Origin of the sequence: Pantoea sp. USHLN256 (assembly GCF_037149875.1) — a bacterium.
Classification (GTDB): Bacteria; Pseudomonadota; Gammaproteobacteria; order Enterobacterales; family Enterobacteriaceae; genus Pantoea; species Pantoea nemavictus.
In genome coordinates this window covers 1-57,671 of record NZ_JBBCQO010000015.1, presented here as the reverse complement: position 1 = coordinate 57,671, position 57,671 = coordinate 1, and the positions used below count along the sequence as shown (strand labels likewise).

Genomic DNA, 57,671 nt, shown 5'->3' with positions numbered 1-57,671 from the left:
CTTTCTGTTACTAATGGTTTTTCAGGCATGAGATGATCCCTCCACAAATAAACGTGGATTAGCATTCGTTTGAAGAATGAGGTGCTAGATGTTAACTGATTGAGCCGCTAACTCTTCTGTATAGATGTCCAAATAGCGATCAATAAGACCCTGTACAATTTTTGATGCGCTCACCACCCGGCCTGAAGACTGAGTGAGCCTGACGGCACAGCTTTCAGTTTTCATACGTCTGACTGGACCTATGTAAACGATTGGTGCAGGGTTCTGGGCATCAGTTACTGAGGGCATAGTCTCTCCGGCTTAAGTCAAAGTGTGGATTTCTTCTTAACTCAAATTATTACTTTCAGGCCCCACTGTTCTGGCGCCCTCATTTATCCCGAATGCTCAGCAGCAACACTCATCATGCAAGTAGCGGAAACTTGACCTGACTTGTGAAAACCATGCCAGCGCTGATGAAAGAGTATGAAATTCTTTAACGTTTTATTTATAAAGTCTTTAAATATTACCATTACTTAAGACTTTCGTGCAAATATTTCCCATTTATTGGTATTTATTCCCACAACAAACACTAAGTTTTCCTTTAGAATCATGTGTATTGATTTCGCTTAAGGCGTACGCATGCTTGACACAATTGAGAAGAGGCTGAAATGTTGCCGCGCGGCAACCGGAACGTCGCCTCAGGAAGTGGTGAACTACGTTCAGCAGAAGAATACTGACCTCTCCTACACGACTTATACCCGCTGGGAGTCTGGCGGTACCGTACCGCCGCGACGCATTGATGTGATCAATCTGATTGCAGGCTTTTTCAGCGAGAGCGGTCTGAAGGTTGAAGGTGACTGGATCATGACGGGTGCGGGATTTCCGCCTCAGTTCACTGAATACACCCAACTCGATGAAGATACCCTTTTCATACTGGCCAGCCGCCAGATACCCGACGTTGAACTCATACAGGTCGGCGGTACCTACGGCGAGCCTTATATAAGTTTCGGAGAGTTCTGTATTGTATCCAATGAGCGAACTCTGGACCCTAATAACAACAAGCTATGCCATGTAAGGCACAAAAACGGCTTGGTAATTGGGGTGGTCAAAATAGTTGACGAGGATAATGTCACTATTGAAGGTGTAAAAAGCACGGCCATTAAGAAAGAAGATATTCTCGAGTGCCGGAGAGTGAAGTGGATTCAAAAGAGGTAAAGCTAAATTTTCATCGCTGCAGCACAGAGGTTATAAACTTCCTGAACAAGCTGGAAAAAACGACCTATATATCCACGTTGCTAATTGAAAAAAACACTATCTCAGCCCATCAGAGCAATGGTTATGCGGACTGGGATAACAAGTTTTATTACGATGGGAAATACAAAGACAGCCTTCTCATTAAAATTGGTATTGAGCTGACAAAAATCAAAAAAGGGGACGTCAGTACAGTGGTCTGGGATGACGCTCTCCGCAATGACAAAAATAATGTTATTGATGAACAACGTCGGCAACACAACATTTATCACGGCATCAGCTTTATCTATGGAATTGAAAATGAGTTGAGTATGGCACTCAACATCTGTACCGGGGCTGACACCTCGCAAAAGGAATTTGAAAATCTGATACTGCCAATGCGGTTTGCACTGCTGAACTATTTTAAGGACTTATGATGTTTACCAAAACCTATTCCGTAGACGAAAAGCACGTTGATTTTCAGGGTGTTGTGGATGGACTGTACTATCCCTTCTACATGGAGTGGACGCGCCACGCGTTTATGAAAGAAGAACTGGGGCTGGATCTCGAACAGGAGTTCGCTGAAGGACGCCTTCACATGATCCTGGAATACACGATGCGCTTTAAAAAGAGCCTGCAGAAAGGGGATGAAATGCAGGTAACATGCGCCCTCCAGGCAAACGAGAAGCGCAGTCGCGTCAATTTTGTTCAGCAAATACTGGTTAACGATGTAGTGTACTCAGAAGCGGTATTTACCGCTACGTGCATCACTAACGGCAGGCCTAGTGTTCCTGATGCAGTGAAGAATGCTATTCCAGCCTGAATTGCCTGAGGGAACCCTGTCGGGTTCCCTCATTAGTTTTCAATCAGAATGTATCGGCTGTCTTTAACCTTATCCTTTCCTGCCTCATAAAATAAAGCGAGACGGACTAAATATCCACTCCGCTTCTGATATTTACCTTCCAGACCTTCAGCTTCATATATGCGCACCCTGAAAAAACGTTTATCGTTGCGCATATGCAATACGCCGTTCTTTTCAAATGACGCCTGCACAGCCCTGCGATCATTATCAATGCCTGTTGCTTCAATGAATTTGAAGGGCAAACCCGGTAGAGAAATAAACATAAACCCGCTCACTGCATGAAGAAGGCTGTTTTTCTCATTTACGCTAAGCGTATTATTATTAACTGAATCCTTAAGCCATAATAAGAATTGCTCTCCGAGATTATTTACATCACTGCTTTCAGGTGCAGAGAGAATAACGGGGTTTTCCAACGAAACTTTTACGTTATTAGCTTGCTCCAGCATTGAATCAATGACAGGCAATGTCTCCTGCGGCTTTGCATCGGGCATAAGTTCCAGGCTTTCATCCGGGACTGCGATTATCTGTTCATTAATTTCCTCAACAGGCAAACAGTCATCTGAAGTAGCCGTATCTGATTTTTCCAGCTGTTCGTCCACACCGGTGTCCGCCGGTTCAGCTGCAGCAAACATGCTGAGAAGGACGGCCGTATCATCATCAGCCGCTTTTGTAGCCTCTGGCTGCCCAGTTACTTCGCCGCTGTTTTCTGAAAGTGCCAAGAGCAAAGACCCTGTTTCGTCATCCGCAGTTAACGGGTGTTCTGCGTTCACTGGAGCGAGACCGGAGGCCAGCTCCGCCGAACTTTCAGATTTGATACCGGCGAGTGCAGAGGCAGAACTGATGATATCGCCAGGGCAAGCCGTCGCCGGCAGCTGCGGCTCAGGTATCGGCATCGCAGCGGCCAATGCAGGCGAAGAACTGGCGGGCGAACCGCTGATGCTTCGCGCTTTGTCGAGAATCTCTTTGATAAGCGGCATGGCCGCCCCATCCCCGCCAGCCAGCGAAGCCATTACCCGCAAGGCCAGGCGATCGCCGCAGAGCCAGGTGAGCCCGTCATTAGGTAACAGCCTGGCGGCCATCATTGCTGCCGTACTGGAGTCGGCTACATTACTTATGCGAAATCGATAGGGCGCGCGCGGCGCTAACATACCGGGGATCCAGAATTGTCCGTCCAGCACCTCCCCCTCAATCCGGGTTAGCTGCGTCAGATGTGCGGTAAGTGCTGACCAGAAAACAACCGCATTCCAGAGCGTGTTTTTAGCGGCCTGCTCTTCGGGTACCGCGCCCGGAGGAAACATATGCCCTTTTGCCAGCCTGACGCTGCAGGCAGTAAATTTCAGGGTGAGATCTATGTATCCGCCCTCTTTACTCCATTCGCCTTCAGCGCTGGCCGGCACGTTTTGTACGTACTCAGCGAGTCTTTGCAGTGGTGCGAGGTAAAGCCGGTTATAAACTTCTTCCGGCAAAGACGTGTTATCCCAGATTTGCCTGAGAAGAAGCTTACGGTGCGGGAAGGAGAACAGATCTGCGGCTGACTGTGGCGCGAAATATCCCGACGGAATCTTACCGCCAGCTTGTGCTGGTTTATCTGCGGTTTTCCCCCCGGATATTATGGTCATGAGCTTACTGAACATTCTGACTTCCTGATAATTCGGTTTCATCACTGATATGAATCGCAGCGTCTGCGCTCACAGATTCCGTTTCACCCGGTGCTTCAGATTCATCGCTTAGCACATCGAGGCTGCCGGTAACGATACATACCAGCTCATTTGGCACCAGAATTTTGCGCGCACGCGTCACCGATACGTATAGAAGATTCAGCTCATCTTCTTTTTCGCGCGGGTTAAGAAGGGGATCGGTAATATCAACAAAATCGTCGTTAATTTTGACCGTGATCCACTCAAGCCCTTTACTGCGGTGCGCCGTCACGACCGTCACATCAGCATCGCTTTCGCGCGTCACCGCCTGCTTTTTTAACACGGCCAGCAGCATTGGCAGTGGAAAGTACATGTCCAGCAATCGTACACCCTGCCCCATTTCCGGATCTTTTGTGGCTTTGGCAATGGTTCGGTATTCTTCAAAGTCACGATAATCACGCGTCAGCTGCGGCGACTGAATGCGATCGGGCATATCGACCGAAAGCCAGTACAAATCTTCCAGTTCACCAATGCGGTAGCCCTCCATGCCGCCGACCCAGTACACCTTTTTACCCGTCAGGCTCTCCACCAGGGCAGAGCCAATTACGCCCGCTACCGTCCGGCTGATAACGCAGCAGTGTGCGGTTCCGGCGGGCAGTTCGGGTACTACCTGGTCCTCACCGCCAAGGCCGCAAATCCGGCGGGTTTCCCCCGCCTCGGCAAGCAGGGTATTAGCAACGTCTGCGACCGCCGGACCAAACCGGAAGCTGTTCGTCAGCCACAGCCTGTCTGCAGTCTCAAGCTGCGGGGAAACGAGAGCGTTTTCCGCCCCCCTGAAGCGATATATCTGCTGATAACGATCGCCGACAAGGATGATGCGACAGGGCTGACTGAGAACAAACTGACTGGTCACCGGATTCGCATCCTGCGCTTCATCGAAAAGGATCACGTTCCATTTCTTATTCAGCTCCGGCACTGACAGCTGATAAAGTTTAAGATAGGTGTCATGCGTCACCGGAAAATGTGAATCTATCCGGGTCATTTCTTGCCATATGACCTGTGCAGCTCCGAGTATTTTGCCCGCGTCCAGTCCGCCCCGATCGTTCTCATCGGGCAGATGCAGAAATGAGATTTCTCCGTCGGCGCTGTACAGAAAGGTGTTAAGCGTGTTCAGCGCAGTCCGTGCCAGCAGCCAGTGACGGGTGTTGAGCAGCCGCGCAATATCCGTTACGCGAAGAGACGTGGTTAGCCGCGCCTGGAAGTGCCGCCCGAACGTCGGCCATGCCAGTTGATGAAACGTTCTGCACTCGACGTTAAAAGGAAAACGACGCTCAGACTCCTCCCTGATCGCGCGATTGTAGGCGAGATAAAGCATCCGCTCCGTGGGGTTTGCCAGTGCGTAGGCTTCAAGCGTGGACGTTTTGCCCGTACCGGCAAATGCCGTAACGACAAGTTTCCTGCCTTTCCAGGCGATGATCTGTGCCTGCTCCTGCGTGGGTTGCATGTAATCAGTACCTCCGTCAGCGTCAAGCCATGAACCATGCCCTGTCGGGGAGGCGGTATCCACCGCAAACTCTATACTGACCCGCAAAAAAAACGCCTCCGGATAGGCGTTATGGTCAGGCTGCGCGTTGCTCTGCGCTGCCGAGTTTTGCTGCCCACCTGGCGGTGTAGTGCAGCGGGGTGTAAAGCGTGCGACGCCGCTCAAGCGTCAGCGCGTTTCCGGTCACAACCTCTGCCGCAATGCCGCAGAGCGAGAGCTGTATATAGGACATACTGGCGGCCAGCGGATCTACGTCCGTCACCGACACCCACAGCTGTTCTGAGACCGTGTAACCGCGCTGAGCAAACTCTTCAGCGAAGGCGATGACCATGCAACCTGCACCGCTCGCCGGCTCCTGCAGGGTAATGAAGTCTTTTCCCTGCATCAGCGCATCGATGCCGGAAAGCTGCACTGATGCCATCATTCGCGATACGTCCCACGGCGTGAAAAACTGGCCGCGATACTTATCTCCCAGCTCAAGCTCCATAAAAACGCTGCCGAGAAAATCACAACGTTCCTGATCGAGCGCCATCACGACGTGACCCAGTAACTCAGCCATCCGGGTGACGTCTTCCTTCTCGTAGCCGGCAATTATGCTCAGATACTGCTTTTCCAGCTCTGCATCGTGCGCAACGCCGTTGTGCAGCGCAATGGCCGCGCAGCTGACGAAGTCCTCAAACACCTTGTGCCGGTGATGATAACGGGCCGTGGTGTTGAAAATCTTCAGGAATGCGCTGCGATGGTTGATAAAAGTCATGCGTGTTCTCCATAAAAAAAGGGGAACACGCCCCTGGGGAGGTGTTCCCCTCAGGGTGTGAGGCAAGCCTTACGGCCCGCCTTTTTTGGTTACCAGCTGTACGTGGTGAATCCTTTCGCCTCCGGAGCCCCTGATTCAAAAATCAGGATTTCCACGGCATCCGAACGCATCAGTGAAGCGATCACGCGGCGGGCTTCTTTCGATAGCCCGGCTTCCTTCAGCCGCAGAACCGACGCGGTACACGCGGTTAACCGCAGAAGATAGCCCCCGCCGATATAGTGGACCCACTCACCGTTACCGACTTCACGAGTCGTGATTTCATCCAGCAGCGCATTGTCTTCTGCGCTGAGGTGAGCCGTCGAAATAACGCGGCAGCGAAGGTACTCACTGTTGCCGCTCATACCTGTGCCGCCTGATGAACGGATATTGCACTTTCTGGTTCATGAGGTTCAACGACCGGCACCAGATGAAGTCCGGGCCTGCCGTCGTCCAGCTCGTCAATAATCGCCTCAGCACTGCAGACGTGCTCGCCCCGATCGTAACAGTCATAACCATCAAGATCGTGAACCGGCTCGCTGTACCAGTGACGAATTTCACAGTCAAAGGTAGATGACAGTGCCGCGATGACCTCTGCTGCTGGCGGGAACCAGGCGGAATCAAACGCAAGTTTTATGCTGCTGACGCCATCACGTTCCCAGCTGACATTGTGACCTGCCGGCCACTCCATACCGTACTGTCGGCAATAGAGGCTGCAGGACGTAGACGCCCCGGACAGGAGTCCGCCACTTCCGTTCAGTTCGGCAGCCAGCCGGGTCGGGATTATCTGCAGCATATCGCAGGGTTGAGCCCTTTCAGGCAGCTGACTCAGTCGCTCCCAGCACTGACCCGGATCGATTTCCCGGGAAAGTGTGGCAATACCAAACCAGTCTGCATAGCGTTCCTCAATGAGTCGCGCGATATGTCTGCGTGAAACGTCCGGAATACTGTCCCAGCGGATCGCGTCGATACCCGACTGATGGTAAAGCCGCTCAATTTTGCGCAGATGCTCTCCGTCAAGCGGTACGTCATTGCGCAGTAAACCGAGCCACTGATCAAACGCCAGGTTGGCTGGCGTGCCCTGTCCCGTTCCGCTCTGCATTAATCCGGGAAACGGCGGAAAAGACTCCGTTTTAACCGGGCGTAGCAGGCCGCCACACCCCGCCAGAAACAGCTTTATGCTGCGCATGACGGCGTGACGGTAAAGCGGTACGGCTTCACCGCTGATCCACTCCTCCATGATGCTGATGAGCGCGGATTTGCCGGTGATTTCTAAACGGTTATGGCACCAGTCTGACATGGTTAATTCCTCTTCTTTCAAAAAAAAGAGGGCACTGTCCCGTGAGGAACAATGCCCTCACGGGACGGCAACGTGTTTACTTAACGATGCCGGGTTGGTGTGTTATGCAGCTTCAGCCGCACGTTGATCTAACTGCAGTAAAAACTCTGACGCTTCTCTCGCGTGCCGGCAGGCACGAAAGAGTGCTTTTTTGTCCGACTTCAGTACCTCAAGCCACGATTTTATGTAGCTGTCGTGCTGAACATCGCCAAACACGCCGAGCTGGGCGCAGAGAAACGCGCTGCCCATCTCCGCTATCAGCTCCTCAAACGCATAAACCGAATCGCCGAACTTTTTCGACGGTTTGGTTATGCCCTCGCGGTTCAGTCGTGACTCATGGCCGGTGGCGTGCACAACTTCATGCAGCAACGTGCTGAAGTAGTCGGCATGGGTAAAAAACTGTTCCGCCTTCGGCATCAGTATGGAATCAGTGTATCTGGCGTAACAGGCCCGGTTCTGTAATCTGAACTCAACCTTAACGCCCGCCATATGCACAATCTCACATATCCGTTTTTCCGTCGGCCAGTCGATCGTACCGGGGTATTCAGCTACGGGAGACTCATGCGGTACAGCCGCAACACTGTCCGGTAAACCGTCACACTGCTCGACGTTAAACAGGAAGTTAGGCTTTATCATGGCCCGCGATTCCATCAGCGGCTTACCGTCGGAATCAATCAGCTTGTTTCCGCTGGCATCCTCAGCCTGTTTTTCAAACGGTCTGAAGATAATGGCCTCTGATGACGTTTCACCTTTGCGAACCTGACCGCCCAGCTCCTGCGCCTGACGATACGTTACCCACCTATCGGTGCTGTATCCTTTTTCCTCTGCGGCCAGCCATAACAGCAGCACGTTCACACCGCGGTAAGGCTTACCGGTTAAGGCATTAACCGGTAACGGACCCGCTGCGGCGTAGCGTCCAGCAGTGCGCCATGGTTTTTTCCATGGCGCCACGCCGTTCTCCAGTGCCTCAACGATACGGTCAGTGACCTTCTGGTATAGATCGACGCTCTCAGTTTTCTTCGTGCGACGGGTTTTGGTTGGTCTAGTCATGGGATGCTCCTTAAATGAAAAAAGGGCGCATCCCTCCCCTGACGGGCGAGAAATACGCCCGTCAGGGAAAGTGGTTAACGCACCGGAGAAATAATCTTTCCGTCGGCGGTTAAGCTGTTCAGGCGCAACCGAAGTTGCCGCCTGGAATGATAGAAAGCGTGGCGGTCATGCCGCTTACTGTCAGTAAACATTGCTTCTTCAAGCATTGAAGCTGCCGAACCGAACCACCGGGCCCGCTCTTCGTCGCAGCTGCAGTCGCGAAAATCCGAAGTCCTAATGAGGTCGATCCGTTCACGGAACAGCGCGAGTTTACGCTGACTGAGCCAGCTAATGGTTTTGCGCTTCAGCTGGTAGGGTGAACGGACAGACAGAACAACCACCCTGTCTGCCGGCGTTATGGGACTGAAAAAGGCCGGGTCATCTACAGTGAGATCGAACGTCTCAGAGATCTGACCAAAATTCAGTTCTACCTGCACGCCCGGGTCGGTACTCCCACCGCTGTATTCAAGCGCATAAATGCGCTCTTTGCGGTAGAAAAGCTGACCGGGTAATCCGTTCCTGAACTCCAGGAACAAACCTTCCTGCGAACAGATAACAAGCCTGACTGACATAGCCTGATGGTAAGTTTCATGAAACAGCTGCGCGAGCGCGTCACTGTTAAAAGTAAACATAGGATCACCTGCTGTAATAGCGGGATCTGTCTCCTTCCGGAGAGCAAATCCCGGAAGGATGGGTATACAGGTCAGCTGTTGTGCTGCTGAGCAAGCCAGAACTCAATGCCTGATATTGCTTCCCACTCTTCAGTGGTGACCTGCTTGCCGCGACCGGAGGTTTTTACCAGCAGCAGATGTTCAATTGCGCCGGGTATAACAAACGATGCCGGTATTTTTTCAGGTGCTTTGGTAAACATATCCATATTCCATGCCAGCCATCGCTGCGCGAAATGCCAGCTTTGCGGACAGGAACTGGTTATGTGATAGCTGTCGGGGCATAGGTTATGCAGAAGAACCAGAACGATACGCACGAAGAAATCCTGTTTGCATCGCTGGCTCTCCACTTTACGGTATGGCCGAAAATTATCCGAAAGCGTCTGCCTGAGATAGAACGGATTCAGGCAGTAGCCTTCGCCGTCCTTATGGTTGAACGTGACCGAAACCTCTTCGTCAAAAAGTTCTGACGCGCGGTTCATGTCAAAGCCCAACTGCTTATAAGGCCGGAGCTGAGCGGGAAGAAGCCAGAAGGCTTCTTTAACTGCGTCAGTAAATCTGAGCCACTGTTCATCATTTATGGACGCTGCCTGCACAAACTGGTAAACGCCCGGAAGGACCAGAGGCTCGGTTGGTGTATGTGTCATGGTAAATCTCCATTCAAAAGGGGATCTACCGCCCACAGGGAGGTAGATCCCCGTTGGGTTAAGTTGGTCTGTCCGGAGAGTAAATCCCGGAAGGAGGGTTAAGGTTTTTACCCTAAATGGTCATTAAAAAATCTGTGTCATCGCATGCAGCCACAGCTTTGTTATAACGATATTCCCAGCGGCCCTCTTCAATTGAGCGGTTCCAGTGGTATTCGTAGACATCCGCCGCTATCAGGTGAAGATTTTCCTGCACCTCCAGCGCGAGCGCTGAGCAGGTTGCTGTTTCTCCCTGGATACTGGCCTCTTCAAATTCACCGAGTTGCTTACCTGCGTACTCAAGAGCGTTGTGTATAAGGCTCATACACTCTGGATCTGCATAGTAATCACACTCGATATTCTCAAGCGCACGGATCCCGACGAGTTCGCTTTCAAGCTGAAGCATGAAGCTGAGTACGTCATTTGGTGTAGAAAATCGCATCGGTATATCTCCTCAAAAAAGAGATACCGCCTGGAGGCGGGTATCTCCTCCAGGTGCATAAAGTTAAATATCAGCGGTTGCCGGTTTTCAGTTCTTCGAGTGCGAACTCAAGTTCTGAAACCAGTCCCCAGTCAGCCGTCGTAAACGGACGTTCAGCCCCGGAAACGCTTCTGATAAGCAGTTCATCAGCTGCACCGGTAATGAAACCGTGCGTGCTGAAAGGCTGGGGAGCATTACTGTCAGCAATCAGTTGGTGCCGTATTGCCCAGCGAACAGGAAGCGCCCAGCTGACACCGCCAGCTGATGACGTTATCTCAAAGCATCCTGAGCAATGGTGATACAGCATCAGCAGCGCAATCCGCGTGAAGAAGTCGATAGGCTGACCTTCAGTTTCAATACGCAAATCAGGGCTCATATCCAGGGTAAACATCACGCTTTTGGATATGTAATTCCCTTCGTCTTTTCCACCGAATTCAAAAGCCCCGGGGTGAGTAAACATCATGGACGCGCGTTCCAGACGTGTACCGTCAGTTGGCGAGCACGGACGGAGATGTACCGGTAACAGCCAGAATGCTTCAGTGACTGCCAGGGTAAAACTTTGCCACTGGCTCGAGGATATCCATCCGCTCTGCTTCACGGTATAGGTAACGTGTTGGGGCGGTACGGAGATTGGTGTCATGATAAATCCTCAAAAAAAGGGATTTATCCCCTGATGGGGAATAAATCCCCACAGGGTTAAGTCAGATTAGAAAGATTCTAATCGGCCAATTGCCAGAAGGTTTGTTGAAATAGTCATATTCCATTTTCCCTTACTGATATGCATAACGCAGGTTTGCAATCTGATTCGCCAGCTTTAGTGCAAAACGGCGAGCCTGACGGTAAGAGCGGAATACCTCATCCGGCTTTTTCAGAGAACCAAACCGGTGATTACCGTAAAACGTGCCGGAACGGGTAAGTATGCCGGCCGTCCATTTTCCTGACGATAACTGATGAACCTGAACCTTAAAGCTGAGTGAGCCAGCCCGGTTCGTTATCCACTCTTCTTTTCTTTTACCGGCAGCGGCGCGATCCCACAGGGATAACGCTGCAGCAGAGGCAGCTGAAAAGATGCCTTTTATGGAAAAGGAGGTTGGTAATAAAAGGGTATGCATGGTGTTTCTCCTGTTTAGCGGGAAACACCTGCCCTGTCGGGAAGATGTTTCCCGAGGGGGCATTCGCATAGCGAATGTATGCTTCAGACGACTGCGCTGTTATTTCTGAGCGGTGAACACTCTGAAAGTCGCAGCATCAGACGCGGCATGCTGTGCGGCTTTAGCTGCAGCTTTGTGGGTAAAATGCTCCCCGTGCCGGCTGAAAAATGAATTCATCGCCTGGCTGGCCTGCAATCAACGTTCTTGCCATAACAATGGCGTGATAACGTTGATCGTCAAACCAGACGCGGGAACGAAATTCATAATGACCGGTAGGTGAAGCAAGCCACGATGTTCCCCTGAGTGCAGCCTTAAGGTCAGGACATTCAGATGCAACGCGGGTTGCAACGGAAAGGACCAGATCGAATGGTGTACGCAACTCATTCAGAAACGAGCGGGTTATGGACATAGTTTCTTCAGAAAACAGAGAAACATTTGCCCTGTCGGGAATGTTTCCCCGAAGGACGAAGGCCGGAGCCAGATGGTTGAATGTACCTTCATCGCCAGGCAGTAGGAGCCGTGATTGACGATATCTGCTTCCAAAGGCGGGCAGATGTACCACACTGATGTGTTCTCCCTTTCAGGCTTCAGGAGTGTTGTTTGCAGCTACCCGAAGGCGGTCATCTCAAGCTAAAGACCATTGGTGGTTGTCCGAAGACAACGTAAGAAGCGTTTTAATAATAGCGTTTGTTTAAAGCAAATGACAAGAACCTTTTATTCATCTGACTCATCTATCCGGTTATAAACCCGGGCAACGTAAGCACCACGTCCATCACCGTGTCCAAGATCCATTGAAACTAAAGCCTCAGCCTCTTTGCGACTCATACCATTTTCTAAATGATGATTTACAGCATCCTTTGAATAAGCATACCTGAGACTGTGAGGCGCATGGATTCCGGTCATTCCACTTTCACGTAACACGTTATGATAACGATCAAGCGCCTGATGAAGCGTTGGTTTATCGATTAATTTACCGTTATTTTGTTCTATATAGCGAATAGCTTCATTTAACAGGTTAACAACCTTCTCTTTATCAAAAACGGTGGCATCACGTGGACGCCCTCCTTTAGAGCCAAACACAACGCGAACATTATTATTTCCGGCTTCTAAATTTTTTCGCCAGGTCTTAAGTGACTTTGCCGACTGAACCGTTTCCTCTGCACGCAGCCCAATATATCTGGCGAGCTGAACACCTAACGCAACCCCACTGTCTTTTTCTGAAACCGTTAAAACAATTTCTCTGAGACGTTCGTCAGAAATGGCAACTTTAGTGCCTTCCCGACTGGCTCCTGAAATATTCAGTGCCTTATTACTCAATTTCTCATGTGCAGGATTAGCCAGAACGTTACGTCCGCCTTGTGAAAGGATTGAACGTAAAGCGGCCATTTCATTTTGCAGGGTGCGTGACGAGATATTTTCATCCTGACGACTACGAATGTAATTTTCGAGATGCCTGGTTTTAATATGGCTAACGTCCCGAATCTGAATATTAAGGGTTGCCAGTCGCTCCGAAAAGCGACTGGCAATCTTTGAACGATCAGAAACCGTTTTAAAACTTCCTCCACCCTGACGTGCGAGCGTGACGAGCTGCTTACTTAATTTACCAGACAATTTTTATCTCCTTCAGAACCTACAGCTGTAAGCCCATCAACCCACAGCTATATGACTCAGAATCTGTACATCTCTTCCCCGATGACACGGTTGCTTTTGCGCTTCCTGCGTCTCGACTGGTATCTGTGCATCGGGGCGGCGAAATGTTGAGTTCTTGCGAGGCTCCCCAGGTCTCAGACCTGTTTGCGGCTTGCGCCGTGCTGACGTTAGTCAGTCTGCCTCCGTACACCAGTTTCCTGATGTCGCCATCGATACCGAGTCGATCATTCTCCTTCTAATAAAACGCCCTTAACGGGTTGTTCGTTAACGTCGCGTCATGGTTGATAAATAGCCAGTTGAGCATCTGAAAACACGTAATACGTGCACGTCAGAATGTACCGGCATGCCGAAAACCGCACTGTACGTGGGTTTGATCGTTATGCGCTGCGCGCGTCACTTTGTTCTCGTTTCACTCGAACCAAAGTGACGCCGCGCAGCTTCATGCTTCTAATGCGTCTTCCGCAAGCGCCCAAATGTTCCAAATGGGCTTATGCGTCATAGCAAAAGTCGTATGCAGCTCAGGGCGTATCCCTGACAAATCTCATAACGTAAGTGAAGAAAAGCATCATTGAGGATGCATTGTCTGAGGGCGTAGGCGTATGTAAAAGCCTGGCTTTGGTGTGATTAATGTACTCCCATCGTCGCGTCGTAGGTGCGCATGTTTTGACGATATCTGCTTCCAGGAGCGAGCAGATGTACCACACTGATGTGTTCTCCCTTTCAGGCTACAGGAGTGTTTTCGTAGCTACCCGAAGGCGATCCTCTCAAGCTACAGGACCATTGGTGGTTGCCCTTAGGCAACGTATAGCATCGAAAATATATCAACTTATAAATTTTATTGTCAAACTAAAATAACATATACTTTTAGCCTACATCTATTTTAAGTGAATTAAAGGAGTACCCCATTGGATAACATTAGCAATGCCACGGTTTTAACGCTGACAGTAACAATTTTCCTTGCTGCTCTTAATTTTTTCTTTGGCATTCATGGAAGATTAAAAAAATTCACCAACGAAAGAATATCGGTTTATAAAGAAATATCGTCACTTGACAATAGTAAAAATGAACTCTCAGATGCCAAAATTGTGGCAAGCCAAAAATTAAAATCACAGGTTTTGTTTGAGCTCACAAAAATAAAAGATAACGAGCTTGCTTCGCTAATGTTAGAGCTTATGAAGAAAAATCCTGAACTTGATACCAAAAAGGAAGCATCTATACGAACAGTAATTGACTGTTTAGATAAAGAGTTAATTTCATTGAGCCCATTTGTAAGCAACACCGCAACAACTCTTAATAAAGAAAAATTCCTTAAGAAAAGATTCAAAGGGATCTATCGCATCGTAATATACATCGCGCTTGCCATTATCTTTTCTCAAGCGACATTTTCTTTAGTTGAAATGAAAAATCAAATCCCTTTAGCCTTAGTAACAGGCTCTATGTCTATTTTCATGTTAATACAATACACATTGTGTTTAATTACATATCCAGCACTAGGTAGCTTCATTCATTATAAAAAACTAATTGATAAACTAAAGAAATAGGAGCGCAGGCCAAAGCACATGGCCTAACGTTACTCTGAACAAGATAAATAGGCTCGCCACCACTTTTGAATGAATAATGAATGTTATACATTATCGTCCATGTCAAAAAAGCCGTCAGAGCCAACATAAACCCATTGCTGATAATTGACATATTACCACTTTTATATTTTTTTGGTTTTCATGATAAGCATAAGACAGAGGCATAACTCTAGATTTATCTTCCCAGTACTAATCCAGAACCTTTAAATTTGGGATAACGATGACACATTCGCAGATTTTAACGCGAAAAAGGCCGCCATTATGGCGACCTCTTCCGGCACTTCCCTTTGCGACCATCCGTTATTTGTAAAATTCTGCGGTCATGTGCACGATATTGTTGGTGTTTGCCTCAGTAATTTTGTACTGAGCACCCTGTTCCTGAGCCTTCGCTGCAATTTTTGCTTCTGCACCATCCAGCGTACCGGAGGTGACTGAAACACTCTGCGCAAAGCTTGCTGCAGACATCAGAGAAAGAGCGGCTACGGCGGCGATAGACATTGCTTTGATAGTTTTCATGGTCATATTCCTTAGTGTGTATGGTTGAAAGCTCGTTCGCTTTCGATGGAATAATAATACCTATAGTTATCATTTCATAATTAACAATAAATGCTGGTATTGTGATCGTGCTAACTATTGCGTCTATAGGCACTCCCTATGAAAATCACCTTATCGCAAAGCAGAGTTGAGCAAGTACGCTACTGCTTTGCAGGAGATAACATGGTTCAAAGCCTTAAAATTGTCCCGCGGCTGCTTTCCGAAGTTCGGACAGGCATAAAAACGCATACCATCCGTTGGCGTGAACAGGAGATAGTTCCGGGTGCGATGATCTATGTGAATGCATCAGATGCATCTGACACAGCACGAGTGATGGTGACCAAAGTCAAAAAGATGCCGTTGTCTGCTGTTGCCGGTTATCTGGATAAGCGAGATGCGTGGCCTGATAAGGTACTGCTGGCAGGGATGCGTGAACACTATCCTGATATTGAGCTAGATTCTGAGGTAGATGTAATACATCACCTTGAGTCGGCTAACGAATGACACCGAAACGCGGGCAATATCTAATGCTCATAAGGTCGAGGATATAACCCGTGCTGCTTGAAAAGCTAAAAATTCTGGAGTGCAGCCTTCATGGCGAAAAGCGGAGCGATCGCAACTGGCTTGAGCAAATATTGCATCCACAATTTCACGAAATCACCCGTTCAGGCTTGATGGTTAACCGCATCGAGACCATAGCATCACTCGAGCACGAGAGAGATGCCCCGGATATTCTGAGCGCTGATTTTCAGCTGATCTGCCTGGGTGATGCCTGCGTAATATTGCATTACAGAACTTCCCAATCCGATGGTAGTCGAGCGTCTCTACGCACATCTTATTGGATACTCTGCGAGGAGAACGGCTGGCAGCTCGCTTTTCACCAGGGCACACCAGAAGCAGGTTCAATTTAATAATGCTTATTGAGGCATTAGCAATAAGCTATGGTTTAGGGCCTTTATTTCAGGAACAACGAATTTACCGCGGCCTTCAATCCAACCGTTAGTGCTACAAACGCTCCACCCGTTGCGAATGCAGACTCCGTAGTCTTTTCTTCCTGGCAAATATCCCTAAAACGTAGCAGTGCAGTTTCAGCATCGGATGCGGTTACTTCTTCAAACTGTTTGTCATACCCCTGACTGATCAGCAACGTTGCTCTGCTTTCATCTGCTCTGTTCACCACCAGGATATGCTTATCCTTCTTATAAAAGCAGTAGTGAGGCATAAGTCCCTCCATTAGCTAAATGCTGTAAACATAAAGTACTGCAACTGATCAAAATCCGCACTAACCACACCGATTAAAGATGAAAGCGATAACTGTCAAATAAGTATCATCCCCCTCCCCTCTTCTGTTCCCACGCATTTATACGGACACATGATGACTGGTTAGGACATTGCCGGCATAACGATGAATCATCAATGCCGGGGGATCATCAGCTGAGGGAATGCTCTCTGCTCCAAACCAGACTGGATTCGCCGGACAAATAGAACCACAAACATATGCCGGGTTACCTGCCAGCATACTCGAAATGGGTCGGTGAACGTGCCCTGTTGAAACAGCCATTACCTTTCCAGGTGCTCGTAAGATGACATCAGTTAGCTTGTCCACGCCTCTGCACATTGTCTTATCCAGACCCGGTATATCCGAGGCAAAAACGTGGTGATGCATTAACAGCAGAGATGGGGAATGTCTGCCGTTAATAAGCTGCTTTTCCAGCCACTCAAGTTGACCATGCACAGAGCCATAATCTTCATTTTCAATCGTCGAATCGACACCCAGTAGATGTAGACCGGCTAAGTCAAAATTGAAGTTGAGTGTACCGTCAGGCGAGTCAGGCGCCCATTGTTGAGTGCCCCAGACTGATTGCATTTGGCCACGATGGTCAGAATTACCTGGAAGAAGCAATGCAGGGTAGGTTTGCTGACGTAGACGCGAAGCTATCCGCTCATAACCCTCAAGCCACTGATCATCGATCAAATCACCAGTAATGACCAACACGTACGGTCCCAGTTGGGCTAACCATACCAATACACGGTCAAGCCGATGAAGAGAGTCATTGCCAGACGTGGCATGAATATCTGAAATCTGCGCGATCAGCATATTTGCTTCCCAAGTTGGTTTATCTACATTGAGAACGGATTCCTAAAGGTAAGCCACAGACACTAGCTTGCATTCCATTTTTAGATGAGATTTTTAAGAAAAAAATTCTCTACGTTCAGCAATTTGCAAGTCACATCCTCCCTCTGTCACATCCCCCCTCTTGCCAGATAATTCCCACTCCATAATACTGTATACATAAACAGTATAAATTAGGAGGGACTTTTTATGAACTACACACAACGATTAGCACATCAATCAAGGGATTTAGTCTGGAGAGTCGGGTTATGAAACCGGCCATGTACCATAATGGTTTGACGCTTCTATGGGCGCCACTGTATTGCCCGCCGTTAAAAATTCCCTTCTATGGAGATGCCTGCTCCGCGGGATTCCCCTCCCCCGCTCAAGATTATGTCGAGTCAGAACTGGACCTCAACGAACTTTGCATACGTCGGCGGGCCTCAACCTTTTTTGTTCGCGCTAGTGGCCGCAGTATGGAAGAGTTGGGGCTGTTTGATGGAGACGTCATGGTTGTTGATCGCGCTGAAGAAGCGAACCATGGAGATATTGTCATTGCTGAAGTCGGCGGCGAATTTACTGTTAAACGCTTGCAATTACACCCTCGCCTCGCTCTGTTGCCTATGAACCCAGCCTACTCCGTTATTTATCCCGATGAATTACAACTTCTCGGCGTCGTGACCTGGTTTTTCAACAGCACTCGTGCGCGCAGGAGGTAATCATGGCCATGTTTGGACTGGCAGACGTAAACTCTTTCTACGCTAGCTGCGAGGCCCTATTCCGCCCAGACCTACGCGGTAAACCCGTGGTGGTATTAAGTAATAATGATGGGTGTGTTATTGCGCGCAGTGCTGCCGCTAAAAAATATGTAAAAATGGGAGCCCCTTGGTTCCAGATAAAAGCGCAGGATTATCCTGAGAAAATTCATGTGTTCAGCAGCAATTACGCTCTTTACCACTCGATGTCTCAGCGTGTAATGACCGCTCTTGAAGAGATCACACCAAGGGTTGAGCAATACAGCATTGATGAAATGTTTCTGGATCTAACCGGCATAGACGGGTGCGAAAACTTTGAAGATTTCGGCCGACGTCTGCGTACCCACGTACTTGATACTACGGGACTAACCGTTGGCGTGGGTATGGGACCCACAAAAACACTGGCTAAATCGGCTCAATGGGCAAGCAAAGAGTGGAAACAATTCCGCGGGGTACTGGCGCTAACGCTTAGCAATCCGCAGCGCACCACTACTCTTTTGGAAAATCAGCCTGTCGAGGAGATTTGGGGGGTTGGCCGGCGAATTGCTAAAAGACTTAACCTGCTGGGAATTGAAACCGCGCTCCATCTCTCACGCGCTCATCCTAAATTCATCCGTGACAACTTCAGCGTTGTTCTGGAGCGTACTGTGCGAGAGCTTAACGGCGAATCCTGCATACCCTTGGAAGAGCTTCCTCCAGCCAAGCAGCAAATCGTTTGTAGTCGCAGCTTCGGTGAGCGCATCACAACGAAGTTTGCCATGCAGCAAGCACTTTGCCAGTACGCAACACGTGCAGCAGAAAAATTACGTGGTGAACGTCAATACTGTCGCCATGTCAGCATGTTCATTCAAACGTCACCTCATGCGCACAATGAGATCTACTATGGCAACACTGCTGGTATGAAGCTTTCGCTTCCTACGCAAGATACCAGAGAGATCATTAATGTTGTGATGAAGTCCCTTGATCAAATCTGGCTTGAAAGAAAAAGGTATATGAAGGCTGGAGTCATGCTCGATGATTTTACGCCAAATGGAGTGAGCCAGTTAAATCTGTTCGATGAAAATCAACCTTGGCCCAACAGCGAAAAGCTCATGAAGGTTCTAGATGGTATCAACCAGTCCGGACTTGGCAATGTGTGGTTTGCTGGGCAGGGGATTAATACAGAGTGGAAAATGAAACGTGAATTGTTGAGTAACGCCTGGACTACCAACTGGAACGAGATCCCTGTAGCCAGAGTGTATTAGAGCCTGACAGCACGCTTTAGGATGAGATGCCCGTTAAGCGTAAATATCTGTTCGTCAGTTTTGGGGGACCTCCGCACTAGCAGATAATTTTAAAAATCATTCACACTCCTGAAGAACCCTATGACGTGGAGGGATGTTCAATGCATCAAGGTTATGATGATAATCATATTCACTGAGCGTTAAACATTACACCCAGCCTCTTCCTTGTTACCAAGGATTAAGGGAAATCGAAATGTCGTTAAAATGGGTTAACGACATACCTGCAGTGCTTCCCATATAAGAATCAATTCATCACGAATTATTGGCCTGGAATGATACTGATCTTCCAAACCTATTCAATCTGATTAAAATTGTAAGAACGCTGAATGCCGGAGGGGCATTTTTGTATACAGCTCCCTGAACTACCTAATGCTTTTGATTGGTTTCGACACCAGTTAGTACTTTTAACTCCCATCGTAGCGCCATCGCTCACAGAATCCCATCTGAGATAGTTCTGTTCTACGTCTACGCTCATTCCCAATAGCTGATAGATGTTTTGAGGATAGCATCATGTTTCTGAATGGAATTAACACCAGACTTAGCATTGGGAGTTGTTATCGTTATACGCTGGTGTGCCAATATGCATTTACCAAATTCATTCCATTCCTGGCACGTGGTCACTGTCTTCTCTATGGTAAAATAGGTCGCTGTAGAAGTTAAACTGAGCTCTCTGCCTGTTTGATCATAGGAATAGAAGTCCAATACTGATGCTGAGCGTTTCTGAAGAAGTCTCCCTCTGGCATCATATTCATAGACTGTTTTAGCATTATCTGAACGAAGATTACTTCTTCTATCCGTGATAAGTAACTGTCCAGTCGCATCGAAACGGTAAGATGTATTCGCTACTCCAATTTGATTTAGATTTCCTGTCATTGCCTCAAATCTTTAGCCTGACTTACTTATTACTCCATTTTTCCCTAATAAGATCACACCTTCAACTTGCTGGCTAAAGAGTTCGGTTCTTTTTTGAGTCTTAATCAGTCATGGCATTATCAAACTTCAAATTTGTTTTCCATCCATACTCTTTTTTGTTGATTTCTGCAGAGTAGGTCGCAGTTAAAACTCGACTTCCCGTTTGGTAGTTCTTTTCCTTAGAGAAACTTCGCTTTTATCAATTCTCCGCAACGGCTGAAAATAGCTGAAACTGAACTGTGGATGAAGCCATTACGGCTTTCGATGGTTATTTCTATTGCTTTAGGAGTGTCAGCTGAAGGCTGCTCATCAAACAGAATGAAATTATTCATCTTGTTATTTTGAACTTGTTGAGGTGAACACTCAGCGCTGCTCGCATCGAAAGCGAAGAGTGATAGAAGAGAAAGTAGAACCGAAGACTTTATAATTGCCATGAATCCATCCTGAACATTCCATTTGATAGAGCATTGTATCTATAAATTCACTATTGCCAAGATTGGTTATAGCCCGTAGAGCAGGATAAAAATATGAAAACCACGTTCTATTTATCGCCATGCGATTTTACAAGTGAGTACAGCGATAACTCTGAATGTGCATCATTCAGCTGATAGACATTTAAGAAATCATATCCAACGGTTTGAAAAGATAACAAGGTACATCTTCGCCTCAACGGGCGGGGTAAACACAAGAGCTCAAGGGAATTTCAATCTGAAATAAAAAATGAAAAATCTTATTTTTCATAAGTTTAACGCTGAAATTAGCACGGGTAATTTTTCGATTTTTCATCACGCATTTTGAGTTAAAAGAAGAGGGGAGGGTGCAGCAAATCGCATCCCCATTGACTTAATGACGTTAGCTTATAGAAGAAAGAAGGCTACTGATTGAGTAAAGATGAGCGGGATCAATATCTCATGTTCAGTACAACTTTTTAAAGAATATCGTTAAAAGTTGCACGCAGCATCATAAGCTGTACACTGGCTGCAAAAGTTACCAACGGAGCGGAGTAATGAAAAGTAATTACGGTGGGGTAGACGTAACAGCACGTAGGGCAAATGCCATGCTTCGCAGCATGAGTGATGACATCACTGATAGACGTAATGAATACGGCCTCGATCAGTATTACCAGACATTCACGCGAAATTCGGTAGCTAATCTACCTAAGCTTAGCCGACGCGCTGTTGAGCAAGCAGTAGAAGAAATGGAATCTAAAGGGCATGTGTTTGGCAAAAAGGAAGCCGGTAATGCCAAGCACTATGCATTAACCATCCAGGATGTGGTTGATATTTACGCTCATCGCAAAGTGCCAAAGTATCGCGATATTCATGCAGGTGAAGGTCCGTTTGTGGTGTTCGTGGTAAACCTTAAAGGTGGCGTATCAAAAACAGTCACCACGGTCACCCTTGCTCATGGCCTGCGTGTTCACCCAGACCTATTACAATATGACCTGCGTACGCTGGTGATTGACCTCGATCCTCAGGCATCCAGCACCATGTTCCTCAATCACACTAACAGTATTGGCTCAATCGTCGAGACAGCAGCTCAGGCTATGTTGAACGACCTGGATGCTGAGCAAATCAAAGAAGACATCATCAAGCCGACCATCATTCCCGGCGTGGATATCATCCCAGCGTCGATTGATGATGGCTTTATTGCCAGCCAATGGAATGACCTCGTTAATCAGCATTTACCGGGGGTTCTTCCCTCTGATGTGTTGCGCCGGAATATTATTGATCGTGTTGGCCAGGACTATGACTTCATCTTTATTGATACGGGTCCGCATCTGGATGCCTTCATGCTTAACGCCATTGCCGCCAGCGATTTACTGTTGACTCCTACGCCGCCGGCACAGGTAGATTTTCACTCCACGCTGAAGTATCTGACGCGCCTGCCCGAGATGCTTGAGCAGCTGGAGGAAGAGGGCATCACTCCCCGCATCAAAGGTAATATCGGTTTTATGTCAAAAATGACGTCTAAGCGGGATCATGAAATGACGCATGGTCTGGCTCGTGATGTGTTTACTTCCTACATCCTCGATGCCTCACTACCGCGACTTGATGGCTTTGAACGATGCGGAGAAAGTTTCGACACCATTGTCAGCGCAGATCCTCACTCTTATCCGGGTAGTGCTGAAGCCCTTAAGAATGCAAAACGCGAAGCTGAGCGTTTTACGCAAGCAGTATTTAAGCGAATTGAGTTTGTAAGAGGTATTAAGTGAAAAAAGAAATGGTAAAACTTGGCCGACAATTCGGTAAAACAGGCTTCTCTAAAACGCTGAATGAAATCGATGGCGAGCGCGTTTTCACTTTAAAATCAGGTGCAGAAGCAAGCTTTACCCTTACAAGGGTGCTTCATGATGATATAGAGTCAAACACCTATGTCGATGCAGCGATAAACGGTCGTGACCAAGCGTTTCTGACCCCGGAATCAGTTAGTGATATCGCGCGAACGATCAAGTTACAGCAGTTCTTCCCGGCAATTGGCCGCGAAATGGATGGGCGAATTGAGGTTCTGGATGGTTCACGCCGACGTGCAGCCTGCATCTTTAATGGCACATCGTTTGAAGTGTTGGTTACACGCGACGAAATTAGCCTTGCAGATGCGCGTCAACTTGCCATCGACATCCAGACAGCCAAGGAGCATACACTTCGTGAGCTTGGAAAGCGTCTTCAGTTGATGTACCCGGATGATATGAATAAGTCTGACATTGCTGAAGCTGAAGGGTTGTCAGCAGCCAAAGTCACTAGAGCATATCAAGCTGCAGCTGTACCAGACGAAATGATCGCCGTCTTTCCTTCAGTTAGTGAATTGTCCATCAACGATTATCAGACATTACTGGATATTGCTGACAAAGCTGAGGCCCAGCATATAACCATCCAACAACTCACTGCAGCTGTGCAAGAACGCATAGATAATGATGTCTCTTATGCTCCTGAAGATCCGAGTGTAAAAGCGAAAATCATCGCATATTTCCGTGCAGAAAATGCTGGGGTTAAAAACAAGCGTGGTCCCAAGCAAGTCGTCACTGAAAAAATAGCTGACTTTAAGGACAAGAAACAGTTCGCCCGCAAGAAAACCGACAGCGAAAAAAGATTGGTCACATATGAGTTTTCACGCCTTCCGGCGACCTATCAAGCAGAGCTAGATGCTGCAGTTAAAGCTGTAATAGCACGCATGCAATCTGAAGGTGATAGCTAACATGCATCCAAAGAGGCAAAGCTTTAAGACTGAAGCTGTGCCTCTTTCAAACTTAATCAATAAAATTCCCTCTCCCAAAAACATCCTAACCTATTGTCATACCTACAAAAAACAAAAATATTTCACATTGAAATTCCCACTTTTTTCATCCAAAAACAATCTAATAAACAAGACCAGATCTATATGAAAATTATAGCGGGAAAGAGGAGGGAGTGACCTTACGTGTACCTTAAAATCGGCGCTTAACGACTAACTCCCAAACTTTGATTCCGTATTCATTTAGCTATGTCGATTGGCCTTTCATGATTCCCATTGTGCATGCCGCTGCACATTCAGTTTGAATCTGGTAATTCAGCGCTGCATACGGACGGTTCTCGTTATAATCCTGCCGTCACTCATGAATCGTATTCCTACCGTAAGCATTCTCGCTGATAACTTTGCTCATTAGGCCTTCATCTCAAAATCTTCCATTTGAACTCACATTAGAAACTTTCTGTTTCTGCTAAACCTGCTTGATGAGCCTTAGTTACATATCATTTTTAAAAACCAGGCAGGTGAATATCGGCCCCTAAGCTGTTCTTATCGTTACCAGAAAGTCACGTAACAGCACGATGCTGTCCAGAATATATGTGACCTGAACACCTGAAATCCGTATAGCAACGGTGATAGTCAGGCTCGCCTCCGTGTAATGATCTACACAGAGCACGCAATTAATACGGCGACAGCTGACGAGTGCGTCCATGATGATATTCATCAATCTGGCGAGGTTAGGTGCATCCGTACAATAAAGTGGAAGCCATTCAGTCACCAGCCCACTACAGTGCAACCTACTCTTCTTGTTAAGGGCGCTAAAATAATAATTGCGTTAACTCGCAGGTGAGTGACCCATAGCTCTTAATGCATCAAAAGCCACCAGTTACAGCGAAAACAAAGCGCCGGCATTGAAAATTCAGTTCATTGTTGCGCCTTTCAACTCAGGCACAAGGAATTGGACACTGAGCCTTATAGAGATAGTTGTACATGGAAAAACCTATGAGCCTGAAGGCAACTCACTGCGACAGACCGGTCATACATATAAACTTTACGGCTTCCCGCTATTTATCTGTCGTCAGTGCTTTTGGACCAGAGCCATCTGAAATGCCTCAATAGCCAGTATGGCTTCGGAAAGCAGATTCATGAGCCGGGCGTTCGTTTCTTCAAGTGACTTAACCTGCTTCACTTGAGAGATTTCGATGCCGCCAAACTTCCTACGTAAGATAAAGAAGGTGGTTCTGAAATGCCGTGCTTACGGGCAGTAATCCCGGCTTAAGCTGTGTAGAAAATAGTGATGATCTGTTCGCGGGAAAAAGGTCAACTCATGTAGATGCCCTCACGCTGCTGATGTCGGCATGACTAACTCAGGGAGGTATCCATCAAAGTGCTGTAGGTCATGCATAACAAAGCCGATACGAATGACAAAAGTTATTTGATGCGGTGAAATAAAATCGTTCGATTCAGGACTAAGAGTGGATAGCCTTGTTGGGGTGGGTGAAGATATCGAGAAAAAAGCTAAATGTTGATTCAAACACAATTTTGCCACATTTCTTGTGCTGGAGTTGTATTTCCCTGTAAGAATCCCTTAAAAACAATCGTTTAATAGCACTGACGTTGCTACGTGAATTTTAGTGGCTTCGCTGCAGCAGTCCTCAGCAGAATTCACCAGAACGCGTCACAAATTAGTGCCTGAAATTTCCCCTAAGCATCAATTTGTCATTTCAAGGCGTAACCATATTTCAGGTTATGCACAGTGCTACGGTCAACTTGAATTAACCGGCTCCCAGGCATAGCGTTCATTTAACCATTTGAGGTTGCAAGGTTACATCGCATCAAGAACATATGATGTGGAATGGCTTCGAATCAGGGGGTTAGTAAAATCCCTGAGTTTTAAACAATGAGGATGGTAGGTAAGGCCATTAAGGTTTCGTTAGAATTTTAAATCACGGTTCTGGTGAGCATGGCCATTATGCGCCAGCTAGCACTATATCGTGATGATTAGACCATAGCCTCGGGAAATGGCCTTAAGATTATATAGCGTTCACGAGGTTTAGCGCCTGAGTCTGATTCAAACTAAAGGCCCTCAGCTCGCTGATTATCCATCAAACATTTTAGTTGTCTGCTCTCTGATGGCATCATTTAACTAACTCAGATATGGAACTTTTTGGGGGAAATTTGTTTGCTTTAATGATTTTGGAAAATAGTTTCAAGTTGCCTATTACTGTTGTTGGGCGAAACAGCTGATGCTTAAAGCCAGCAAAAAGTGGTGTTGCTGAGCAAAAGAATTTTCGGGAGGTGTAAATGAGTGTTCCATACTATAATTTAAAAGCATTCCAACCTACTAATAAAGAATCGTATTATACTTTTTTATGCATTTGCATCAGTGAGTTAGTCATTACTTCCTCTTGTTCTAACAGGTCTTAGTCATTACACAGTTTCTGTTTCAACAGCCCTCTCACTACGCCATTCTCTCAACAAATCCTGCTTCAACTATTTTGAAGATTTCACTAGATGCTTATTGGATTCCCCCATTAATGGCCGCTGCTCTCGATGTGTAGCTTATTATCTATAAAAGCGATCAATTAATAATGAAATTAAACATGAAATTGAGGAGGAATGAGAGGGCACCCAACACTATGAATGTCGCCACTTTTTACTGCTAACAGGGAATGTGAATGACTTGATGAGGTAGATTCCGTTGAAAACGGAAAGTGTATGTCATGGGTAATCTCAATCCAAATGACTACTATAGCGAGTAAGTTACTCACTACAGCGGTCTTTAGCGTTGCATGAGCTACTTACACCTAAGCAAATCCACATCAACTCATTGAAACGAAGACGAATGTGAATATCCATTACAATAGTCATCTTCTCTCTATAGCAGTCATTATGTGCGGCTGTTGATAGTTAACATAGCGTTTATGATCCTGAAGACAGGCATCAGTAGGTTTTGCGAGTTCTGTTTGAAGTAGTGTTTAGTACAAGTTCAGTAGAAAATCCTCAATCATTACAGGCACAAGCCACAATTTTCCTCGTATGTTCTCACTGTATTAATGCGATGACCAGTCATCTGTGAAGCCTTCTTACCCTTTGAGACGTATGACTGGATATAGCTTACAGGCTTATAGAGTTCCTATATTTATCCCCATTATCCACAGGTCAGATCCAATAACTTGATCCTAATATGATCCCATTGAGATCCTAAACAGATCCCGACAACGCCACAGGCCTTGCTATCAGTGGGCTAAACGCTTGTCGATGACTGCTGTAGCGAGTGTAATGACCAATATAAAGAGCATCTTGACTGCTATAGAGAGAACAGATGACCAATATAGAGAGAACATCATGACTGCTATAGTGAGTAAGGAGATGGTTTGCTTGTTAATAAGCCAGTTAGTTGAAATTATGGTCAAACACCTACTGCTCATAGTTTCGGTCAAGCCACTACGTTTTATGGACACTTAGTTTTAAATAGTTATGCACCGAAAACAGCACGCAAAATGGGCAGTTTATTGGTTTTAAAGCTATCAACTGACTAGATCCAATAACAGATCTTAATAAGACCCTATATGTTCCTAATAGATCCCAGATCACGCTCAAGCCTTGATATACGTGGGTTTACAAAGGATCGTTGACTGCTGTAGCGAGTAGTAAGACCGCTGTAGAGAGTAATTAAACCGCTATAGTGAGTAGAATAACCGCTGTAGTGAGTGCTAGTATCCACTGTAACGAGTAACGGCGATTATCGCTTGTTCATATCACGGATTTTCAAATGCCGAAAAAAGAACAAGAAATCAACCTGATAGCTGAAGCATTCAGTGAAACGGATAAACGAACGGGTGAAGTTATTCACCTAACGCCCAACAGTAACAATACTGTTCAGCCAGTAGCGTTGATGAGGCTTGGTCTATTTGTCCCAACACTGAAATCCACTGCTAATGGTCGTAAGAATCAGATGTCCTCAATGGACGTAACTGATGAGCTTAAACAACTCTCGATCGTTAAGGCTGAAGGTTATGAAAATATCAAGATCACTGGTGCACGCCTTGATATGGATAACGACTTTAAAGCATGGGTCGGGATAATTCATGCCTTTGCAAAATACAAAGTGCTGGGAGACAGCGTAACGCTCCCCTTTGTTGATTTCGCCAAACTCTGTGGCATTCCCTCATTGCGCTCGTCTGCGAAGCTTAGAACGCGTCTGGAGGCCTCTCTGACGCGTATTGCGACTAATACCATCCATTTTGCTAACAAAGAGGGTGAGTATTACGTCACGCATCTGGTTCAGTCAGCTAAATACAGTGTAAAAAATGACACCGTGACATTACAGGCTGATCCTAAAATCTTCGAACTCTATCAGTTTGATCGTAAAGTCTTGCTTCAGTTACGCGCCATCAACGAATTAGCGCGTAAAGAGTCCGCTCAGGCGCTTTACACCTTCATTGAGAGTTTACCTCCGGATCCTGCTCCGGTGTCCATGCAGCGCCTTCAGGCGCGCTTAAATTTGACCTCACGACCCAATACCCAATATGCCACCGTTAGAAGGGCGATGGAGCAGTTGAAAGAGATTGGGTATCTCGATTACACAGAGTTCAAACGAGGTTCGACGATCTACTTCTCGATCCACTATCGGCAACCGAAGCTAAGGCCTGCAAACATCCCAATCAGTCTTCCGGAACTTGAAGACGATGAACTAGAGAGTGACGTTGAAATTGCTCCGGCTAAGAAGCCAGTGAAGCAGAGAGCCACTCCTAAAGCTAAGAAGGAAGCTGCCGGTAAGATGGTCATGTTGTCAGAAGAAGAGCTGGCTATGCTGGAAACCATCAGGAAGAGTAAGAAGAACTGACGTCGAAAACTGACAGAAGAGGGCACTCAACTACGGGTGCCTTTTTTATATTCTAAATAACTGTGACTGCTGTAGTGAGAAGCCTACTCGCTATAGTGGTCATAACCTGCGGCATAGTTGTGTCTGTCATCACTCTCACCACAGCGGTCATTTAATCTAATAATCGTGAATTGGAACTAAATTCATCTCTCTATAGCGGTCTTTTATCTCCCATCCACACTAACCTCTGTAGAGAGAAAGCACCGATAAATGTCTGGTTAAGCATGACTGCTGTAGCGAGTAGACATAACGGCATAAGGTTAACGTTTTACTGAGCGCCCTGGTGATCACTAACCTTACAGCCCTTGCTACAATTTATGTTAGTAATCACTAACCGTTTGTGTTCCCGTTAGGCTCTAACCGTTAACGTACAGCCAAATATTTAGGGTCGAGTCTTTATACTCTACTGATACTCTTTACAGCGGTCACCACCTCTACTCGCTACAGCAGTCATCATAGATTTAAGATCCAGCTACTCACTACAGCGGTTAAGGCTCATTAGTCCTCACAGAAGGAACATGTTCACATGACCATTAAAAACGCGGTCCATTCAACATTAACTATCAACAGCGATTTTGATGAGCAGCTAGTGAATTTGTATAGAGGGTAACAGTGTCACTTTGCTTGAACCTCGTTCAGGCTTTCTCTCACAAAGATCCTTATCAAACACTGTCAAGAACAATGAGAACAGATTGAACAAAAAATGAGAATTGGCTCAATAAGTCATTTGAGCGTCGTCCTCAACGGTTATTTTTATTCAGCACCATCGTGCTCATTAAGCGTAACAATGCTCAGCAGCAGGAAACGTTTTGGTTTTAACCGCAGCAACATAGCTCTGAATAGCATGCTGAATGCTGTCATGGCCGGCGGCGCAAATCGTGGGCCATATTTCCTGCGCTGACCACGAAGAGAACGTCATACTTTTCACTGAGCCAGTCCAGCATCCGGGTCCTGGGGTGATACGGTGGTTAGTTCGGTGGGGACAAGTCAAGAAGATTAAATCTTTCCTCTGCGGATCCTCTTTGGATCGGTTTTCCGGCTTTTTTCCCGTATACGGAGAATAACCTGGGCGGCGCGAATTAAACAGCGGGGCGCCCGCGCGCCTCCCGGGCCCCGATCGCCGCGTAAACCACTGACGCAGAGGGAAAGCGCGCAGAAAGGGCGGGGCAGGGGGCGTACCAGGCACTCCAGGCTGAATGCCTGGTAAGAAATGTATAAAGGTCGAAACTGAACTTTGTGGTCATACAGGTTAGCAAAACGGGAAAGTTTGATGGACAGTAGAATGTCCGGATGACGTACCAGGTAAGTTCTCAAAGTCACTTAGCCGCCGCCGTGAGGGAGGATCGCATAGCCTTGATTAAATGAGGCGAGACGAACGGAAAATTTTTTCCGGACAGCCCATGCAAGTAAGCTGCTGGGTAAAAGGAAGTATTCCTCATCAGATCCAAGGACTTTTAGTCAGTTTCATTCAGCGCAGAATATTTCTTAGAAACGTTTTAATCTCTGCCTGAAATGCCGTTAACGGCACGAAAAAAATTGTGGTGGTGATCACTACCCAAAGAACACAATATATAGTTTGCACGGGAAGGTGAATTTTTCACCAGTCTGACATGCGAAAATGGTGAACTTGACATGAGCAAGTCAACGGAAAATACTGTTAAGGAAGGAAAATTACTGGAAACAATTAGCCGTCATGTTTTCCATACGCCGGACCGTACAGGACTAACTGAAATCAGGTCATTATTCAGAATAAACCATCATCATTTAACATATCTTTTACATACGAAAAAACATATCAAATGGAGTATGGTAACTAATCACCTTCATGTAAAGTCATTATGTATGTTGAGAAGCTGTAATGTACTCACAGCAATTACCACAACCATGAAGAAACTAAGACGATATCATTAAATTATTATCACGGCCCATTTTTCAAAAAAAAACACCATGTTATGATGAACGGGATATTAAATAATAAGGAATGCAGTCAGAATGAAGTTTTATGGCATTGAATATCTGCAGGCGCAGTCAAACCTGAACGATTTTTTTAAATATATTGTGATTTTCAGTGCATTGACTGTATTGATTGTTGTTTTTAGTCTGTATATGCGACATCGGCTACAGACAAAGTATCGGGACTTAACCATTATTACTTTCCTGTTTCTTCTGTTCATTTCAGGATTGCAGTACTCCGATTACACAAACAGCCAGAACAAACATTCGCAATCATCGCAAATGGTGAACTTTGTAAAAACTTTATCGAAAGACAAGAACGTAAGCATAAACTCTGTTTTTTCAAACTCAGTGCAGCTGTCAGATGGTATAATTATTAAAGTTCACAATAATTATTTTCGCGTAAGTTTAAGCGCCGATCAAAGTAGTTACTATTTAGTACAGGTCTGGTTAACCACTGCAGACGTCAACATTTTAGAGAGATAAGTAAGACAATGATATTATATATGCCTATTATTATAAAACTTGGACTTGGTATTTTGTGCTTGATTGTCCAGATAAATCTTATGGGAAAAGGCAATCTTGCTCCATCGTCAGCCATGGACCAGGTTCAGAATTACGTGTTAGGCGGCATTATCGGTGGTGTAATTTATAATGAAACGATATCAGTCCTTCAGTTTGTACTGGTATTAATAATATGGACATTACTTGTATTTGTTCTCAAGTTTTCAAAAGAGAACAATAGGTTAGTAAAAAAAATAATTGATGGCAAGCCTATTACTCTGGTGCATAACGGGACGGTAAATGTCAGAGAATGTTTACGAAATGGAGTTTCTGCTAATGAGTTAATGTTTAAGTTAAGATCTAACGGGGTTTATGAAGTTGAACAACTCAAACGTGTAGTTCTCGAACAGAATGGGCAGCTGACTATTATCCAGAGCGGAGATGAAAACATCCGTTATCCTATTATAGTGGACGGTTTAGCAAACGACGACTTGCTTGAAATTATCAATAAGGACAGAGCATGGCTGGAAGAAAAAATCGCCGAGCAGGGTTTTAACAAAATCAGTGAGGTCTATTTAGGTGAATATCTTTCCGGAAGGATTAACTTATATGGCTATGCATGAATGCATCGGTATTAATTATACGTTGATATACTAAATGCAAAAGCTAAGAGCGCAGATGAAATAAAGTTTACGGATCTACAGCGGGTCGTTACCATCCCGGTTAACAAATGTATAACTTACTCATCTGCATAAACAGCCTGCGATAAATGTGCCAAAAAGCCCCCAGAATCAGCTATCTTACTATCTATCTAGCGTTCTTACCGAGCATTCAATTGCCCTGACCATTAGCTCCGTGCGGTCAACATTTTTGTAAGCCAGGACTGTTCTCAGGGCGTCCGCAATAACCATTTGTTTTGACTCAATGCCTGAATCATGAAGCGTAAAAACCATATCACCTACCACACGGCACATTTCATTGTAGAGTTCATTCGCGTTCATCACATCCACCTTTATATCATTCATAAAATGCCGCTAAAATAGTATTCTTATAAGCCATAACAAAAACGATTTAGCAACTGCAAAGAAATCATCCAGGCCATTTCAGCACCGCTATTTTTCTATTCGGAACCGCTTCCGGGAGAAAGTGGCTGTCCTTTTGCGCGTTTTAATTCTGTTTCTGGCGTGAGAAATTATAGTTTCCCATCTGGGGTCGGCTCTGCTGTTGTTATACAGCTCAAGTTCGTCAAGTAGTTGTGACCACTTTTTTGCCTGGTAAGCTTTATCAGGCCCCATGATGTCACGCATGGACTGAATGAGCTGGTCAACCTCCTTTTTCGCTACAGCACAGGTTTTGCCAGCCTGATGCTCTGCTGCTAGCTTCCTGATGCCGACTGCAAAAAAATGTATGCTGATTTCATTCACGTATATCTCCTGTGTTAGGGTGTTTTTTCAGGTTATGCCACTCAACAATAAAACCGCATATGATAATTCCTAAGTAGCTATAGTTTCCTTACAGTTTCATTATATCGGCCCAGCTATATTAGTGCCAATTTTTAGTGAAAAAATGTTTAAAGCATAAGGTTTTTTGAATTAGATTTTCGTTTGCGAAAGAAAACTGCATCGTTTACATATCTATTCATGGCGAGTCAGGGCAAACAGAGCTAAGCGGGCTTGGTATTAACAGTCCGGCACTTAAAGTTTATTTAACGCGCAAATGAATCTCTCGGGAATAATATATTCAAATGGTGGAATTATTCTGTGTAGATATTTTTTATTTCTTTGACCTAATGCGTTAGTGTTAATATGATAATATCATTCCTGGTCAGAACTAATAATCTGTTATCTGACTTTTTCAGACTAAAAATATGGCCGCTGGGCCCACTATGTGAATGGCATGACCGATCACTACCAGTTTTAAAACCGTTCCCGGGCGAAAACCTGGCGGTTACCTGCTGAAATTATATGACTGCTCGGCATGGATTGTAACAACCCATTAACTCTCGATAAACATGATTTTTTCATTTACTAAAAGAATGTTATCAGTGCCATTTTTATATACAGAAAAGGCACAAATGATAACCAAAAGAAATAATCACATGTTACCCTTAATGCCTGAATCACATCAGGATAATGTAATGAACTTTAAGATTTCAAGCAAACTGATACATGAAGCCGAAACCCCTAAAGGTTTACTTTACAGGTCAATTATTGTTTATGTTTTCATTATGGTCGGCCTGCTTTTTTCCCTTTATCTGGTCTATGGGAATACCGGGCGTTTAAACTTTTATTTTTTTATTAATACCTGCACCGTCTCAATAATGACATGGGTTATCAGGAAATCATTTAATATTAAATCTGAGGAAAAACATCTGGCCGTTTTCAGAATCGGACTATTCCTGTTACTTAACTCATCACTTGCATCTATGGCCGGTGGGTTAGCGTTACTGGAAAGAGATGTGGCTTCATTGATTGCAGCCATTCTGTATATGCCAGCCATCCTTCTGATCGTTTTTTCTTTCAACAAATTTATTAAATATGTTAACTATAGCTATGAGTCTGTTGTAAGTATGTCCTTTACTGATGAATTAACAGGACTTCCTAACCGACGACACCTTAATTCTAAGCTCAGAGAGATGGAAGGCAGGGAAGGGATTATCTGCATTGCGGATATTGACCATTTTAAAAAAATAAACGACACGTATGGTCATGAAATGGGAGATAACGTTTTGAGAAAAACCGGCATAATTCTAGGTGGTTTCACGAGTGAGGAGGTCTTTATTTCACGTTCCGGAGGTGAAGAGTTTGTCATTGTGGTATTCGATACGTTGTCTGCTGAAGATACGATAAAAAAAATAAAAACCTCTCTTACGGATGTTTGTAACGGCAGTATACAGGTTACACTCAGTATTGGTGTTGCCTCCAAACGGTCAGCTGAGCCTCCTACTTCTGCCATCAAAGCTGCTGATGAAGCCCTTTACAGGGCTAAGAGAGCAGGCAGGAACTGCATAATTTATGCGCCAGAAAACAGAAACCTCTGATCGTTTTTTCACCGGTCATTATAAGGCGTTTACAGTTCTGATTATCTCATCATCTTCTACGATAAATTTGTCGGTTGTCTTCTGCTTTTGCGTGAAAACCAACGATGACCCTCCCGACTTCTTAACGCGCCCTGCTACTTAACGTAAACGTTACTGCTGGTAGCAAGGCGAACTTTATCAGCACACTTAATTGTTTTGGCTGGTTTCACTGACATACATTTAACAGATAAATACTGATTCAGAACTCTTTATGAGATGAAAATACCTGGCAAATCGTTATTCACGCAACCTGTTCGTTAAATGCGTAACCCCCGGGTTTGTGAGACTGTGAAAATTCGTTTGACAAAACGATTGGCAGAAGATTGTCAGACGTAATTGCGTCTCATTTGAGACCGGAATAGTTTTGGTCACAGGCATTTTACATCCGTGTGGTATAAAAGTACTTACCTTCCAGTCACCAGATGTGTGCATGCAAAGCAGATTTGTTTATTAATTCAACAGTGTCAGATTAACTCATTTTTAAAAGCATTACTGACAAGGTATTGATTTTTAACCATTGTTATAAAAAAATGCCCGTAAGCTATAACGGGCTAATCGTTGATTTGTACCGTGGTGAGACGATACCACTCTTTGATAATATTTTTTCTGCATTAAATCTACAAAAATCTCATAACAGCAGCGAGTTATAATGCAAAATTGAGTTAAGGGAAAAAAGGTACGCTAAAGTGGTAGTGCGAGGTCTGACGCAATCGCCCAGCGTGATGTATTTATTGCGCGCTGCTCTTCCCTTCGGCTGCGTCTCATGAAGGTAAGATCCGATGACACCTTTACCCGGGCCCTTAACGCCATGCTTCTGAAAAAACTCCGCCTCCGCACGCTTCTGATGTCACTTTCCATCGGGGGCGTCGTCCTTAACTCAGGCCTGCTTCTGGGTGCGCTGCTATTTTTTCAGAAGGCTAACATTGAGGACAGCCTGCTGGAAGGCAATATTGCCTATGCGCGCAAGCTCGCGGACACTACCGACCGTTACCTCGCTACGGCGCAGCGTGAGCTGGCCTGGAGCGCCACGCAGATAAAGGGGCTGACCGACCCGGCACTGCTGCGGGATGAGACAGACCGTCTGCGGGTGCAGTCCGGTTTTTTTAATACGGTCGTGGTGGTGAACCGGGATGCGGTTATTGCTGCCACCTCGCCGGAAAGCCTGAGTCTGGTCGGCCTGAAACTGCACTCCGACGCGAGTCGGCAGGCTATTGCCACGCAGAAACCTTTCATTTCTTCACCGTTTACTTCGGCGTCGGGCAACTACGTGGTGTTTTTGTCACAGCCTCTTTTTGCGGCGGACGGCAGTTATCTTGGATACATAGGTGGCACCATTTACCTTAAAAAGCAGAGCATGCTGAGCGACATACTCAGCCAGCACTTTTATGCCAGAGGGGCGGCGGTGAGCATTGTCAGCAATGACGGCCTGATTGTCTTCAGCCATGATGCTTCCCGCGTAGGTGAGCAAATGGTGCTAAGCCCGGCGCTTCTTAAGCGGCTTGCCGCTACCGACAGTGGGCGATTCAGCACCGAAAGCGGCGGCCAGCAGTTCCTCACTGGCTACGCGAGCTTGCACCGCACCGACTGGAACATCTTTATCACCGGTACATCGGAAACGGTCCGGCACATCCTGCTGCACACGGTAGAAAATGCACTGTGGTTTTTGCTGGGAATCATTACCATTACGGCCGCCGCAATGGCCCTCCTGGCAGGACGCATCGCTTCTCCGCTGGAGAGGCTCGCCGACATGGTACGTAATGGAGGCAGCGACGTAGAGCCCGTACCGCTTACCTTGGTGCAGGCCTGGTATTATGAAGCAGACCGACTGAAAGAAGCCGTTCAGGAATACCGGCAGGGTGTAGCAGGGCGCATGGCCGCCCTCAGCGATGAGGCCATGACCGATCCGTTGACAGGGCTTTGTAACCGCCGCGGTTTTAATGTGCTGGCCGACCAGATAAATGACGTTCAGGATCAGTGCATGATTGCCATTGATATCGATTATTTCAAGAAAATCAATGACTGGTACGGGCATGACGCCGGAGACGCGGTGCTGGTAAGCCTCGCTGCCTTGCTGCGTCAGGCATGCCGTGCAGGGGACGTGGTCAGCCGGTTTGGCGGCGAGGAATTCATCCTGCTTTTACCGGCGACGGAACTGAACGATGCGGCGCGGACGGCGGAGCGGATCCGCGAGACCGTAAGCACCACTGTATTTCCGTTCGTGGGCACCATGACGGTGTCCACGGGCGTGGCGGCACTGAGGGACTGTGAGGGTAGCCGGGATGAGCTGCTGCGCCGCGCGGATGAGGCGCTTTACGAGGCTAAAGGAGCAGGACGCAACGTTGTCATTATCGCTGGCCCGGACGGTTTCAGCCGGTACGCCAGCCCTGAATTATCATAATGTGTCCTGAGCCACTTCGGATTGCCCCGCGTGAGGCCGGTCCTCTGCTGTCGCACGTACGTTGCGCCCGGTGCCATCCGGCTTCCGTTCGCGTCTTTTTACCCATCCGGAAGAGCATTATGCAGCAAAATACCGAAGAAGAAATCCCTCATATCCTCCGAGAGAGAAGTGAGCTGTTTGCACCTGAGGCCGAAATTATCAGCGCAGTGTTCGCGTGTCTCTGGTCAGACCTGGATCGCGTACTGCGTAAAGACATTATCCTCAGCCTGATAGCTGAGCTGGAAAGCACTTCAGACGTGGTGCGATAGGATGTGCCTCGCGGGGCTGGGAGATACTCCGGAGCTGAAAGATAATCGGACACCCGGATTGACTCTCCCCTGCAGGCATTACCGCACGGGGCGACCTGACGTCTCCTGACTGGAAAATATTAAGCAAAATGGTACTCTCAGAAGGCCGCTGGGTTCTCCTCCTTTGCGGCTCTTACCTCATGATGTCAATTAAGGCCTTTCTTGCGGTTGCCTGCGCCTGGCACTCCCCGTGCCAGGTTTTTTTACGGTAAGGCAGAGCCGGACCTGACAATGGGGCTGCTCTGACCTGAGCAGGCCGTGCGTTTTCAGCACTGCCCCCGCAGCTTCCATTCGAGCCATTCGTCGAGTTCTGTTTCCGGTAACGCCTTAGAATAGAAAAAGCCCTGAGCCTGGTCGCAGCCGTACTCGGTCAGCGCCGTAACGGTCCGTTCATCCTCTACACCTTCAGCAAGTACCGTGTAGTCGAGGTCTTTGAGCATAGCAATAATGCTGCGCGCAATTATGCGTGAGGCGGTATCAGACGATAATTCACTGATAAGCGAGCGGTCAAGCTTGATTACATCAAGCGGCATACGGCGAAGATAGCTGATGTTGCTGTAGCCGGTGCCGAAATCATCCAGCGAAATGCCAAAGCCCCTGAGCTTGAGCATCTCCAGTCCCCGCATTGCTGCAGGGCTTTCAAGAATGCGTTCCGTCTCAAGACACTCGATGCCCAGTAGCGAAGTTGGAAGCCTGGCCCTGATCATTTTCGTCTCAAGCGCATCGGCAAACCCCTCACGGGCAAAGTCGTGGCTGCTGACGTTGATGGTCACCGGGAGCTGGACGCAGTTGTTACGCAGCCGGGCAAGCCGTTTAATAACGCGATCTGTCACCCAGGTCGTCAGCTCGCTGAGCAGTTCGGTCTGTTCAGCCAGAGGCACAAAGTGTGCCGGGGAGAGTTCACCACGTTGCGGGTGCCGCCAGCGGATTAACGCTTCCAGTCCCACGGGACGGCCGCTTTGCAGACAGATTTTGGGCTGGTAAGCAAGCCAGAGCCCGTGATCCCCCCTCATAGCGGAGGCCAGCTCGTGCACCAAGGTAAAATCCTGCGTATGACGCGCGTCGGTGCCCTGACTGAAGCGCATTGAGGGAAGCCCGCGTCCGATGGCCTCATGCAGCGCGCTCACCGCGCGGCGTAGCGCCTCCTGAGCGGGAATTTCTCCAAGGGTGAAGGTGACTTCGCCGGTGTGCGTTGTGAGTGCAACGGCGATGCCTTCGCCAAGATCCGCGCTGATGCCCTCCAGCCTCCCCGCCACCCAGTCCGCGGTAAGGTGGCTATCATCCCGCGTCAGAAGCGCAAAGCGACCGGTGGCGACAGTGTAAAGCATTTCGCCCGAAGCCGGGCGCAGGCGCAGCGGCAGCAGCGTGGCAACGTCGTTAAGCAGACTCTCCACCGGACCCATGCCCATAGAGCGGGCAAGTTCGTAAGCACGCGGCATATCGATGCAGTCTATCAGTACCAGTCGTCGGGGGGTACTATCCCCCGACGCCGCCAGGAACTGCAGGTCACGGATAAGGCGCTGGCGGTTGGGCAGGCCAGTGACCGGGTCAGCAAAGCCGGCCGAGTGCCAGGCCTCCAGAAACGCCATCACCAGCGCAGCCAGTAGCTTAAGCGTGGTGACCTGTTCGGCACTGAACGAATGAGGTTCGGTATCGGTGACGCACAGCGTACCCAGCACGATACCCTCCCGGTTTTTCAGCGGGGCGCCGGCGTAAAAGCGAATGTAGGGCGCACCCGTGATGAGGGGGTGCGTAACGAACCGGGCGTCCAGCCACGTATCAGGGACTACCACCGCGCAGTCGCTGTCCACCGCGTGCCTGCAGAGCGACTCTTCCCGTGAAGACTGGCGGAGCGCAAAGTTATGCGCGGCCTGCACGTGCTGTTGCTCATCGTCGAGCACGGAGATGAAGCTTCCCGGTATGCCCAGCGCCTGGCTGGCCAGCCGGACAAATTTTCGCAGCACGTCGTCGCGGCTTTCGTCGGTACTGCGCAGCGCTTTCAGCGCCTGCGCGCGGCGATCATGGTCGCCGGATAGGTTCATCAGCATGGGTTCCTCCGCCCCGGCCTGGTTCCGGAACGAAATTAAAAAGAGAAAATGTACAGTAGCGGACCGTAAAATGCGCGATTTCTGCGAAAGGATAAAACAATTGAAGCTTTATTATGTGGCTTATAATAGGCGTATAGTGGTCTGATGTCATTTTTATTTTCTTTAACGAAATCCTTACGCGACGACGATTCTTTAATTTAATCGAGCGAAAGTTTTATCTTTTTAATTAACATGTCAGACTATTTAGTCACAAAGCATCGCACGCAGATTAATTACGCGCGAAGTCGAAAGAAGAAAATAATAATTATTATTAACTAATAACCGCCCCGGGGAAAACCTTATGCAGTTACTCAGACACTTTACCATCCGCCGCGTCGTACTATGGATGATGATCTTTTCACTGGCGATAGTGGCGCTCGCCGGCGGATACGGGACGGTGACCCTGCGGGATATGAACCGGCACGCGGACCGCGCTGACGCGCTGACGCAGCAGCTGACTTTTCTGACGCGCAGCGGCATCGTGATGCAGAGCGGCACGGCGGCTGAAAAAAATGCGCTGATGGCCGCCGTACCCGACGGTGCCGACTGGGGTCGCTTTCGCTTTGCGCTGACGGCCGGGCCGGCTGAGTATGGACCCGCCGCGGGTGAACGCCTTGCCGCGCTGACGCAGCAACTGGCGGCCGATGACGCGCCCGTCATGGCAGACCGCCACCGCCTCGAAATTATCCTCATCGCGGCGTTGCTGGCCGCCGGCGGCCTGCTGGTTTTCTGCGACCGCTACCTGGTAGCCCATCTCGTGCGTCCGGTGGCTACGATCCGCGCGCACCTTAAGACCATCGCGGACGGCGACCTCACGCGAGAGCCTGAAGACCTGGGCCGTAACTGCGTGGGTCAGCTGGTGCCGCTGGTAAAGGAGATGCAGCACAGCCTGCTCGATGCGGTGCAGGCCATCCGCGATAACGCAAGCGTTCTTCACCGTGAGGCAGGCGACATTGGGGCCGGTAATGCGGATTTGGCGGACCGCACCTCTACGCAGGCCGCGGCGCTCGAGCAGACTGCGGCCAGCATGGAAGAAATTACCGCCACCGTCAGCCATAACGCTGAAAACGCACGTGAAGCACGGGAGCTGGCCGTCAGGACAGCGGTTACTACTCAGGAAGGGGCGGAGCTGGTGCGCTCGGTTATGACGGCCATGGGCAGTATTGCCGAAGGCTCCGAAAAAATCCGTCAGTTCACGGCCACCATTAACGGTATTGCTTTCCAGACTAACATTCTGGCGCTGAACGCCGCCGTTGAGGCCGCCCGCGCCGGCGAGCAGGGGCGCGGTTTTGCGGTGGTGGCCGCAGAGGTGCGCTCGCTGGCGCAGCGCAGCGCAGCCGCCTCGAAGGAGATTGAGGCGCTGATTGCGGATACCGTGGCCCGTGTCAGCGACGGTCGCAGAGCCGCAAACAGTGCTGGCACCACCATGGATGAGGTGCTCCACGGTGTCGGCGGGGTGAACGAGCTGATTGGGCAGATTGCGATGGCCTCTGAAGAGCAGAGTAAAGGCATCGCGCAGGTCACGCTGGCCGTAGCAGAGCTTGACCGCGTGACGCAGCAGAATGCAGCGCTGGTTCAGCAGGTTTCTGCGACGACTAATAGCCTCAGTGGGCAGACTGCGGCCCTCGGCGATGTAATTACCCGCTTCACGCTGCCGCAGGCTGCACAGGCCGAGGGAGTGGCGGCTGTAAACCCGGCGGCGCAGCCTCCCCGTAATATGCGTGCCGCACCCGCGAAACAGGGCGGCTGGGTTGCCTTCGGCCGTCATTAGCGGGATGCACGCGGAGGAGGGTTTTTCTCCAGCCATTCGCGAACGCGGTCAGCTTCCGGGCCAGCCTCCCGCACGGCACGGACAAGACGCTCCTGCGTGGTGCATAGCTCCTGCGTCCAGAATGTTATCTGCCACTGCTCGCGAATGTCCACCCGGCTGAGATCGCCAGGCACGCGACGCTGAATATAATCGCGGTGTTTCATCAGGTTATCCTTTATATTTTTCAGGGTAGGGCGATGATTAAATGTCGCCCCATAATCCCCACCATTCCCCCATAAATGAGCGGCCGGTATATACCGGAATAATCTTTGTGTTGCGGAATCACTTAAAAAGGAGATAAATCCTGGATGCGGTATTGCCCCCCTGTTTGCCTATTCCAAACATGATTTAGAAAGAGGGAGCCAGATTAATTTCGTTTAATTCTCTCACACTGCCATTTTCTGAACACCGTCGTCTTGACTGGGCAGGTTTACAGTTAAGATAATGTAATGATCAAAGGCGATACAAAGGCCACTTCGGCATTGGCCCTCACTGAGGGGGGCAACAGGAGGTTATTTCTGGGAAATCAGCGATTACAGCAGTCCGTCAGCGTACAGTCCAACGTCCGTGAACTCCGGCTCGCCGCCGGCCTGTCCCAGGAACGCGCCGCTGAACGATTTGGCCTCAGCCTGCGCGTCTGGCAGACGAAGGAGGCGGCAAAGAATCCGGCCCCTCTCAGCCAGGCCGAATATGAGCTGCTGTTGCTGCTCGCCGGTCAGCATCCGTACTTTGCACTTATCCCGCAGAAAAAAAAATAAGAAGCGCCGTTTACGCCGGAGCTGAAGTTCAGGTGAGATATGCCGATACAGGGATTTAATGCCATGAGAGGAAGTGTTGTTTCACCGATCGGTCGGCCCGGGGCGCGCAATATTTCGGTTGCGTCCCTAACGCGGGGTGTAACATCCCTGCAGCAATGAATGCCGGCCAGGAATGCTCCGGAAAATCCACTTCATGGTCACTTCAATGGTCATGAGCTTATGTTTTTCAGACCGGCCTTTTCCAACGGGCAGATGCCGGGCTTCAGGGCTCTGAGCGTGCGGGCCCACGGATGGGCCTTTCTTCCGGCTGCGGGGCGGCAGCAAAGTTTGTGCGGCTCCGTCTGATTGAACGTGTCCCCTTTATGCTGTGTCATGCCGGCCACAGTAAACCAAACATGAGGGGACAGCCCCTGAAACGCCTGACTGATATCCGCGAGGCGGCCCGCCTCGACGCGCTGGCACAGTACCAGCATACAGGCGCCCTGCCAGCAGATGCGCTTGACCGACTTACCACGCTCGCCGCCCGCCTTTTTCGCGTGCCGGTAGCCTTTGTCTCGCTGATTGACGATCAGCGCCAGTTCTTCACGTCACGGTACGGGTTAAACATTTCCGGCACGGCCAGAGAGGTCGCTTTCTGCGATCATACGCTGGCGCAGGGTGATATTCTCTGCGTGCCCGATACCCTTATCGACCCGCGCTTTCGCGATAATCCTCTGGTGCTGGGCTATCCGCACATCCGCTTTTATGCGGGCGTCCCGCTCTCCACCCCGGACGGGCACCACATCGGCACTGTCTGCCTGACCGACACACAGCCACGCCCTCCGCTGACGGATGCAGACAGGCAACACCTGGCCGATATCGCCGCGCTGGTAATGGACCGTATGGAGGTGCACCGGCTTGAGCTGCTGCGACATGCCAGCCAGCAGCGACTGCAGGCAATATCGGCCACTTCACCGGACGCCATCATCTGTACCGACCTGCGCCGCGGCATCACCTTCTGGAACCCGGCCGCCAGCGCCCTCTTTGGATATGACGCGAATGAGATGTCAGGGCAGTACGTGGCCGGACTCATTCCTGAAAGATGTCAGACTGATTACCGTAATGAGCTTGAGCGGTTGAGCGCGGACGAGGCCGCCATTTCCCGTCCGCGCACGCTGCAGATTTGGGGGCTCAGGCGTGATGGACGTGAATTTCCCGCCGAAGTGTCATTTTCGGGCTGGCGGGAAAACGATGAGCGACTGGTCGGCATGATTATCCGCGACGTCACCGCCCGTCACGAAAGCGAGGCCCGGCTCTGCGAGCTTGCCTCTCTTGATATGCTGACCCGTCTTGCCAGTCGGAGTGCGTTTATGCAGCAGCTCGGCCAGCTGACTGAGGCTGGCGTACCATATACGCTGTTAATGACCGATCTCGACGGATTTAAGGAGGTGAACGATACACTCGGTCACGCCGCCGGCGATGCGTTACTGTGTCACGTCGCCGATCAGATACGCGCGGTGTGCGCCAGCGCGGTCACCGCTGCACGGCTAGGTGGGGATGAGTTTATTATTCTGCTGCCAGGTGGCAGTACCGAGGCATCCCTCACCGCTGAGCGCCTGATTGCTGCTGTACAAACGCCGTTCCGTTACCATGACTCCCCGGTTATTATCGGTGCCAGTACGGGCATCGCTTCCTATCCCGATCACGGGGAAGATCCGTCGGCAATGATGTCCGCCGCCGACCTTGCCCTCTACCGTGCCAAGGCATCAGGGAAAGGCTGCAGTGTGCTTTTCCTGCCGGCGTTTCGCGAAGCGGAGCAGCAGCGCCGGCGCTTTGAGCGAGAGCTGGAGGCCGCAGTCCGCCAGCAGCAGTTTGTTCTGCACTATCAGCCACGCTACGACGTGCAGAATGCACGCCTGATTGGCTGTGAAGCCTTTATACGCTGGCAGCACCCTGCACGCGGGCTGTTGCTGCCGGCCGAATTTATCAGCATGCTGGTGAAAAATCCCTTGTCCCTGACGCTCGGTGAGTGGATTATTCGCAGCGCACTGGCTCAGGTCAGGCAGTGGCACGTGCGCTGCCCCGGGCTCCGGGTCAGCATCAATCTCTTCCCCCGCCAGCTGGCAGGGCCAGGGCTTGAAAGCGTGCTCCGGGAATGTGCTGGTTGCGAAGCGGGTTTTGTAGATCTGGAGGTTGATGAACCTCTGCTGACTGTTCTGATCCAGGACGCGCCGGCGCGGTTTGAAGCCGTTAGAAAAACGGGTGCGTCATTCGTCATTGACCATTACGGAAAAACGCTTGGCGCGATCAACCTTCTTCGGCACGGCTTTGTAAGCGGTTTTAAAATCGATAAGTCGCTGACACACGAAATCGAAACGAGTATAAATGTGCGCATGATGTTCAGGGCAATTGCAGCGCTGGGTAAAAGCCTGGGTATTAGCGTGGCGGCGGAAGGCGTGGAGGATATGAAGCAGCAAGCGTTTATTACTGCGGCCCAGTGCGACATCATGCAGGGAAATGGATTATGCCCGCCGTTAAGCGCGGCCGAATTTGAATCACTGCTAGCGGCGGATGCTAACAGCCTGCCCCAATTGATCCCTTAAGTCACCTGGCAGCGAACACTATCAGGATAAAAATGCAGGGGCTGAGGATGTGACCCTTCCCCTGTCTGTATCACTCATGAACTATTGTCTGGCGGTTGCTGGACTTATTCTTAAGTAAAACAACCGATAAATGCTGGAGCGTTAATCGACTCTTTAGGGTCGATTCTGACTGTTATTCTTTCTTTAAAAAGTGACTGATTAATAACTGTCAGAATAAGAGGAACGAAAGTTTCCGCAAGCAATAATTACGATAGATAAACAACGGGATATCTTCTGTATTCATATATCCACGCTATTTTTAGCGTAAAATAAAAGATAAAAACCGCTTAAGAATATTTTCCAATATGGAATTAAAAAAAGTATCGGTGGCAGGAAGCGCCTTAATGAATTACTGACACAGCTTCCCAGGTTACCCGATGAACTACCGACCTTTTTAAAGATTCTTTTTCATTATGCACAAAATCATGAGATAAGTCGCTCTGGTGACGCTTTTGCATATCGCAATCCCCATGCATGGCCAGTAACACTGCTGTATCGAACTAAACTTTTAGTGCGTGACCCATTGGTGGTTTTGCACATATGTGTTCCGTCATTAGACAGACTGGAAAACGCGGAAGTCCAGATAGGTCGTGTGCTGGAGAGCACTGGCGTCAGCGAATGGCTGCCCATGAATGGTTCGCTCTGCGCTTGTTGGGTTATGCGGTCTTAACCTTCGCCTGCTTCAGGCTCACGCGTCACTGATCTCGCACAAGCCGATATGGATGCTGATTACCGGCTTTAGTAAGCGCATCAGAAAAAAACCACGCTATTGCGAAAGTATACATTACAAAATAACAGGGTAACGATTGGCATTCCGCGTCTCACACACATGGGCGGGATGCGCACGGGGGCGGAATTAAGCCATCAGAAAATATGGCCCCTATTTTGCTACGGTAATGCCGGGGGTAATAATCCTCAATGCAGTTCCCGCGGATTATATGTGTCCGAGAGTGCAAAGCATATCCTGTGAGTACTGCGTGAGGTGCTTAAAGTGGATATTCTGGCAAACGAGCTCAGAACCGGGTTTGCGAGTTCGATCTCGAATGTGAGTTCATCTGGAAGCATTCGTCTTTTGCGGCGGTCCGTTCGGCGGTACTCTGGCGCAGAGTAAGGGGGGCGGAGCCTGCCCGTGCGGTGCAGAAGATATAACTTAGCCCTTCACGAACCGCGACTTATGGGCGTGACGAGCGAGGTAAAGGAGAACGCTGTGCAGAACTTAGTGGCTCGGTCAGCGTCGCAGTCAGACTAGCTGAAGGAGATAAGATGATGAGAAAAGGCGCCACGCCTTATCGTGAATCCTTAATTCGCCTGGTGGCGCTGCGGCTGCGCTACCGGCGCGCATGCCGTAATCCATCGGCTGGCGTAACAGATCTTGCCGCGCTATTGTCGGAGGTGGAGGATGCGGAACGCGATGTTGAACGCTATGAACAGAAATACGCGCCCGGATGAATCCGCCGCCGCCGATGTGCGGGTAAGGTTTTGCCTATTGCTTAGAATAACTTAAGGCGCCGGGCTGTAAGCATCTGAGCGCCAAATGAACGCGATCCTGCGGGGCCTGAACGGGCTATTGCTTGACAGTTAAGCGCGGATCGGTCGCCATAAATAGTGCACCTGTATACATAGGCAATTTATTGCTTAAGTGAGCAGCATTTGGGCCTGTACAGGCCCTTTTTTTGGAGCCCTTTAAAGTGCACAAGTCAGGATGCTTGCAAAAGGCTGTCACGCATTCTGCCGGAGGTGGGACATACGTGTGAAGCAGGGAATGAGCACAACAGTGTTGAAGTGTGGCTTATATAACAAAATTACAGACGGGAGCAGGATTTTTCAGGGTTGTAGATCAAATTGAGCGTGAAGATGATGGGTGCAACATTGTAGTTGACAATAGTCACTTTTGTGGCGGTAACGGTCCCTGATATTTGCCCCTGTAAGGCTTCATAAAGCAATTGCTTCTTCGCCTGCCGTGTATCTTAACGAGAGCAATCGTCCGATGGGCTATAGCTTCACCTTGCCCTGAGGCGATAGATTGCCGGTACCCCGAAAGCCACTCGGCTTGGCGTCGTTTTTTTTCTAAGAATGCCCTTAATGTTTTCATCACCGCGCGCGCCGTGATGATGATCGTGAGCCATGTCGTAATTCTATTCGGCGGTATTACCCTGCGGTTACGCTCACGGCATAGTCCTCATCCACGCATCATTATGTGAAGAACCACGCATTTTTCCATTTTGCGCGGCGGTGTTCAGGGGACCTTGGTTCATATTAAGAATGGACCGAAATTGAATACTTTGCCCTTAGTCTGATTGAAGTCGTTGTGCGCTCGCTCGACTATGAAGTAAATGTGAGCAGGGAGGAAGTGATGAAACTGGCCCCGAAACATTTTCGGCTGCTGTCTATTTTAAAGGAAAGAGGCTCCGTCCCGGCATGGGTCAAGCCCATCGTACGCGAGGAACTTGTATCATCTGGGCTCGCTGAATACTTTCACTCTGACGACTGGCTCAGGGAGAAAAATCGTTACCGCCTGACTGAGCAGGGCCATTCTTTAATTGAGAGGTATGATGAAAATGTGCGACAGGATAAATTGAGAGCGTCCTGTCAGGCGACGTTACGTAGGCCTCGGAAGAAGAAACTCAATGGGACTTGACCATGACCGATAGCATACTAAAATGTGCAGAATTCTAATGATTATAATCTTAAAAAACTCCTCATTGCTCCGCCGCGCCAGTCTGCGCGGCTTTTTTTTAGCTTACAAAAATAATTTTAATGAATGCTTTTTTTCTATTCAGTTAAAGTAAGCAGGCTGTTTGAAAGTTAAATGGGTTTATTTTATGGTTTAATTGACGAACCTGACAGTACTACCTCTGGTCACTATTCAAAATACCCAGGGAGTTAATCCTGTCAAGTGGTTATAATGCCCCCCCCTGAAGACCATATACCCTCCGTCATTATCGAAAAATAACGTTTTAAAATAATCTAAAAACAATGGTGTATTTAGCACACAATGTGCCGGAGTCAGCATGAACCGAAATGCCATTGGCCGGAAAGGAAAGCGTCATAGCGCAAGGCCGCCACAAGTTGTTCACGGGAACAATGATACCCGCGGGGGAACCATAAATATACGCAGCAGCAAACGCAATGTCGGTTTATGGCCAGGGAAGACTCATTAATTTTTTGGCCAGTTCTTTATCAACATAAACGCAGCCGGGATAAATTTTGTAATACCTGCAAGGCTCCCGCTTTTATTATAAAAGTTTGACTTCAAACCGCACTCTACCAGACTAAATCATATTCGTTTGTAACTTTTATGCCTGCCGGCCTCACTGCTCCATGAGGCGTTTATACCGGATTACCAATTTTTTGAAATCGGCAACCAGAAAAATTCCTTAGTGGGAACTGACGTTTGGAGAGATTACATTCTTAGCGTTAGAACCTATGCAATGCAACTTAAGGAACAGAACGTCCCGAATGCAAAGTGTGCACTTACCCATTTTCATGATATCCGTAAAGAAGCGATGAACGTTGAACATGCGCTCGGGCCGGGTGCTGCTCTTTTTGTTAATAACAAGCCTGCTAATATTGGCAGGCTGGTTTTATTGCATGTAACAAAGTTACACCTGCTCTTAAGCGATGAACACTCTTCGCGGGTAATACTGGCTGAGTAAAAATGAAGTAATCAGAAAAGGTAATCATGACTGCTCTCCCTGTGTTATTGATTATTTGCATTTTCCCGCATGCCATCTTGCCCACTGCCTGACCCGCGTAGTGGGGAATTTAATCAACTCACCATCAACCCTGAGGCCCTGTAAGCTGAGCACCCCATGTCTGTCATAGAAGAGCTCAAGCATTAAAGTTGGTGTGTGCGCATAAAGTATATTTATATGCCCGCTAAGGGCGTCTCCTGATCGAATCCAGCCTCCTGAACTCTCGTATGCACCATTTCTCACATCCTGGAGCTCTCCTGATGGCGCTTCGAGCGATACAATCAGCGCGGCATCATTGTCGCAGGTTGCCCTTAACCAGTAATTATCCTCTATCGCCTTGACACTACAGACTGCTTCATTGAAATGGCATCGGTCTTCTGCTGAAGCATTAAATAACAGCAACTGAACCAGGAGTAAAACCGTGAACCACACTGGCAGCAGGCGGAGCACTTTACCAGCAACCTGATGCTGCATATAAGGGTGTCCACCGTTCAAGTCGTTAATAAGCATTCAGCGTCCATCGAGCCGCGATATTAACCACTCTGTGAAGTGGCTAAGCGCAAGAAACGGCAGTGAAACAACAAGTGTGATCAGGTGCAAAAAACTTCGCCCGATTATCATCCCCTGTATTAGATTGAAAAGATGAGGTTCCTCAGATTCTGGTTCTGGACTGAAGTTTTCCGTGCACGGGAGCGTTAAGAGCGCATAGTGCGGAACGCTTACAATAACTTTTTTTACCCATCGATAATTTTGAATCAGTGAGGTGACTGTCATACTCTCTGATACACGGGTACCATTCTCAAGTGCTTTGCCAAAACGGAATCCCGCACCTTCGAACAAAAGATCCTGCCTTATGAGATTGGACGGGTCATTCTCGATAAATACAGTCCGGATATGTTCTATCTGCGTGCGATCAGGCAGTGACGTGGCCCAGCATACCAGCTTCATCATGATCCAGGTGCCCATGCCTTGCCCTCGCAGGTGTGGTGTTAGTGACAGGCCTTCAGGAGCAATTTCCAGCTTGCCGGGGCGAAAGAAAGTTCCCGGGCGGTAAACTGCCGAGACCATGCCAGGCTTAAGCAGGTTATATCCCGGTACCATTATGTGCCAACGGATATTAAACGTGACTGCGGAAGGGGTCCATAAGTTCGAATGTCCATGTTCTAGCCATGACTCTACGAGGATGCGGGTTAGATTGGGTTGATCTTTGCCAGGCTCAGTTGAAGTCAACGTGAGTATTTGAGTTTTTATTCGGGAGCACTTAATCATTGTCAGAGTCAGTTTCCTGGTAAAGGTTGGCAAAAGGTAGCACTGATTTTTTTATTATTTATTCCTTAACAAATAGCTTCTTTGGGAACCAACTGCCTCAATATTTTCTGAAAATTAACAAAAATATGTGTCCCTGCAGTTATCCGGTACACATCAGTGTTTCTGTTTCCGCAGATGATCAAGTCAGAATCCTGAATAGCGGGCTTCTGCATTCAACGGCAGGCGTCCCCGATGATGGCAGAAGGGGCAGGGGCAGGGGCAGGGGACTGATCTGGAACTGTACGCCCTGCACCTCGGCGGGCGTGCGATGACCGGGACCTGCAGTTCCTCAGAACCTTTATGCAAGCCCGCGAGAAAGAAAACTTTTTAGAATTGACGCCCGCCAGCTACTGTGACTTTGTACCTTACCAGGTCGTAACGCCGGTGCGTAAAGCGGCCAATTATTCCATCCGCCCGGGCGCGAGGTCTCGGCCATAAGGCCATACCCGATTTACAACCAGGCAGAGAGCGTTACCTTCATGACCTCCGTAGCGTCAGGCAGTTTCTGAAGCAGGATGGTCCTTGCCTGACGGAGTAGCGCGTTATGTCAGCGCTCTGCCCCGACGCTCGATGTCATTCCTGACGCCATAAGCCAGCTCTTCCCCCGCAATTAAGGCCGCCGGTACCTGACCATGTAATGCAGGGCGGCAGTAGAACGGAGTTCATTTTACATATGGACGCTTTCGTAACAGGCATCAGGCGCCTGTCAGCCTTTCTATCGATAATTTTGATGATGGCACAGCGTGGCTTTCGCTTCTTGCGGAGAGAAACGTCGGGTTTTCACCGGTGCGCGTGCCGGTTTATCAGTGAAGAGGAATCGTTTTTTCATTCGATTTATTCAGAGTAAATGCTTTGTCACTGATGCGATATGATCTTGATTTATAGCTTTTTCATCTGAAATTGTCATCTTCCTGAACTATCCTTTATTGGGATTTGTCCTACTTCCGCCTATTTTACTGAAGGAGACATGGAGTGTGAGGGTCACGAGAAGAATGGCATGGATTACGGTTTTTTTATTTTGTCTTATTATTTGGGGGCTTATAGCTACAGGGGTCACCTATGCTACTAACAGCTTTACAGGAAAACCCAGAATCGAACCGGTTGAGAAACCTAAGGTTGTTGATATTGAAAAAATAAAAAAACTCGATCTTAATGACAAGCAGAAAAGGTTCATAGATTCACTTACCGAGCAACCGCAAAAGAAGTCTGATTAAGAAAAAGCTGCTTAGCGGCTTTTTTCCTCTAAAATCTAACTTGCCAACAGTAATCAGAAATTTAATTTAAGGAAAACAGAAAGGTATAACTAACCAACAAACGGACGAGTCTGATTCTGGCAGGGAAAAAATTTGTGCTATAAACATTTTGTGAGTCCCTTACCAAGGGGAAGGGCTCCAGCCAATCTGCATAAGAAATATAACTATCATTATCACGATTGTCATAAAGGCTGGCAGCAATAGGTAACGCATGGCAATCTCCCTTACGATATTCACTGAACGAATGATAATTATGAGCTTAGCTTTTAATAATTAGCAGTCAATCTGTAACGAATCGTCACCATTAAAGCGCAGAATATAAGAGGAGTTTGGGAGGGGAATTCTTCATCCTTTACGGATAAATGAGTATTTAAAGGATTATTTCTGTGGTCAGGTCCGCTAAGTTTTAATCAAATTGTGAATAAACTATTAATGTACTTTTTTAGTTAAATGAATAGTGATCGGGAGGTGGATTTTTAATTCAACGCAATTAGATGAGCTGTATAATGAGATGTGCCGTGTGGCTGGAGATCTTGTTTTCATACTCCATGATCATGGAGAAGAGTCAAAACAAATCGTTATCGCGGATGCATTAAGAGCCGCGTTAGCACAGAAACACCCCGAGCGGCCGGAGATACTCATCAAAGCAATGAAAGCTGCACTGGGTCTGTTGGATAAGTAAAATAATTATCGTCGTTGGCGCAAACGTATAGTTTCTTGGCGTTATGACGGATTGGTGACGGCTTCTTAGGCTTTAAATTTTGATAATTTTTTACTATTTAAAGCTTCAGTGAGCGTAACAAAAGAGCCTGCTAAAAGCAGGCTCAAAGTCATTCAAATGGTAAAATCATCTCGTTAGCAACACGTTTGCTGTGTGTTCCGTCACTATAATAGCAATCTTAGTTAGTCTGGTAACAAATTTTTTGATGATAATCATTTGCTAAGATGATTTGAATTTTTGATGCAAAAAAGCCCCGGCGACGGGGCAGCTGATTACCGCGTCCATCTATGCAGGCTACGGGGTAGATGATTTAATCTTAGTCACACAACACTTTCATGCACTATTAAAGTAGCTCTTACCTGGATACGTTTATAGAGTAAGTTCTGCGATTACCTGAATCATTTTTGCATCACATGGGCCGCTGGTCGGCGTTAGATTGCGGGTTCAGGTCAGGCATCTTAATTATTTTAAGCAGGATCATGAATCATCTACGATGCATAACACCCCAAAAAGATGATTTTTATCAGAGATATATTAGTGATGGGCATTGTTAGTAATGAAATAATACCGGTAAAAATTGACGGTGGTTTATTAAAACATGCCAATCCATGGCGAAAAAAATCCTAAGGCACCTTACTCAGACTTTTTTGGAGGACGTCGACTTATTTGGCCACCTTTCCGACCCGCTTCAATGGCTCTTTCAGGATCATTTTTGAAATTACCACCACTGGCTTTGCCTCCTGCGCTTCCAGCTTCTTTAGCTCGTTCCGGATTGTTAGCAAAATTCCCTGCGCCGCCTCTGTAGCTCTGTTTGTTCATAGGAAGACCTCTTATCAATGTTCCATTAGATTTAAGGACTAGCTAGTCACATCACTAACTGTAGTAGGCCGTTACGGTTATGTCATTCAGGCAAAGACAGGTAAAGCTGTAAAAAAAACAGCTATCAGCAAGCATTAAGAGAAGAAAGCAGAAAATGGTTCGGAGCAATAAATATTCACAAATACCGGGAAAAATCCCGGAACAATTTCTGGGACATCATCAATACATAACTTAAAATCTCTCTGTTTCAATGTCTTCTTATCCTTTTTTTCTGCAGTTATCAGGATAGCAATCGTTTGCTTTAGTGCTGCAGCGGTTCAACCGATCACCATTACTGCTCTACAATGTTGAATAAAGCACGGTTAAATCATGCCGGTTCGGCATCAACAGGAAGAGCATGGATAAAGTTAACTTTAACGTCAGTCATTTTGCCTGGTGTGGACTGATAGCCCTTCATATTGCGCGCCGCGACGGCCTAGTCAACACGCCGGCGCAGGAAAACCTTTTTATATCGCGTTGGCTTGCTACCGCTGAAAAGCAGTGCCGCTTTCCGAAAGAACATGCGAACGACATCCGCTGGCTTCTGAAGGAGAGTCGTGAGAAGGGCCAGCAGGCGGACCTGGCAGGTAAGCTCGATTATCTCTGGCGCTCCGGCAGTGGCGAGCTTCGTGCACAGAATGACTTATTCCGATTGCAGCACGCACTTCAGGCGATGAAGCTCAATGGCTGGCTGTATATGCTGCTGAGCGAGTCTGAGTGGAACGGACGGCGACAGCTGCAACTAAGTACGTCCGTGCCCGGTATTTATATTAATCGCAGGGTGCTGGATAACGGCTTCAGTGAATGGGGACAGCAGATACGCCCTCTGCCTGTACGCATAACAGGAGAGTTGAGTGTGATTGATACGCTGCTCCTGCGCTCAGGCTGGCGGCGAGAACCGGTAGTTGGGCCGGACCCGCTACTGTACCAGCTTATTTCGGAAAATCTCAACGCCGCGTAACAAAAATCTGAACGCATAATCCAGGAGCAGCATCCTGGTTTTCCTCTCCAAGAGAAGCATTATCGGTAGGTAGTTATGCTTTTTAAGATGGAATACATATACCAACACCCCATCTCAATAGATGCCTGCGTCGCTTACGCCATCGCGACAAAGCTCAGCGACGTCGCCAGGGAATCACTAATATCGTGTTTTGTTCCTAAAGCACCCGACAGTTGGCAGATGCGGGAGATTCTCAATTCTGAGAAAAAAGAGGGCCAGGACGGCCCTTAAGAATTTCGGCATTGCAAACGTTCATCTAAATGGTGGCAGACTGTGGAGCAGTCGCTTTTTTGTTATCGGACTCAGATAGATAAACCTTTAGCTTTTTCTTATGTATAAATATTATGTGAATAATAAAAATTAAAATTCAGGATTTTCAGGTGCTAACAGCACGTAGTTCTGCGTGGTTTTTTTCACTCACCTTGCATCAAATCCCATCATGCTCCTAATAGCTGAAAGGTCAGTTACTCATTTCTTGCCCACATAACAAGTGTATATCTGTCCCGCAACCCTGTGGATAAAGGTGGTTCTTCCTTACTACGGCAGGGGTTCAGGGGGTTTGTATGTTTTTTAATCAACCATAGCCCGGGCCGTGTTTAATTTGGATGCGCGGTTTTACAGCTCAACCAGAGAGTTAACGTGCGTTTCAATCAGCGGGCTTGTCATCCTGATTGTCATCAAACACAACTGCTTGTATGTTGAAGAGAAAAAGCGAGGCGTAGGAGCAGGAAAGTCGCTTATAGAAGTTATCCGGGACGAAGCTACTGAAAAATCATGGGCGAAAGTTTACTGGATCACACGTGAATCCAATCCAGCTCGAGCGCTCTACGATCGGTTGGCTGTTCTGGAGGATTTTGTCCGCTACACCATCAAGGTATGAAGTGGGCGTAAGCGATTCGCAACAGCGCTTTTATGTTAAAAGCATGACGCATGTCAGGTACCAGGAAAAAAGATACCGGCTGCGCTTATGTGCCCGCTGAGAAGGCCGATAACGGTAGTGTGCCTCACCAGGGGTATACACTGATACTGCTGCTGTATGTGCTGAAGGCTCCCACTGCGGGGAGCCTTTTTTTCGCCGGAGGTAATGTCATTGCAGAATCTTGAGATCGTGCCACGTCTGCTGCCGGACGTTCGCGCAGGCAGGAAACTTCATACCATCCGCTGGCGGGAGCGCGAAATTGTGCCGGGCCCGATGCTTTACGTAAACGTGCGGGATGCCTCCGACACGGTCATGGTGTGGGTCACGCGCGTTGAAAGGATGCCGCTTTCTGACGTCGCTGCCAAACTTGGGAAAAGCACGGATTGGCCGGATGCCGAACTGCTGGAAAAGATGCGTGAGCACTACCCGCGCATAGAGATGGATTCCGAGGTCGTGGTCATCCACCATTTACCGCCTGAGGCGTAAGTTGGTGGCAGGGTTGTTAGTTTATTGTGGCAGAACCTACCTGTCGCCATAATTTGACGTCCGCCTATCGCGGTGAGCTCAAAGCGGACGTTGCCACGCGCGCATGTCGGCTCTGGGCCAGAAGCAGACGTTTGTAAGTCTGCATTCCATTAACTATGAGGCAGCTGTTCAAAGTCAGCAATTTGGATGCTGAAACTAAAAATGCGCGCCTTTAATGAACCGTGTGGTTCTGTTAATATTGGCTTGTTTACAGGGAGAAACCACATGCGAACACTGACTGAAAAGAAACGAACTGACATCCTGAATGCTGCAACGAAAGTCTTTCTCGAGCAGGGGTACGAACGAGCCTCAATGGAAGGAGTGGCCAGAACGGCAGAGTGCTCCAAGGCCACGCTCTATAACTACTTCAGTTCCAAGGAAAGCCTTCTTGACGCCGTCGTCAGGGCCTACGGCACCAACTTTCTGACGCGTGCTGCGGACGATCTTTACAGTCAGGACAGCCGTCATCTCCCCCTGCCTGAGAGGCTGCAGCGATTTGGTGAAGGCATGCTGGGCGCCATGACGTCGGACTGGAAGGGACTTCAGCTCTACCGCATGGTCATCGGCGAGGCGGGGCATTCCGGCATTGGTGATATTTTCTACGAGTCCGGCGTCCGGGAAAGCATGAACGCCCTGTCGGCGCTGATGGAGCAGCATATTGAAGCTGGTGACCTGCAGCCTGCACGCCCCGACCTGCGTGCGAAACAGTTTTCTGCGCTGGTGAAGGCCGAAGCGGACGAGCTCTTTCTCCGGCACGATATGCCGGTTTACACCCGTGGGGATATCGTCGCTATGGTGCAAAGTGCCGTAGAGGTTTTCATGGCTGGCGCGTCACCGCGTTGACAGAGCGACCTCCGCCCTTAAGATTCAGCATATTCGCTTGACTGTTTTTAATTCATATATAAACTGATACGTACAGTTTATATATGAGCGAGGTGCGTTAATGCTTAATCGTTTTTTAGTGGTGGCCGCTGTTGCCGTGGGTTCGTTTGTGCTGAGCGGCTGCGTTTCTTTATTCTGAGGATCTGACATGCGTTTTGTTTACAGTCTCGTGACCGGTATGGCCGTGCTGATGCTTTCCGGGTGTCTTACCATCGGCAGCCACATCTGAATCTCTCCAGCCCGCCCTCCGGCGGGCCTTTCACCCACTCCGCCTGAGCGAAGTCAGAATGACGCCCCTGTCAGCACGAGGACAATAAGGACGCTGATGGCCAGAGCCACCAGGGTCTCAGCAATAAGCAGCGTCATCAGCGAGTTCTGGCGAACACCCCAGGCACCTTCGGCATATTTCCGTTCGCGGCGGGCCTTAACGCGCCGGATGTGGACGACTTGAGCAATGTTACTGATGACGCGCCACCACATAATCATGACGGTTATGACCAGGGTGCCAAATAAAATCAGGATGCTTATCATGCTCCAGTCCATCCAGGAGACATTCCCGTTAATCTCTGACAGTTTCTCAATCACGTTGAGGCCCTCTTTTAAATTCCCGTTTTAGCGCTATGGCTTACGCTTCCGTATAAACTGATCCCGCCAAAGCTGTTCTCACCAGAGAGTGACGTTGTGGAGCGCCCGCAGAAGCAGCGCACACAGCGCGTCAGTGACAAGGCATTCCGCCACGAGGACTACCTGCAGCGGTTCTGATGAGGTCCCCCACACCCTGACGGCATAGTACCTGGCCCGTCGCTTCCCGAGCCGGCGCAGGCGGTACATCTCCCTGAGGTTGCCGGCGGTTCTCAGCAGGGCGTACGTCAGGGCGGTCAGCATGAAGCCATACACAATCCACTGACGCGGCGGCGTATTTCCCAGCGACTCCGCTACCAGCCAGCCTTCCATCAGGCAAATCCGGCATCAGACGCGCTCAGAATCCAGCCGGCAATAAAGACAAGCGCCAGAATGGCCTGAGCAGTAATACCTTCATACCCGTGCCTCCGTCCCATACCGGCTCAGAAAATCAGTTGTTCTTCGCCGGACCTCTTTGCGCAGCAGCACTTTATCCTGCTGAACACCGGCCATAACGCTCCGTAACTCCCAGGTCAGCATCAGGTAGGCGTGTGCCATTTCGCCGGAGGGCCGACAGCGCAACTCTCCGCGGAGCATTGCCGTATCAATGACGCTCCGGACATAGTCAGCCGCCGGCGTAAAAGCCTCCCAGCGGCGCTGGCTTCCGGCTTCACCGCATTTCTGCAGCGTCAGCATCATTCTTATCAGCCTCCGCCGGACCGGAAAGCCGGAATAGCGGAGCGGCAGACTCCAGGTAAAAACAGCACTTTCTGTTTTCCCCTGGTTTACGAATGCGGGCGCGTCTTCCCTCTGTGCCCGGGAAATCACCTGCTGAGGACAGGTCTCGTTTGTGAAGCCTGTCGCTGGAAATCCCGGGTAAATGGAAAACATGCCACGCTCCTGAGCTGAAATTTACGGACACGAACTGAAACATTTTCTTGACAGGGTCATGATAATCCATAATAACTACACCGTACAGTTCATTATATAAAAAGTAACCGGAGAAATATTCATGGCCCGTCTTTTCAGAAACCTGTCCCGCGCGCTGATCCTGACCGCCGTCGTTGCCACCGCGGGATGTTCATCCACCTCCCCGGTAAAATATTCCGGCATTGAAACCACATCCCGGATGACCCCCAATACGACTGATGACAGCGACCGCATCCCTTTCCGCTACACCACTCCGGTTGACTGGAGTAAATACCGGAGCATTATCATCGACCCCGTCGAAATCTACGGCGGCAGCGACGCGCAGTTTAACGACCTGCCTCAGGAGGACAGGCGCAATCTGGCAGACTACATGCAGAAGAAGTTTACCGAAGTGCTGGCGAAGAAGTTTACTGTTAATACCCATGCCGGAAGAGCCCCTTGCCTCCGTCTTAAGCTGACGCTCACCGGAGCGGACACCACGCCTCAGGTTGTGGGCACCTTCACAAAATTCGACCTCGCCGGCGGACCTTATAACATCGTTCAGTCAGTGCGCGGCGGCCGCGGCCTGATGAGCGGGTACGTTAACTATGCCGTGGAGGTAAATGATGCCGCGACCGGCGAGCTGCTGCTGGCCTACGTGGCGGAGCAGTATCCTAACGCCATGAACGTGGGTGCAACGTTTGGCTCAATGAGCGCGGCAGAGACCGGAGTGGACAAAGGCGCAGAGCAGCTGCTGGAAAAACTGCGTTAAGGCGATGATAAGAACATCACGGCCTGTGAGCAGAGGGCCCTGCCAGTGTTTCTATCGCTGCACTGGCAGGATATGGATTAAGCCATTATTCACAACAGCTATCCTCTCGCCAAAAGGGGTGTGGTGAATTATCAATGTCCGCTCCTCGCTCATAGCGGACCTTATTTCCGCGTCCGCTTCGTGCCATCAACGGACGTTTCTAATATCTGTATGTAATAATCTAAGGAGAGCAGATCTATCTGCATATTCATGCATG

55 protein-coding genes and 1 pseudogene (1 of these 56 running past the window's edge) are annotated in these 57,671 nt (G+C 48.5%); 26 read left to right on the top strand and 30 right to left on the bottom strand.

Annotated features, from left to right (window positions below):
• Positions 1-29, bottom strand: partial view of an SPI-7-type island replicative DNA helicase gene (gene dnaB-PI / locus WFL93_RS22505; protein ID WP_336779069.1) — the beginning only. Its footprint begins 1,360 nt before the window's first position; the window shows 29 of its 1,389 coding nt (coding positions 1-29); its start codon is at positions 27-29; its stop codon lies off the left edge, out of view.
• A 589-nt stretch (positions 30-618) separates the two neighbouring features.
• On the opposite strand from dnaB-PI, the gene WFL93_RS22500 reads away from it, so the two are divergent.
• The 3 genes from WFL93_RS22500 to WFL93_RS22490 are packed head-to-tail and all read left to right on the top strand — an operon-like array spanning position 619 to position 2,032.
• Positions 619-1,194, top strand: coding sequence for a hypothetical protein (locus tag WFL93_RS22500; RefSeq protein ID WP_007885455.1), 576 nt, complete (start codon positions 619-621; stop codon positions 1,192-1,194).
• Positions 1,176-1,646, top strand: coding sequence for a hypothetical protein (locus WFL93_RS22495; RefSeq protein WP_049852759.1), 471 nt, complete (start codon positions 1,176-1,178; stop codon positions 1,644-1,646). The genes WFL93_RS22500 and WFL93_RS22495 overlap by 19 nt, the downstream gene beginning before the upstream one ends.
• Positions 1,646-2,032 carry an acyl-CoA thioesterase gene (locus tag WFL93_RS22490; protein ID WP_049852758.1) on the top strand — a complete coding sequence of 129 codons (387 nt, stop codon included), beginning with the start codon at positions 1,646-1,648 and terminating at the stop codon, positions 2,030-2,032. Before WFL93_RS22495 ends, WFL93_RS22490 begins: the two co-directional genes overlap by 1 nt.
• Before the next feature lie 32 nt (positions 2,033-2,064).
• Here the strand turns inward: WFL93_RS22490 and WFL93_RS22485 are convergent, their stop codons facing one another.
• The 13 genes from WFL93_RS22485 to WFL93_RS22425 form a co-directional block, all read right to left on the bottom strand.
• Complete coding sequence (locus tag WFL93_RS22485) at positions 2,065-3,705, bottom strand: TraI domain-containing protein (protein WP_049852757.1); 1,641 nt, start codon at positions 3,703-3,705, stop codon at positions 2,065-2,067.
• Entirely contained in the window at positions 3,695-5,212 is a 1,518-nt protein-coding gene (locus WFL93_RS22480) for a UvrD-helicase domain-containing protein (protein ID WP_049852756.1), read from the bottom strand. Before WFL93_RS22480 ends, WFL93_RS22485 begins: the two co-directional genes overlap by 11 nt.
• 115 nt (positions 5,213-5,327) lie before the next feature.
• A complete protein-coding gene (locus tag WFL93_RS22475; RefSeq protein ID WP_049852755.1) occupies positions 5,328-6,008 on the bottom strand; it encodes an N-6 DNA methylase in 681 nt (226 codons plus the stop codon).
• Between the two features lie 89 nt (positions 6,009-6,097).
• Positions 6,098-6,409 carry a DUF5983 family protein gene (locus WFL93_RS22470; protein WP_049852754.1) on the bottom strand — a complete coding sequence of 104 codons (312 nt, stop codon included), beginning with the start codon at positions 6,407-6,409 and terminating at the stop codon, positions 6,098-6,100.
• On the bottom strand, positions 6,406-7,344 hold the full coding sequence (locus tag WFL93_RS22465; RefSeq protein ID WP_336779068.1) for a DUF1281 domain-containing protein: 939 nt from the start codon (positions 7,342-7,344) through the stop codon (positions 6,406-6,408). Before WFL93_RS22465 ends, WFL93_RS22470 begins: the two co-directional genes overlap by 4 nt.
• A gap of 102 nt (positions 7,345-7,446) precedes the next feature.
• Positions 7,447-8,433 carry an ArdC family protein gene (locus WFL93_RS22460; RefSeq protein ID WP_049852752.1) on the bottom strand — a complete coding sequence of 329 codons (987 nt, stop codon included), beginning with the start codon at positions 8,431-8,433 and terminating at the stop codon, positions 7,447-7,449.
• Positions 8,434-8,507: 74 nt separating this feature from the next.
• Positions 8,508-9,104, bottom strand: a complete 597-nt coding sequence (locus WFL93_RS22455; protein ID WP_336779067.1) for a hypothetical protein — start codon at positions 9,102-9,104, stop codon at positions 8,508-8,510.
• Between the two features lie 71 nt (positions 9,105-9,175).
• Positions 9,176-9,787, bottom strand: a complete 612-nt coding sequence (locus tag WFL93_RS22450; RefSeq protein WP_336779066.1) for a hypothetical protein — start codon at positions 9,785-9,787, stop codon at positions 9,176-9,178.
• Positions 9,788-9,899: 112 nt separating this feature from the next.
• Positions 9,900-10,265, bottom strand: a complete 366-nt coding sequence (locus WFL93_RS22445) for a hypothetical protein (protein WP_049852749.1) — start codon at positions 10,263-10,265, stop codon at positions 9,900-9,902.
• A gap of 70 nt (positions 10,266-10,335) precedes the next feature.
• Positions 10,336-10,944, bottom strand: a complete 609-nt coding sequence (locus WFL93_RS22440) for a hypothetical protein (RefSeq protein WP_049852748.1) — start codon at positions 10,942-10,944, stop codon at positions 10,336-10,338.
• Between the two features lie 130 nt (positions 10,945-11,074).
• Entirely contained in the window at positions 11,075-11,416 is a 342-nt protein-coding gene (locus WFL93_RS22435; RefSeq protein ID WP_049852747.1) for a hypothetical protein, read from the bottom strand.
• Positions 11,417-11,576: 160 nt separating this feature from the next.
• Positions 11,577-11,864, bottom strand: a complete 288-nt coding sequence (locus tag WFL93_RS22430; RefSeq protein WP_235440752.1) for a hypothetical protein — start codon at positions 11,862-11,864, stop codon at positions 11,577-11,579.
• 305 nt (positions 11,865-12,169) lie between these two features.
• Positions 12,170-13,066 (bottom strand): integrase domain-containing protein, encoded by an 897-nt coding sequence (locus WFL93_RS22425; protein ID WP_049852746.1) that lies wholly within the window; start codon positions 13,064-13,066, stop codon positions 12,170-12,172.
• 944 nt (positions 13,067-14,010) lie between these two features.
• Between WFL93_RS22425 and WFL93_RS22420 the strand changes: the two genes are divergently transcribed.
• Positions 14,011-14,646, top strand: a complete 636-nt coding sequence (locus tag WFL93_RS22420) for a hypothetical protein (protein ID WP_336779065.1) — start codon at positions 14,011-14,013, stop codon at positions 14,644-14,646.
• Positions 14,647-14,985: 339 nt separating this feature from the next.
• On the opposite strand, the gene WFL93_RS22415 is transcribed toward WFL93_RS22420, so the two are convergent.
• On the bottom strand, positions 14,986-15,201 hold the full coding sequence (locus tag WFL93_RS22415) for a DUF1471 domain-containing protein (RefSeq protein ID WP_049852744.1): 216 nt from the start codon (positions 15,199-15,201) through the stop codon (positions 14,986-14,988).
• 138 nt (positions 15,202-15,339) lie between these two features.
• Here WFL93_RS22415 and WFL93_RS22410 point away from each other — a divergent pair, with 138 nt between their 5' ends.
• Positions 15,340-15,723, top strand: a complete 384-nt coding sequence (locus WFL93_RS22410) for an ASCH domain-containing protein (RefSeq protein ID WP_235440751.1) — start codon at positions 15,340-15,342, stop codon at positions 15,721-15,723.
• A 50-nt stretch (positions 15,724-15,773) separates the two neighbouring features.
• Complete coding sequence (locus WFL93_RS22405; protein ID WP_336779064.1) at positions 15,774-16,130, top strand: nuclear transport factor 2 family protein; 357 nt, start codon at positions 15,774-15,776, stop codon at positions 16,128-16,130.
• Positions 16,131-16,174: 44 nt separating this feature from the next.
• On the opposite strand, the gene WFL93_RS22400 is transcribed toward WFL93_RS22405, so the two are convergent.
• Both WFL93_RS22400 and WFL93_RS22395 read right to left on the bottom strand, forming a co-directional pair.
• A complete protein-coding gene (locus WFL93_RS22400) occupies positions 16,175-16,441 on the bottom strand; it encodes a hypothetical protein (protein WP_049852741.1) in 267 nt (88 codons plus the stop codon).
• A 138-nt stretch (positions 16,442-16,579) separates the two neighbouring features.
• On the bottom strand, positions 16,580-17,317 hold the full coding sequence (locus tag WFL93_RS22395; RefSeq protein WP_336779063.1) for a metallophosphoesterase: 738 nt from the start codon (positions 17,315-17,317) through the stop codon (positions 16,580-16,582).
• Positions 17,318-17,601: 284 nt separating this feature from the next.
• Here WFL93_RS22395 and umuD point away from each other — a divergent pair, with 284 nt between their 5' ends.
• Together umuD and umuC are read left to right on the top strand one after the other, a co-directional pair.
• On the top strand, positions 17,602-18,051 hold the full coding sequence (umuD, locus tag WFL93_RS22390; RefSeq protein WP_082204293.1) for a translesion error-prone DNA polymerase V autoproteolytic subunit: 450 nt from the start codon (positions 17,602-17,604) through the stop codon (positions 18,049-18,051).
• 8 nt (positions 18,052-18,059) lie between these two features.
• Entirely contained in the window at positions 18,060-19,331 is a 1,272-nt protein-coding gene (umuC, locus tag WFL93_RS22385; RefSeq protein WP_049852810.1) for a translesion error-prone DNA polymerase V subunit UmuC, read from the top strand.
• A gap of 510 nt (positions 19,332-19,841) precedes the next feature.
• Here umuC and WFL93_RS22380 read toward each other — a convergent pair.
• Positions 19,842-20,243: a hypothetical protein gene (locus tag WFL93_RS22380; protein WP_152929146.1), complete on the bottom strand. Its 402-nt coding sequence runs from the start codon at positions 20,241-20,243 to the stop codon at positions 19,842-19,844.
• A 218-nt stretch (positions 20,244-20,461) separates the two neighbouring features.
• Complete coding sequence (locus WFL93_RS22375; protein WP_049852739.1) at positions 20,462-20,716, bottom strand: hypothetical protein; 255 nt, start codon at positions 20,714-20,716, stop codon at positions 20,462-20,464.
• A gap of 572 nt (positions 20,717-21,288) precedes the next feature.
• Between WFL93_RS22375 and WFL93_RS22370 the strand changes: the two genes are divergently transcribed.
• Both WFL93_RS22370 and WFL93_RS22365 read left to right on the top strand, forming a co-directional pair.
• On the top strand, positions 21,289-22,497 hold the full coding sequence (locus WFL93_RS22370) for an AAA family ATPase (protein WP_049852738.1): 1,209 nt from the start codon (positions 21,289-21,291) through the stop codon (positions 22,495-22,497).
• Positions 22,494-23,477: a ParB/RepB/Spo0J family partition protein gene (locus WFL93_RS22365; protein ID WP_049852737.1), complete on the top strand. Its 984-nt coding sequence runs from the start codon at positions 22,494-22,496 to the stop codon at positions 23,475-23,477. Before WFL93_RS22370 ends, WFL93_RS22365 begins: the two co-directional genes overlap by 4 nt.
• A 283-nt stretch (positions 23,478-23,760) precedes the next feature.
• On the opposite strand, the pseudogene WFL93_RS22360 reads toward WFL93_RS22365, so the two are convergent.
• A pseudogene (locus WFL93_RS22360) lies at positions 23,761-24,776 on the bottom strand (transposase).
• 2,506 nt (positions 24,777-27,282) lie between these two features.
• Here WFL93_RS22360 and WFL93_RS22355 point away from each other — a divergent pair.
• The 3 genes from WFL93_RS22355 (at position 27,283) to WFL93_RS22345 (ending at position 31,475) form a co-directional block, all read left to right on the top strand.
• Positions 27,283-28,356, top strand: a complete 1,074-nt coding sequence (locus WFL93_RS22355) for a RepB family plasmid replication initiator protein (protein ID WP_049852735.1) — start codon at positions 27,283-27,285, stop codon at positions 28,354-28,356.
• Positions 28,357-30,387: 2,031 nt separating this feature from the next.
• Positions 30,388-30,834 (top strand): DUF3290 domain-containing protein, encoded by a 447-nt coding sequence (locus tag WFL93_RS22350; protein WP_312463954.1) that lies wholly within the window; start codon positions 30,388-30,390, stop codon positions 30,832-30,834.
• A gap of 8 nt (positions 30,835-30,842) precedes the next feature.
• The gene (locus tag WFL93_RS22345) at positions 30,843-31,475 is read left to right on the top strand and encodes a DUF421 domain-containing protein (protein ID WP_049852733.1); all 633 of its coding nucleotides are present in this window, start codon (positions 30,843-30,845) and stop codon (positions 31,473-31,475) included.
• Positions 31,476-31,655: 180 nt separating this feature from the next.
• Here the strand turns inward: WFL93_RS22345 and WFL93_RS22340 are convergent, their stop codons facing one another.
• Both WFL93_RS22340 and WFL93_RS22335 read right to left on the bottom strand, forming a co-directional pair.
• Entirely contained in the window at positions 31,656-31,853 is a 198-nt protein-coding gene (locus WFL93_RS22340; protein ID WP_049852732.1) for a DUF2767 family protein, read from the bottom strand.
• 111 nt (positions 31,854-31,964) lie between these two features.
• Positions 31,965-32,276, bottom strand: a complete 312-nt coding sequence (locus tag WFL93_RS22335) for a hypothetical protein (protein ID WP_049852731.1) — start codon at positions 32,274-32,276, stop codon at positions 31,965-31,967.
• Positions 32,277-32,989: 713 nt separating this feature from the next.
• On the opposite strand from WFL93_RS22335, the gene WFL93_RS22330 reads away from it, so the two are divergent.
• From WFL93_RS22330 to WFL93_RS22320, 3 genes are all read left to right on the top strand, one after another.
• Complete coding sequence (locus tag WFL93_RS22330; protein WP_312463955.1) at positions 32,990-33,892, top strand: GGDEF domain-containing protein; 903 nt, start codon at positions 32,990-32,992, stop codon at positions 33,890-33,892.
• An 847-nt stretch (positions 33,893-34,739) separates the two neighbouring features.
• Positions 34,740-36,329 (top strand): sensor domain-containing diguanylate cyclase, encoded by a 1,590-nt coding sequence (locus tag WFL93_RS22325; protein WP_312463960.1) that lies wholly within the window; start codon positions 34,740-34,742, stop codon positions 36,327-36,329.
• Positions 36,330-36,448: 119 nt separating this feature from the next.
• Positions 36,449-36,637 carry a biofilm development regulator YmgB/AriR family protein gene (locus tag WFL93_RS22320; RefSeq protein ID WP_072093451.1) on the top strand — a complete coding sequence of 63 codons (189 nt, stop codon included), beginning with the start codon at positions 36,449-36,451 and terminating at the stop codon, positions 36,635-36,637.
• Positions 36,638-36,942: 305 nt separating this feature from the next.
• Here WFL93_RS22320 and WFL93_RS22315 read toward each other — a convergent pair whose 3' ends face one another.
• On the bottom strand, positions 36,943-38,724 hold the full coding sequence (locus tag WFL93_RS22315) for a sensor domain-containing phosphodiesterase (RefSeq protein ID WP_336779062.1): 1,782 nt from the start codon (positions 38,722-38,724) through the stop codon (positions 36,943-36,945).
• 340 nt (positions 38,725-39,064) lie between these two features.
• Between WFL93_RS22315 and WFL93_RS22310 the strand changes: the two genes are divergently transcribed.
• Positions 39,065-40,534 carry a methyl-accepting chemotaxis protein gene (locus tag WFL93_RS22310; RefSeq protein WP_336779061.1) on the top strand — a complete coding sequence of 490 codons (1,470 nt, stop codon included), beginning with the start codon at positions 39,065-39,067 and terminating at the stop codon, positions 40,532-40,534.
• On the opposite strand, the gene WFL93_RS22305 is transcribed toward WFL93_RS22310, so the two are convergent.
• Complete coding sequence (locus tag WFL93_RS22305) at positions 40,531-40,737, bottom strand: DUF3606 domain-containing protein (RefSeq protein ID WP_049852727.1); 207 nt, start codon at positions 40,735-40,737, stop codon at positions 40,531-40,533. The two genes, WFL93_RS22310 and WFL93_RS22305, sit on opposite strands and share 4 nt — an antisense overlap.
• Before the next feature lie 354 nt (positions 40,738-41,091).
• Between WFL93_RS22305 and WFL93_RS22300 the strand changes: the two genes are divergently transcribed.
• The 3 genes from WFL93_RS22300 to WFL93_RS22290 all read left to right on the top strand — a co-directional run bounded on the left by WFL93_RS22300 (position 41,092) and on the right by WFL93_RS22290 (position 45,401).
• The gene (locus WFL93_RS22300; protein WP_049852809.1) at positions 41,092-41,331 is read left to right on the top strand and encodes an antitoxin Xre-like helix-turn-helix domain-containing protein; all 240 of its coding nucleotides are present in this window, start codon (positions 41,092-41,094) and stop codon (positions 41,329-41,331) included.
• Positions 41,332-41,726: 395 nt separating this feature from the next.
• Positions 41,727-43,913, top strand: coding sequence for a putative bifunctional diguanylate cyclase/phosphodiesterase (locus WFL93_RS22295; RefSeq protein ID WP_082204296.1), 2,187 nt, complete (start codon positions 41,727-41,729; stop codon positions 43,911-43,913).
• 1,302 nt (positions 43,914-45,215) lie between these two features.
• Positions 45,216-45,401 carry a hypothetical protein gene (locus WFL93_RS22290; RefSeq protein ID WP_049852726.1) on the top strand — a complete coding sequence of 62 codons (186 nt, stop codon included), beginning with the start codon at positions 45,216-45,218 and terminating at the stop codon, positions 45,399-45,401.
• Between the two features lie 2,258 nt (positions 45,402-47,659).
• Here the strand turns inward: WFL93_RS22290 and WFL93_RS22285 are convergent.
• Both WFL93_RS22285 and WFL93_RS22280 read right to left on the bottom strand, forming a co-directional pair.
• Entirely contained in the window at positions 47,660-48,157 is a 498-nt protein-coding gene (locus WFL93_RS22285) for a hypothetical protein (protein ID WP_312464625.1), read from the bottom strand.
• Positions 48,158-48,715 carry a hypothetical protein gene (locus WFL93_RS22280; RefSeq protein ID WP_312464626.1) on the bottom strand — a complete coding sequence of 186 codons (558 nt, stop codon included), beginning with the start codon at positions 48,713-48,715 and terminating at the stop codon, positions 48,158-48,160. It lies immediately after the preceding gene.
• A 1,232-nt stretch (positions 48,716-49,947) separates the two neighbouring features.
• Between WFL93_RS22280 and WFL93_RS22275 the strand changes: the two genes are divergently transcribed.
• Both WFL93_RS22275 and WFL93_RS22270 read left to right on the top strand, forming a co-directional pair.
• A complete protein-coding gene (locus WFL93_RS22275; RefSeq protein WP_049852721.1) occupies positions 49,948-50,169 on the top strand; it encodes a hypothetical protein in 222 nt (73 codons plus the stop codon).
• 496 nt (positions 50,170-50,665) lie between these two features.
• Positions 50,666-50,890, top strand: coding sequence for a DUF2767 family protein (locus tag WFL93_RS22270; RefSeq protein WP_336779060.1), 225 nt, complete (start codon positions 50,666-50,668; stop codon positions 50,888-50,890).
• 672 nt (positions 50,891-51,562) lie between these two features.
• Here WFL93_RS22270 and WFL93_RS22265 read toward each other — a convergent pair.
• Positions 51,563-51,748 (bottom strand): general stress protein, encoded by a 186-nt coding sequence (locus WFL93_RS22265; RefSeq protein WP_312464628.1) that lies wholly within the window; start codon positions 51,746-51,748, stop codon positions 51,563-51,565.
• A 397-nt stretch (positions 51,749-52,145) separates the two neighbouring features.
• On the opposite strand from WFL93_RS22265, the gene WFL93_RS22260 reads away from it, so the two are divergent.
• The 3 genes from WFL93_RS22260 to WFL93_RS22250 all read left to right on the top strand — a co-directional run bounded on the left by WFL93_RS22260 (position 52,146) and on the right by WFL93_RS22250 (position 55,074).
• Positions 52,146-52,748, top strand: a complete 603-nt coding sequence (locus WFL93_RS22260; protein ID WP_312464629.1) for a DUF2913 family protein — start codon at positions 52,146-52,148, stop codon at positions 52,746-52,748.
• Between the two features lie 1,123 nt (positions 52,749-53,871).
• A complete protein-coding gene (locus WFL93_RS22255; protein ID WP_442955905.1) occupies positions 53,872-54,192 on the top strand; it encodes an ASCH domain-containing protein in 321 nt (106 codons plus the stop codon).
• Between the two features lie 264 nt (positions 54,193-54,456).
• The gene (locus tag WFL93_RS22250) at positions 54,457-55,074 is read left to right on the top strand and encodes a TetR/AcrR family transcriptional regulator (protein ID WP_049852805.1); all 618 of its coding nucleotides are present in this window, start codon (positions 54,457-54,459) and stop codon (positions 55,072-55,074) included.
• A gap of 321 nt (positions 55,075-55,395) precedes the next feature.
• Here WFL93_RS22250 and WFL93_RS22245 read toward each other — a convergent pair whose 3' ends face one another.
• The 3 genes from WFL93_RS22245 to WFL93_RS22235 form a co-directional block, all read right to left on the bottom strand.
• Positions 55,396-55,698, bottom strand: coding sequence for a hypothetical protein (locus WFL93_RS22245; protein WP_336779059.1), 303 nt, complete (start codon positions 55,696-55,698; stop codon positions 55,396-55,398).
• 78 nt (positions 55,699-55,776) lie between these two features.
• On the bottom strand, positions 55,777-56,067 hold the full coding sequence (locus tag WFL93_RS22240; RefSeq protein WP_312464633.1) for a hypothetical protein: 291 nt from the start codon (positions 56,065-56,067) through the stop codon (positions 55,777-55,779).
• Between the two features lie 81 nt (positions 56,068-56,148).
• The gene (locus WFL93_RS22235; protein WP_312464634.1) at positions 56,149-56,625 is read right to left on the bottom strand and encodes a hypothetical protein; all 477 of its coding nucleotides are present in this window, start codon (positions 56,623-56,625) and stop codon (positions 56,149-56,151) included.
• A gap of 121 nt (positions 56,626-56,746) precedes the next feature.
• Here WFL93_RS22235 and WFL93_RS22230 point away from each other — a divergent pair, with 121 nt between their 5' ends.
• The gene (locus tag WFL93_RS22230) at positions 56,747-57,415 is read left to right on the top strand and encodes a DUF3313 domain-containing protein (protein WP_336779058.1); all 669 of its coding nucleotides are present in this window, start codon (positions 56,747-56,749) and stop codon (positions 57,413-57,415) included.
• The last annotated feature ends 256 nt before the right edge of the window (positions 57,416-57,671 follow it).

Bases quoted from the DNA above. Each gene is read 5' to 3' on its own strand.
- WFL93_RS22500 (WP_007885455.1), top strand. From the start codon at position 619: ATGCTTGACACAATTGAGAAGAGGCTGAAATGTTGCCGCGCGGCAACC.
- WFL93_RS22490 (WP_049852758.1), top strand. From the start codon at position 1,646: ATGTTTACCAAAACCTATTCCGTAGACGAAAAGCACGTTGATTTTCAG.
- WFL93_RS22485 (WP_049852757.1), bottom strand. From the start codon at position 3,705: ATGTTCAGTAAGCTCATGACCATAATATCCGGGGGGAAAACCGCAGAT.
- WFL93_RS22480 (WP_049852756.1), bottom strand. From the start codon at position 5,212: ATGCAACCCACGCAGGAGCAGGCACAGATCATCGCCTGGAAAGGCAGG.
- WFL93_RS22475 (WP_049852755.1), bottom strand. From the start codon at position 6,008: ATGACTTTTATCAACCATCGCAGCGCATTCCTGAAGATTTTCAACACC.
- WFL93_RS22470 (WP_049852754.1), bottom strand. From the start codon at position 6,409: ATGAGCGGCAACAGTGAGTACCTTCGCTGCCGCGTTATTTCGACGGCT.
- WFL93_RS22465 (WP_336779068.1), bottom strand. From the start codon at position 7,344: ATGTCAGACTGGTGCCATAACCGTTTAGAAATCACCGGCAAATCCGCG.
- WFL93_RS22460 (WP_049852752.1), bottom strand. From the start codon at position 8,433: ATGACTAGACCAACCAAAACCCGTCGCACGAAGAAAACTGAGAGCGTC.
- WFL93_RS22455 (WP_336779067.1), bottom strand. From the start codon at position 9,104: ATGTTTACTTTTAACAGTGACGCGCTCGCGCAGCTGTTTCATGAAACT.
- WFL93_RS22450 (WP_336779066.1), bottom strand. From the start codon at position 9,787: ATGACACATACACCAACCGAGCCTCTGGTCCTTCCGGGCGTTTACCAG.
- WFL93_RS22445 (WP_049852749.1), bottom strand. From the start codon at position 10,265: ATGCGATTTTCTACACCAAATGACGTACTCAGCTTCATGCTTCAGCTT.
- WFL93_RS22440 (WP_049852748.1), bottom strand. From the start codon at position 10,944: ATGACACCAATCTCCGTACCGCCCCAACACGTTACCTATACCGTGAAG.
- WFL93_RS22435 (WP_049852747.1), bottom strand. From the start codon at position 11,416: ATGCATACCCTTTTATTACCAACCTCCTTTTCCATAAAAGGCATCTTT.
- WFL93_RS22430 (WP_235440752.1), bottom strand. From the start codon at position 11,864: ATGTCCATAACCCGCTCGTTTCTGAATGAGTTGCGTACACCATTCGAT.
- WFL93_RS22415 (WP_049852744.1), bottom strand. From the start codon at position 15,201: ATGAAAACTATCAAAGCAATGTCTATCGCCGCCGTAGCCGCTCTTTCT.
- WFL93_RS22410 (WP_235440751.1), top strand. From the start codon at position 15,340: ATGAAAATCACCTTATCGCAAAGCAGAGTTGAGCAAGTACGCTACTGC.
- WFL93_RS22400 (WP_049852741.1), bottom strand. From the start codon at position 16,441: ATGCCTCACTACTGCTTTTATAAGAAGGATAAGCATATCCTGGTGGTG.
- WFL93_RS22395 (WP_336779063.1), bottom strand. From the start codon at position 17,317: ATGCTGATCGCGCAGATTTCAGATATTCATGCCACGTCTGGCAATGAC.
- umuD (WP_082204293.1), top strand. From the start codon at position 17,602: ATGAAACCGGCCATGTACCATAATGGTTTGACGCTTCTATGGGCGCCA.
- umuC (WP_049852810.1), top strand. From the start codon at position 18,060: ATGTTTGGACTGGCAGACGTAAACTCTTTCTACGCTAGCTGCGAGGCC.
- WFL93_RS22380 (WP_152929146.1), bottom strand. From the start codon at position 20,243: ATGACAGGAAATCTAAATCAAATTGGAGTAGCGAATACATCTTACCGT.
- WFL93_RS22375 (WP_049852739.1), bottom strand. From the start codon at position 20,716: ATGGCAATTATAAAGTCTTCGGTTCTACTTTCTCTTCTATCACTCTTC.
- WFL93_RS22370 (WP_049852738.1), top strand. From the start codon at position 21,289: ATGAAAAGTAATTACGGTGGGGTAGACGTAACAGCACGTAGGGCAAAT.
- WFL93_RS22355 (WP_049852735.1), top strand. From the start codon at position 27,283: ATGCCGAAAAAAGAACAAGAAATCAACCTGATAGCTGAAGCATTCAGT.
- WFL93_RS22350 (WP_312463954.1), top strand. From the start codon at position 30,388: ATGAAGTTTTATGGCATTGAATATCTGCAGGCGCAGTCAAACCTGAAC.
- WFL93_RS22345 (WP_049852733.1), top strand. From the start codon at position 30,843: ATGATATTATATATGCCTATTATTATAAAACTTGGACTTGGTATTTTG.
- WFL93_RS22340 (WP_049852732.1), bottom strand. From the start codon at position 31,853: ATGAACGCGAATGAACTCTACAATGAAATGTGCCGTGTGGTAGGTGAT.
- WFL93_RS22330 (WP_312463955.1), top strand. From the start codon at position 32,990: ATGAACTTTAAGATTTCAAGCAAACTGATACATGAAGCCGAAACCCCT.
- WFL93_RS22325 (WP_312463960.1), top strand. From the start codon at position 34,740: ATGCTTCTGAAAAAACTCCGCCTCCGCACGCTTCTGATGTCACTTTCC.
- WFL93_RS22320 (WP_072093451.1), top strand. From the start codon at position 36,449: ATGCAGCAAAATACCGAAGAAGAAATCCCTCATATCCTCCGAGAGAGA.
- WFL93_RS22315 (WP_336779062.1), bottom strand. From the start codon at position 38,724: ATGCTGATGAACCTATCCGGCGACCATGATCGCCGCGCGCAGGCGCTG.
- WFL93_RS22310 (WP_336779061.1), top strand. From the start codon at position 39,065: ATGCAGTTACTCAGACACTTTACCATCCGCCGCGTCGTACTATGGATG.
- WFL93_RS22305 (WP_049852727.1), bottom strand. From the start codon at position 40,737: ATGAAACACCGCGATTATATTCAGCGTCGCGTGCCTGGCGATCTCAGC.
- WFL93_RS22295 (WP_082204296.1), top strand. From the start codon at position 41,727: ATGAGGGGACAGCCCCTGAAACGCCTGACTGATATCCGCGAGGCGGCC.
- WFL93_RS22290 (WP_049852726.1), top strand. From the start codon at position 45,216: ATGATGAGAAAAGGCGCCACGCCTTATCGTGAATCCTTAATTCGCCTG.
- WFL93_RS22285 (WP_312464625.1), bottom strand. From the start codon at position 48,157: ATGCTTATTAACGACTTGAACGGTGGACACCCTTATATGCAGCATCAG.
- WFL93_RS22280 (WP_312464626.1), bottom strand. From the start codon at position 48,715: ATGGTCTCGGCAGTTTACCGCCCGGGAACTTTCTTTCGCCCCGGCAAG.
- WFL93_RS22275 (WP_049852721.1), top strand. From the start codon at position 49,948: ATGGCATGGATTACGGTTTTTTTATTTTGTCTTATTATTTGGGGGCTT.
- WFL93_RS22265 (WP_312464628.1), bottom strand. From the start codon at position 51,748: ATGAACAAACAGAGCTACAGAGGCGGCGCAGGGAATTTTGCTAACAAT.
- WFL93_RS22260 (WP_312464629.1), top strand. From the start codon at position 52,146: ATGGATAAAGTTAACTTTAACGTCAGTCATTTTGCCTGGTGTGGACTG.
- WFL93_RS22255 (WP_442955905.1), top strand. From the start codon at position 53,872: ATGTCATTGCAGAATCTTGAGATCGTGCCACGTCTGCTGCCGGACGTT.
- WFL93_RS22250 (WP_049852805.1), top strand. From the start codon at position 54,457: ATGCGAACACTGACTGAAAAGAAACGAACTGACATCCTGAATGCTGCA.
- WFL93_RS22240 (WP_312464633.1), bottom strand. From the start codon at position 56,067: ATGGAAGGCTGGCTGGTAGCGGAGTCGCTGGGAAATACGCCGCCGCGT.
- WFL93_RS22235 (WP_312464634.1), bottom strand. From the start codon at position 56,625: ATGTTTTCCATTTACCCGGGATTTCCAGCGACAGGCTTCACAAACGAG.
- WFL93_RS22230 (WP_336779058.1), top strand. From the start codon at position 56,747: ATGGCCCGTCTTTTCAGAAACCTGTCCCGCGCGCTGATCCTGACCGCC.